The organism is Agrobacterium larrymoorei (assembly GCF_013322225.1).
In the GTDB taxonomy this organism is placed as follows: domain Bacteria; phylum Pseudomonadota; class Alphaproteobacteria; order Rhizobiales; family Rhizobiaceae; genus Agrobacterium; species Agrobacterium larrymoorei_A.
Map to the genome: position 1 here is coordinate 1 of NZ_JAAMFB010000009.1, position 56,898 is coordinate 56,898.

General features: G+C 56.3%; 52 protein-coding genes, 1 tRNA gene, 1 pseudogene and 1 other annotated feature (1 of these 55 only partly in view). Of the genes and pseudogenes, 26 read left to right on the forward strand and 28 right to left on the reverse strand.

What is annotated here, in order from left to right; all coding sequences use genetic code 11:
- The 4 genes and pseudogenes from G6L28_RS03935 to G6L28_RS03950 form a co-directional block, all read right to left on the reverse strand.
- Positions 1–131 (reverse strand): annotated as a pseudogene (locus G6L28_RS03935) (IS481 family transposase); the annotation flags it as partial.
- Between the two features lie 647 nt (positions 132–778).
- Positions 779–1,303, reverse strand: a complete 525-nt coding sequence (locus G6L28_RS03940; RefSeq protein WP_174062494.1) for a flavin reductase family protein — start codon at positions 1,301–1,303, stop codon at positions 779–781.
- Positions 1,303–2,193, reverse strand: a complete 891-nt coding sequence (locus G6L28_RS03945; RefSeq protein ID WP_174062495.1) for an aldo/keto reductase — start codon at positions 2,191–2,193, stop codon at positions 1,303–1,305. Before G6L28_RS03945 ends, G6L28_RS03940 begins: the two co-directional genes overlap by 1 nt.
- On the reverse strand, positions 2,193–3,350 hold the full coding sequence (locus G6L28_RS03950; protein WP_174062496.1) for an LLM class flavin-dependent oxidoreductase: 1,158 nt from the start codon (positions 3,348–3,350) through the stop codon (positions 2,193–2,195). Before G6L28_RS03950 ends, G6L28_RS03945 begins: the two co-directional genes overlap by 1 nt.
- Before the next feature lie 103 nt (positions 3,351–3,453).
- Between G6L28_RS03950 and G6L28_RS03955 the strand changes: the two genes are divergently transcribed.
- The 6 genes from G6L28_RS03955 (at position 3,454) to G6L28_RS03980 (ending at position 10,625) form a co-directional block, all read left to right on the forward strand.
- On the forward strand, positions 3,454–4,158 hold the full coding sequence (locus G6L28_RS03955; protein ID WP_174062497.1) for a GntR family transcriptional regulator: 705 nt from the start codon (positions 3,454–3,456) through the stop codon (positions 4,156–4,158).
- Positions 4,159–4,346: 188 nt separating this feature from the next.
- Positions 4,347–5,423 (forward strand): ABC transporter ATP-binding protein, encoded by a 1,077-nt coding sequence (locus G6L28_RS03960; RefSeq protein ID WP_174062498.1) that lies wholly within the window; start codon positions 4,347–4,349, stop codon positions 5,421–5,423.
- Positions 5,424–5,477: 54 nt separating this feature from the next.
- Positions 5,478–6,704, forward strand: coding sequence for an ABC transporter substrate-binding protein (locus G6L28_RS03965; protein WP_174062499.1), 1,227 nt, complete (start codon positions 5,478–5,480; stop codon positions 6,702–6,704).
- Between the two features lie 77 nt (positions 6,705–6,781).
- Entirely contained in the window at positions 6,782–7,714 is a 933-nt protein-coding gene (locus G6L28_RS03970; protein ID WP_337795746.1) for a sugar ABC transporter permease, read from the forward strand.
- A gap of 3 nt (positions 7,715–7,717) precedes the next feature.
- Positions 7,718–8,572, forward strand: coding sequence for a carbohydrate ABC transporter permease (locus G6L28_RS03975; RefSeq protein WP_174062500.1), 855 nt, complete (start codon positions 7,718–7,720; stop codon positions 8,570–8,572).
- Between the two features lie 46 nt (positions 8,573–8,618).
- Positions 8,619–10,625 (forward strand): alpha-glucosidase, encoded by a 2,007-nt coding sequence (locus G6L28_RS03980; RefSeq protein WP_174062501.1) that lies wholly within the window; start codon positions 8,619–8,621, stop codon positions 10,623–10,625.
- A 295-nt stretch (positions 10,626–10,920) separates the two neighbouring features.
- Here G6L28_RS03980 and G6L28_RS03985 read toward each other — a convergent pair.
- Positions 10,921–10,994 (reverse strand) — tRNA-Gln (locus tag G6L28_RS03985).
- 104 nt (positions 10,995–11,098) lie between these two features.
- Positions 11,099–11,536 carry an Lrp/AsnC family transcriptional regulator gene (locus G6L28_RS03990; RefSeq protein ID WP_174062502.1) on the reverse strand — a complete coding sequence of 146 codons (438 nt, stop codon included), beginning with the start codon at positions 11,534–11,536 and terminating at the stop codon, positions 11,099–11,101.
- A 128-nt stretch (positions 11,537–11,664) separates the two neighbouring features.
- On the opposite strand from G6L28_RS03990, the gene rocF reads away from it, so the two are divergent.
- Entirely contained in the window at positions 11,665–12,585 is a 921-nt protein-coding gene (rocF, locus tag G6L28_RS03995) for an arginase (protein WP_174062503.1), read from the forward strand.
- A gap of 14 nt (positions 12,586–12,599) precedes the next feature.
- Positions 12,600–13,679, forward strand: coding sequence for an ornithine cyclodeaminase (locus G6L28_RS04000; RefSeq protein WP_174062504.1), 1,080 nt, complete (start codon positions 12,600–12,602; stop codon positions 13,677–13,679).
- A 3-nt stretch (positions 13,680–13,682) separates the two neighbouring features.
- Here the strand turns inward: G6L28_RS04000 and G6L28_RS04005 are convergent, their stop codons facing one another.
- On the reverse strand, positions 13,683–14,558 hold the full coding sequence (locus tag G6L28_RS04005; protein ID WP_174062505.1) for a DMT family transporter: 876 nt from the start codon (positions 14,556–14,558) through the stop codon (positions 13,683–13,685).
- A gap of 238 nt (positions 14,559–14,796) precedes the next feature.
- Between G6L28_RS04005 and G6L28_RS04010 the strand changes: the two genes are divergently transcribed.
- On the forward strand, positions 14,797–17,049 hold the full coding sequence (locus G6L28_RS04010; RefSeq protein WP_174062506.1) for a heavy metal translocating P-type ATPase: 2,253 nt from the start codon (positions 14,797–14,799) through the stop codon (positions 17,047–17,049).
- A gap of 40 nt (positions 17,050–17,089) precedes the next feature.
- Here G6L28_RS04010 and G6L28_RS04015 read toward each other — a convergent pair whose 3' ends face one another.
- The 5 genes from G6L28_RS04015 to G6L28_RS04035 form a co-directional block, all read right to left on the reverse strand.
- Positions 17,090–17,551, reverse strand: coding sequence for a molybdenum cofactor biosynthesis protein MoaE (locus G6L28_RS04015; protein ID WP_174062507.1), 462 nt, complete (start codon positions 17,549–17,551; stop codon positions 17,090–17,092).
- Positions 17,552–17,554: 3 nt separating this feature from the next.
- On the reverse strand, positions 17,555–17,809 hold the full coding sequence (gene moaD, locus G6L28_RS04020; RefSeq protein ID WP_174062508.1) for a molybdopterin converting factor subunit 1: 255 nt from the start codon (positions 17,807–17,809) through the stop codon (positions 17,555–17,557).
- Positions 17,809–18,396, reverse strand: coding sequence for a CDP-diacylglycerol--glycerol-3-phosphate 3-phosphatidyltransferase (gene pgsA / locus G6L28_RS04025; protein WP_174062509.1), 588 nt, complete (start codon positions 18,394–18,396; stop codon positions 17,809–17,811). Before pgsA ends, moaD begins: the two co-directional genes overlap by 1 nt.
- A 102-nt stretch (positions 18,397–18,498) precedes the next feature.
- Positions 18,499–20,541, reverse strand: a complete 2,043-nt coding sequence (uvrC, locus tag G6L28_RS04030) for an excinuclease ABC subunit UvrC (RefSeq protein ID WP_174062510.1) — start codon at positions 20,539–20,541, stop codon at positions 18,499–18,501.
- Positions 20,538–21,374: an SDR family oxidoreductase gene (locus tag G6L28_RS04035; protein WP_174062511.1), complete on the reverse strand. Its 837-nt coding sequence runs from the start codon at positions 21,372–21,374 to the stop codon at positions 20,538–20,540. Before G6L28_RS04035 ends, uvrC begins: the two co-directional genes overlap by 4 nt.
- A 299-nt stretch (positions 21,375–21,673) precedes the next feature.
- On the opposite strand from G6L28_RS04035, the gene G6L28_RS04040 reads away from it, so the two are divergent.
- Positions 21,674–22,324, forward strand: coding sequence for an outer membrane protein (locus G6L28_RS04040; protein ID WP_174062512.1), 651 nt, complete (start codon positions 21,674–21,676; stop codon positions 22,322–22,324).
- 72 nt (positions 22,325–22,396) lie between these two features.
- Here the strand turns inward: G6L28_RS04040 and G6L28_RS04045 are convergent, their stop codons facing one another.
- Positions 22,397–22,993, reverse strand: a complete 597-nt coding sequence (locus G6L28_RS04045) for a glutathione S-transferase (RefSeq protein WP_174062513.1) — start codon at positions 22,991–22,993, stop codon at positions 22,397–22,399.
- 19 nt (positions 22,994–23,012) lie between these two features.
- Entirely contained in the window at positions 23,013–23,741 is a 729-nt protein-coding gene (locus G6L28_RS04050; RefSeq protein ID WP_174062514.1) for a ribonuclease T2 family protein, read from the reverse strand.
- Between the two features lie 205 nt (positions 23,742–23,946).
- Here G6L28_RS04050 and G6L28_RS04055 point away from each other — a divergent pair, with 205 nt between their 5' ends.
- Entirely contained in the window at positions 23,947–24,903 is a 957-nt protein-coding gene (locus G6L28_RS04055) for a lysylphosphatidylglycerol synthase domain-containing protein (RefSeq protein ID WP_174062515.1), read from the forward strand.
- Here the strand turns inward: G6L28_RS04055 and G6L28_RS04060 are convergent, their stop codons facing one another.
- Positions 24,904–25,749 carry a 23S rRNA (adenine(2030)-N(6))-methyltransferase RlmJ gene (locus tag G6L28_RS04060; protein WP_174062516.1) on the reverse strand — a complete coding sequence of 282 codons (846 nt, stop codon included), beginning with the start codon at positions 25,747–25,749 and terminating at the stop codon, positions 24,904–24,906.
- A gap of 30 nt (positions 25,750–25,779) precedes the next feature.
- Here G6L28_RS04060 and G6L28_RS04065 point away from each other — a divergent pair, with 30 nt between their 5' ends.
- Entirely contained in the window at positions 25,780–27,978 is a 2,199-nt protein-coding gene (locus G6L28_RS04065) for a molybdopterin-containing oxidoreductase family protein (protein WP_174062517.1), read from the forward strand.
- 11 nt (positions 27,979–27,989) lie between these two features.
- Entirely contained in the window at positions 27,990–28,607 is a 618-nt protein-coding gene (locus G6L28_RS04070; RefSeq protein WP_174062518.1) for an NUDIX domain-containing protein, read from the forward strand.
- A gap of 11 nt (positions 28,608–28,618) precedes the next feature.
- On the opposite strand, the gene G6L28_RS04075 is transcribed toward G6L28_RS04070, so the two are convergent.
- The 4 genes from G6L28_RS04075 to purM form a co-directional block, all read right to left on the reverse strand.
- Complete coding sequence (locus G6L28_RS04075) at positions 28,619–29,017, reverse strand: type II toxin-antitoxin system VapC family toxin (RefSeq protein ID WP_174062519.1); 399 nt, start codon at positions 29,015–29,017, stop codon at positions 28,619–28,621.
- Positions 29,017–29,256: a type II toxin-antitoxin system Phd/YefM family antitoxin gene (locus tag G6L28_RS04080; protein ID WP_174062520.1), complete on the reverse strand. Its 240-nt coding sequence runs from the start codon at positions 29,254–29,256 to the stop codon at positions 29,017–29,019. The genes G6L28_RS04075 and G6L28_RS04080 overlap by 1 nt, the downstream gene beginning before the upstream one ends.
- A gap of 88 nt (positions 29,257–29,344) precedes the next feature.
- Positions 29,345–29,989, reverse strand: coding sequence for a phosphoribosylglycinamide formyltransferase (gene purN / locus G6L28_RS04085; RefSeq protein WP_174062521.1), 645 nt, complete (start codon positions 29,987–29,989; stop codon positions 29,345–29,347).
- Positions 29,986–31,059 (reverse strand): phosphoribosylformylglycinamidine cyclo-ligase, encoded by a 1,074-nt coding sequence (gene purM / locus G6L28_RS04090; RefSeq protein WP_174062522.1) that lies wholly within the window; start codon positions 31,057–31,059, stop codon positions 29,986–29,988. The genes purN and purM overlap by 4 nt, the downstream gene beginning before the upstream one ends.
- Before the next feature lie 236 nt (positions 31,060–31,295).
- Between purM and G6L28_RS04095 the strand changes: the two genes are divergently transcribed.
- The 5 genes from G6L28_RS04095 to G6L28_RS04115 all read left to right on the forward strand — a co-directional run bounded on the left by G6L28_RS04095 (position 31,296) and on the right by G6L28_RS04115 (position 37,538).
- Positions 31,296–32,453 carry an AI-2E family transporter gene (locus tag G6L28_RS04095; protein WP_174062523.1) on the forward strand — a complete coding sequence of 386 codons (1,158 nt, stop codon included), beginning with the start codon at positions 31,296–31,298 and terminating at the stop codon, positions 32,451–32,453.
- 3 nt (positions 32,454–32,456) lie between these two features.
- On the forward strand, positions 32,457–33,170 hold the full coding sequence (gene hdaA / locus G6L28_RS04100; protein WP_174062524.1) for a DnaA regulatory inactivator HdaA: 714 nt from the start codon (positions 32,457–32,459) through the stop codon (positions 33,168–33,170).
- A 61-nt stretch (positions 33,171–33,231) separates the two neighbouring features.
- A complete protein-coding gene (locus tag G6L28_RS04105) occupies positions 33,232–35,436 on the forward strand; it encodes an RNA degradosome polyphosphate kinase (RefSeq protein WP_174062525.1) in 2,205 nt (734 codons plus the stop codon).
- Positions 35,433–36,956 carry an exopolyphosphatase gene (ppx, locus tag G6L28_RS04110; protein ID WP_174062526.1) on the forward strand — a complete coding sequence of 508 codons (1,524 nt, stop codon included), beginning with the start codon at positions 35,433–35,435 and terminating at the stop codon, positions 36,954–36,956. Before G6L28_RS04105 ends, ppx begins: the two co-directional genes overlap by 4 nt.
- 60 nt (positions 36,957–37,016) lie before the next feature.
- Positions 37,017–37,538: an MgtC/SapB family protein gene (locus tag G6L28_RS04115; protein WP_174062527.1), complete on the forward strand. Its 522-nt coding sequence runs from the start codon at positions 37,017–37,019 to the stop codon at positions 37,536–37,538.
- Positions 37,539–37,556: 18 nt separating this feature from the next.
- Here G6L28_RS04115 and G6L28_RS04120 read toward each other — a convergent pair whose 3' ends face one another.
- From G6L28_RS04120 to rnd, 3 genes are all read right to left on the reverse strand, one after another.
- The gene (locus tag G6L28_RS04120; protein ID WP_174062528.1) at positions 37,557–38,918 is read right to left on the reverse strand and encodes an esterase-like activity of phytase family protein; all 1,362 of its coding nucleotides are present in this window, start codon (positions 38,916–38,918) and stop codon (positions 37,557–37,559) included.
- A 110-nt stretch (positions 38,919–39,028) separates the two neighbouring features.
- The gene (locus G6L28_RS04125) at positions 39,029–40,051 is read right to left on the reverse strand and encodes an adenylate/guanylate cyclase domain-containing protein (protein WP_174062529.1); all 1,023 of its coding nucleotides are present in this window, start codon (positions 40,049–40,051) and stop codon (positions 39,029–39,031) included.
- A gap of 215 nt (positions 40,052–40,266) precedes the next feature.
- Complete coding sequence (gene rnd / locus G6L28_RS04130; protein ID WP_174062530.1) at positions 40,267–41,418, reverse strand: ribonuclease D; 1,152 nt, start codon at positions 41,416–41,418, stop codon at positions 40,267–40,269.
- Positions 41,419–41,712: 294 nt separating this feature from the next.
- Here rnd and aspS point away from each other — a divergent pair, with 294 nt between their 5' ends.
- A complete protein-coding gene (gene aspS / locus G6L28_RS04135; protein ID WP_174062531.1) occupies positions 41,713–43,503 on the forward strand; it encodes an aspartate--tRNA ligase in 1,791 nt (596 codons plus the stop codon).
- 132 nt (positions 43,504–43,635) lie between these two features.
- Positions 43,636–43,691 (forward strand) — a sequence feature (sul1 is cis-regulatory element that is thought to sense ions involved in sulfur or methionine metabolism; They are found in Alphaproteobacteria).
- Between the two features lie 72 nt (positions 43,692–43,763).
- Entirely contained in the window at positions 43,764–45,245 is a 1,482-nt protein-coding gene (locus G6L28_RS04140) for a SulP family inorganic anion transporter (protein WP_174062532.1), read from the forward strand.
- A gap of 65 nt (positions 45,246–45,310) precedes the next feature.
- Here G6L28_RS04140 and G6L28_RS04145 read toward each other — a convergent pair whose 3' ends face one another.
- A complete protein-coding gene (locus tag G6L28_RS04145) occupies positions 45,311–46,501 on the reverse strand; it encodes a hypothetical protein (RefSeq protein ID WP_174062533.1) in 1,191 nt (396 codons plus the stop codon).
- Between the two features lie 216 nt (positions 46,502–46,717).
- Here G6L28_RS04145 and parC point away from each other — a divergent pair, with 216 nt between their 5' ends.
- Positions 46,718–48,997, forward strand: a complete 2,280-nt coding sequence (gene parC, locus G6L28_RS04150; protein WP_174062534.1) for a DNA topoisomerase IV subunit A — start codon at positions 46,718–46,720, stop codon at positions 48,995–48,997.
- Positions 48,998–48,999: 2 nt separating this feature from the next.
- On the opposite strand, the gene G6L28_RS04155 is transcribed toward parC, so the two are convergent.
- From G6L28_RS04155 to hemB, 5 genes are all read right to left on the reverse strand, one after another.
- Positions 49,000–49,386 carry a type II toxin-antitoxin system death-on-curing family toxin gene (locus G6L28_RS04155; protein ID WP_174062535.1) on the reverse strand — a complete coding sequence of 129 codons (387 nt, stop codon included), beginning with the start codon at positions 49,384–49,386 and terminating at the stop codon, positions 49,000–49,002.
- On the reverse strand, positions 49,386–49,607 hold the full coding sequence (locus G6L28_RS04160; RefSeq protein WP_174062536.1) for an AbrB/MazE/SpoVT family DNA-binding domain-containing protein: 222 nt from the start codon (positions 49,605–49,607) through the stop codon (positions 49,386–49,388). Before G6L28_RS04160 ends, G6L28_RS04155 begins: the two co-directional genes overlap by 1 nt.
- A gap of 75 nt (positions 49,608–49,682) precedes the next feature.
- Positions 49,683–50,441 carry an arginyltransferase gene (locus G6L28_RS04165; RefSeq protein ID WP_174062537.1) on the reverse strand — a complete coding sequence of 253 codons (759 nt, stop codon included), beginning with the start codon at positions 50,439–50,441 and terminating at the stop codon, positions 49,683–49,685.
- Between the two features lie 125 nt (positions 50,442–50,566).
- Positions 50,567–51,025: an RDD family protein gene (locus tag G6L28_RS04170; RefSeq protein ID WP_174062538.1), complete on the reverse strand. Its 459-nt coding sequence runs from the start codon at positions 51,023–51,025 to the stop codon at positions 50,567–50,569.
- A gap of 65 nt (positions 51,026–51,090) precedes the next feature.
- Positions 51,091–52,104, reverse strand: a complete 1,014-nt coding sequence (gene hemB, locus G6L28_RS04175) for a porphobilinogen synthase (protein WP_174062539.1) — start codon at positions 52,102–52,104, stop codon at positions 51,091–51,093.
- Between the two features lie 152 nt (positions 52,105–52,256).
- On the opposite strand from hemB, the gene G6L28_RS04180 reads away from it, so the two are divergent.
- From G6L28_RS04180 to nrdR, 5 genes are all read left to right on the forward strand, one after another.
- The gene (locus G6L28_RS04180; protein WP_174062540.1) at positions 52,257–52,688 is read left to right on the forward strand and encodes a DUF6163 family protein; all 432 of its coding nucleotides are present in this window, start codon (positions 52,257–52,259) and stop codon (positions 52,686–52,688) included.
- Positions 52,689–52,924: 236 nt separating this feature from the next.
- Positions 52,925–53,437, forward strand: a complete 513-nt coding sequence (gene ldtR, locus G6L28_RS04185) for a transcriptional regulator LdtR (RefSeq protein ID WP_174062541.1) — start codon at positions 52,925–52,927, stop codon at positions 53,435–53,437.
- Positions 53,438–53,747: 310 nt separating this feature from the next.
- Entirely contained in the window at positions 53,748–55,079 is a 1,332-nt protein-coding gene (locus G6L28_RS04190) for a L,D-transpeptidase family protein (protein WP_174062542.1), read from the forward strand.
- Positions 55,080–55,269: 190 nt separating this feature from the next.
- Positions 55,270–56,559: a serine hydroxymethyltransferase gene (glyA, locus tag G6L28_RS04195; protein ID WP_174062543.1), complete on the forward strand. Its 1,290-nt coding sequence runs from the start codon at positions 55,270–55,272 to the stop codon at positions 56,557–56,559.
- A gap of 13 nt (positions 56,560–56,572) precedes the next feature.
- Positions 56,573–56,898, forward strand: partial view of a transcriptional regulator NrdR gene (gene nrdR, locus G6L28_RS04200; RefSeq protein WP_174062544.1) — the 5' portion only. It continues 154 nt past the right edge of the window; only the first 326 of its 480 coding nucleotides appear in the window; it begins with the start codon at positions 56,573–56,575; its stop codon lies off the right edge, out of view.

Sequence of the window (56,898 nt, forward strand, 5' to 3'; positions counted from 1 at the left end):
CGCCACTTGGCCACAGTCTTCTGATTGATCCCGTAGCGCTTTGACAGAGCCCTCAGGCTCTCTTGACTATTTTGTATTGCTCGACGGATTGCCTCCGTCGTCGTGGCGCTGCCGTGCAGAATTTGTCCCATAGTGCATCCCTCCAAGCTTGGGAAAATAATGCACCATCAAAGTCCGGGATCAAACACCTAGGCTACTGGTGATGCGACCGTGGACCTCAAGTGATGCCGGCTGATGGCCAGGCGTCTTGCCAATCACGACCTTCTGGATGAACTGGCGCACGACGGTAACAGTCGCTGCCTAGCCTGCTCGTCGCCATTGTTGCGGGAAAGCAAGATCAGCTTGCAGATGGTAATCTTGGTATTGGTCGGATTGAACCGCGCCTTGAGCTTGGCAGTCTTCTCGAAGAAATCCTGGATCGACTCATCTGGAGCTGCAAGTTCCGCGGTAATCTGTTCGGACGAGGCTTCGAGTTCGTCTAGCCGGTCGTCAAGGATGGAGAGTCCCGGGCGATGCTCTGCCTGCTAAACGATTGGCGACGATGCAACCATGATATGAAGAGCTCGAAGCCAACTACCTTTTCTTGATCGCACTGGTGTCAGTGGTCACCGGGTTATTTGAATGGACCACCGCCAAAGGCGGCTTCGAATAAATTTCACCGATTTCGGTAGATCGAATTTGCTCAGGAGCTGGTAATTTCTGCTGTTGGAGACCTTCCAAGTTCCATGTCAAAGTTCGGCAACTCTTCCGGTCAAGGTTTATTTGCCACGGTTCCTGTTTAAGCGCTTACAGTGAACCGACCGAATGCACCCCTTGCGAAACATAGCGGCTCTCCCTCGCGGTGCGCGGCACGGAGCACGCGTCCGACAATGATCGAGTGATCGCCCGCGTCGTAGATCGACGACTGGACGCACTCGAACCGGCTGAGCGTGCCGGGGATGATCGGCGCGCCCTCGGGGTTCGATTGCCAATTTAGTTCCGCAAAGCCCAGGCCGCCTCGGGTGAAGCGGGAGCAGAGCGAATCCTGTTCCGCATCCAGAACATGAATGACGAAGTGTTTGGCGTTCGCGAACAGGTCGTGTCGCGACGAAGTCTTGGCGGGCGACCAAAGAATGAGCGGGGGATCCAGAGAGACGGAAGAAAAGCTGTTTACCGTCATTCCCGTCGGACCGTCTGGCGTATCAACGGTTACAACGGTCACACCTGTGGGAAATGTACCAAGTGCATTGCGGAAGCTGCGGGCCGTGGTCGCGTCCGGAACGAAGCTGTGTTCTTCACGAAGATTGACATTTAGCTGGGTCATCAGGGCACCTCACTTCCAATTGCGAGTGAATAGAGCTCGAACCACGTCTGACGGTCCATCTCGACGCTTTCCGCTTGGGAGATGGAGGCGATGCGCGCCAAGTTGTTCGTACCAAGGACCGGCAGGATTTTGGCAGGATGGCGAAGCAGCCATGCAACGGCCACAGCGGCAGTGTCGACGTTTTGCTCTCGGGCAACCCGGTCAAGCGCGTCAGAAAGCAGGCCGGTCTGGTTCATCAGCGATCCGCCGCCAAGAGGAGACCAAGCCATGATCGGCAAGTCGCGCTCCTGCAGATACGCCAGATCTCCATTGGTGAAAGACGAGGTTTCCGCAAGGCTGATTTCGATCTGGTTCGTGACCAATTCTTCGGTCATGTTAGATTGCAGCAGTGAAAAATCCCATGGGCGGAAATTCGACACGCCAACGCTTCTGACTTTGCCCGACGCGACCAGGTCATCCAGCGCGGCTCCGGTTTCTTCAGGGTCCAGCATCGGGTCCGGGCGATGGATCAGCAAGAGATCGATGCGATCCGTGTGCATGTCACGAAGAGAAGCTTCAACGGATTCTGTGATGTGCTTTGCCGACGTGTCGTAGTGCTTGACGCGTGCTGCCGAATGACGGCCAGCGGGTGCAACGATGCCGCACTTGGTGACGATTTCGATCTTGTCTCGTAGGGAAGGCGCTTCACGAAGCCCGCCGCCGAGGATCGCTTCCGCAGTATAGCCGCCATAGATGTCGGCCTGATCCATGGTGGTGATGCCTTGTGCAAGGCAAGCCTCGATCTTCGCCTGAACATGGCGCGGCGATGTGTCGGCATCGTCGCCGATACGCCACATGCCGTAGACGAGGCGGCTGAAGGACAGGCCGGATGTGATGTCGATGCGTTGCATTAGTGGCGCTCTCCATTGCCCAGCGGAGTTGCCGGGGTTTCAGCAGGAACTCTACCGCGCACATGCGGCAGAGAGCAGGTTTTCATTTGTGGTAGAACTTTGCGTCCGAAATGCTCGGCCTCGTCGAGGTGCGGATAGCCGGACAGGATGAAGGCACGAATACCCATCTTCTGGTATTCTTCCAGCTTGGAAAGCACCTTATCGGTCGAACCGACAAGCGCTGCACCGCAGCCAGACCTTGCACGGCCAACGCCGGTCCACATGTTGGGTTCGACATAACCGAACTGATCGGCCTGTTCGCGTGCTTTGGCCTGATGCGAAACGCCGAGCGAAATGCTGTCATGGGCCCGCGAACGAATCTGGCGGCCATATTCGTCATCGAGTTTCGAAACCAGATGCTCGGCATATTCTTGCGCTTCCGCCTCAGTATCCCGAACGATCATATGGACGCGAAGACCATAGTCGAGAGTGCGTCCGTGCGCTTCTGCGCGGGCATGGACGGCACGCATGCGTTCCGCAAGCTGCTCTTTTACCTCGGGCCACATCAGGTAGACGTCGCATTGCGCGCCACACAGTTCCAAAGCGTCTGGGGAATAGCCTCCGAAATAGAGCAGCGGGCCGCCGTTCTGCTGATAGGGTCTCGCAGGTTCTGTGGAAACGTTCTTGAACTGATAGATTTCACCGTCATGGTCGATCGTATCCTGCGTCCATGCCTTACGCAGTATCTCCACCACTTCCTGACTACGCCTGTAACGATAGGCGCTATCGGCAACCTCGCCGGGGAAATCCGAGCTGATGACATTGAGCGTCAGGCGGCCCTTCAGCATGTGATCGAGCGTCGCAACCGTGCGCGCAAGCATGATGGGCTGCATCTCGCCGCAGCGGATTGCAGCCAGAAAATTGATGTCTTGTGTAATGGGAGCACAACCTGCAACGAAGCTGAGCGTATCCTGTCCGACCTGGTAAGAAGAAGGGCAGAGAATATTACGGAAACCGAGTTCCTCAGCTTTTCTGACGATCGACGAGCAGTGATCCCAGCTGGAACGCAGGCTACCGTCCGGCACGCCGAGAAAGGCGTAATCATCGGAACAAAGCGCTGAAAACCAGGACACCTCGGCAGCATCGAGATCGGCAGAGGTTACGGGTACGACAGTCATAAAATTTCCTCCCTAACGTCCAGTTGCTATTTGAATATCATCCGACTTGATGTAAATCAATAATGTATCAATTTTTTATGCCGTGGGAGATGAGGCGTTGAAAATGAAGAGTACGAGGGGAAGTTTGCCGGTGTATCTCCAGATCGCGGAGACACTTGTGCGGGATATAGCCGCAGGTTCGCTGATAGACGGAGAGAAACTTCCGCCTGAGCGCGACATGGCCAAGGATCTGGGAATTGCGGTCGGTACGCTCAGAAAGACGCTCGCAGAACTCGAAAGACGCGGATTGCTGGAGCGTATACAGGGTTCCGGCAATTACATCCGCGCGATTAACGATCCGCAGAGTGTCTACGCCATGTTCCGGCTGGAGCTGATTGAGGGCGGCGGTTTGCCAACCGCGGAAATTTTGAGTGTCAGTCGAGAGGCAAAGGACAAGAGCCTGCCGATGTTTGGAACGTCTTCAGAGGGGCATCGCATCCGTCGTCTGCGCAGGATCGGCGGCAAGATCGCAGCAATCGAGGAAATTTGGCTTGATGGTTCCTACGTCGATTCGATGGCGGTCGAGGATTTGTCCGAATCCCTCTACCTTTATTATCGTACGCGATTGAACCTCTGGATCGCGAAGGCCGAAGATTACATCGATCTTGGGCGCGTCCCTGGCTGGGCGCCTTCGGTTTTCCGGCCAGCGCAGGGTGACCTTACCCCCCATGTTTTGCGCATCAGTCATTCGCACGAGGGCGAGAAGGCCGAGGTGTCGCACACGTGGTACGACCATACCGTTGCTCGATATGTCAGCCGATTGCGCTGAAAAGGCAACGGAAAGACCGATACGTCTAATGTCTGCTGTAACCGTGGAAATTATCTCGTGATATCAACCAAAAATCAGATGAAAAAACGCGAAATGAATAAAATTGATACACTATTGATTTCTTATTTTTCGTAAGTATGATTTTTGTCAATTAGCTCGCCGGCAAAGGCGAGGCCTGGGAGGGATAGATGGCTTCCATAAGCCTGCGTAATTTGGAAAAGACCTACGGTGCCCTTCGCATCGTCAAGGGGATCGATCTCGAAATCGCCGATGGCGAATTCGTGGTGTTCGTCGGTCCGTCCGGTTGTGGCAAGTCCACGACGCTTCGCATGGTAGCCGGACTGGAAACGATCAGCGGCGGCGAAATTCGCATCGGCGATACGAAAGTAAACGATCTTCCACCACGTGGGCGAGATATCGCCATGGTGTTTCAGGATTACGCGCTTTATCCGCACAAAACTGTACGTGAGAATATGGGCTTCAGCCTTAAGGTTCGCGGCGTTCCGCAGGCCGAAGCAAATAACCGTATCAACGATGCGGCGGAAATGCTGGGCATTGGCCACCTTCTCGATCGCCGCCCCGGCCAGCTCTCCGGCGGACAGCGCCAGCGCGTGGCCATGGGTCGCGCCATCGTGCGCCGACCACAGGTGTTCCTGTTCGATGAGCCCCTGTCCAACCTTGACGCCAAGCTGCGCGGGCAGGTTCGCACAGAGATCAAGCGCCTTCACCAGCAGATCGGAACGACCATCATCTACGTCACGCACGATCAGGTCGAGGCCATGACGCTGGCTGACCGCATCGTCATCCTGAAAGGCGGAGAGATCGAGCAGGTCGGCACACCAGACGAGGTTTACAACCGTCCACAGAGCGTTTTTGTCGGGGGCTTCGTCGGATCGCCTGCAATGAATTTTGCCAAAGGCAAGGTGTCGGGTGGTCAGTTGCGGTTGGGCAATGGTGATGCGCTCTCTTCACCAAGCCTGCGTCTTGGTGAAGCAGCGGCGAACGAGGGACGCGATATACTCATCGGTATACGCCCGGAACACTTCGGGCCCGCACAGGATGATGCGGCTGTCATTTCCGCTCAGGTGCAGGTTGTCGAACCGCTCGGGTCTGACACGTTGGTGCATTTCAACATCGGCAGCGATACGCTGACCGCCCGCATGGCGCCGGATGCGCGCCCGGTTGTGGGCGAAACGATCCGGATCGGTGTCGATCCGTCTAGAATTCATCTGTTCGATGCGCAGACAGAGCGTGTCATTAACTGAGCTTTGCGTGGTAGAGGAGCCTGCCACGACCCTATTTCAAACCGGGAGGATAAAATGAAACTCAACATTCTTAAGGGCGCACTTGTGGCGTTGGCCTTTTCCAGTTCGCTTGCAAGCGCTGCCGATCTGAAGATCTACATCTCCAGTCAGCATCAGCCACAGGTCTGGCGTCAGGTTCTGGACAAGTACGAGGCTGCAAACCCCGGCACAAAGGTCGCCATTGAAACTGGCGGCAATACCTCTGAAGCCCAGGCCCAGTATCTCAACACCATCATGTCTGCGAAGGATTCTTCGCTAGACGTCCTGATCCTCGACGTCATTCGCCCTGCGCAGTTTGCCGCGGCTGGCTGGACCGTGCCTTTCGAGGGCAAGGACATGTCTACCTATTTGCCGGCCTATTCGGAAGCAAACACCGTCGATGGCAAGGTTGTCGCCCTTCCGGCTTTCGCGGATTCCATGTTCCTCTACTACCGCAAGGATCTGCTCGATAAATATGGCATCGCGCCACCCAAGACTTGGGACGAATTGACCGCAGCAGCCAAGAAAATCACTGAAGGCGAAAAGACCCCCGATCTCCAAGGGCTTTCCTTCCAGGGTAAGGCGATCGAAGGCGCGGTCTGCACCTTCCTGTTGCCATACTGGAGCCAGGGCAAGAACCTTGTCGAAAACGGCAAGCTGACCTTCGACAAGGAAGCAGCCGTCAATTCGCTGAAGCTCTGGAAGAGCTTTGTCGATCAGGGTGTCGCCAAGAAGAACATCGCCGAGGTCGCAACTGACGATACGCGCAAGGAATTCCAGGCAGGTAATGTAGTCTTTGCCGTCAACTGGTCTTACGCGTGGGCGCAGTCTCAGGGCAAGGAATCCGCCGTTGCCGGTAAGGTCGGCGTAGCACGCCTTCCGGCGGTTGCCGGTGGTGAGCAGGCGACCTGCCTCGGCGGCTGGGAGTGGGGCGTTTCCGCCTACTCCAACCACAAGGACGATGCGCAGAAGCTGGTCGAATATCTTTCCAGCCAGGAAGTTTCCACCTTCATGGGCGTCAACGCCTCCCTGCTGCCGACATATCCTGCCGCCTACAAGGATGAAGCTGTTCTGAAGGCCGCACCTTGGTTTGCCGATGCGCTGCAGGTGGTGGAAACGGCAAAGCCGCGTCCGGTAACGCCACGCTATAACGAGGTCAGCGAAGTCATTCGTACCACTGTCAATGCCGTGCTGGCGGGCGTCACAACACCGGAAGACGGTGCGGCGCAGATCGAAACGCGTCTCAAGCGGATCATTCGATAAACGTCGACCTTAAGGAAATGCCGATGTGTCATCGGCATTTCCTGCCTGTCAATTCAGACTCATTGGGAGATGCGACGGTGACAACCTCGTCTCTGCACGTCACGCACGGCGTGGACAAGCCCGCGCCGCGCTGGTCGAACTGGCTCGATCTGGGCGACCGCGCGCTGGCTGTTCTGCTGCTTGCGCCGGCCGGCATTCTGCTTGCGCTGATCATCGTCTATCCCGTGATGAAGCTGGGTTATACCAGCCTGTTCAACCTGTCGCTCACATCCGGTCTTCCCGCGGAATTCGTCGGGCTCGATAACTACCGGCTGATGCTGGAAGATCCGGTCTTCTGGGAGACAACGTGGAATACGGTGCTGATCACGCTGATCACGGTGCCGGGCGCATTGTTCGTAGGGCTTGGCCTCGCACTTCTGGCCAATCTTCCCTTCGGTGTTCAGTGGCCGGTACGCCTGTCGCTTCTTATTCCGTGGGCGCTGCCTCTTTCCTTTGCGGGCCTGATTTTCGCATGGTTTTTCCACTCGGAATATGGCGTCGTGAACGACGTGCTCAATCGCTTCGGCTTTGAGGGCATCATCTGGTTCAACTCCCCCGGTTGGGCCTTTGCCGCGATCTGCCTGACCATTATCTGGAAAACATCGTCCTTCATGGCGCTGATCATTCTCGCCGGTCTCCAGACCATACCGCGCTCGCTTTACGAGGCGGCGGATGTAGACGGTGCTGGGCGCCTGCGCCAGTTTTTCGAAATCACGCTGCCGCTTCTGAAACCAGCCATCGTCGTAGCCCTCATCTTTCGCACGATTACGGCGCTCCAGACATTCGACATTCCCTATATGATGACGGGCGGTGGTCCGGGCACGTCCACGGCGACGCTTGCCATGTATATCCACCAGAATACCGTCTCGTTTCTCGATCTCGGATATGGCTCGGCGCTTGCAGTGGTCATGTTTGCGCTTTCCATGATCGTGACTTTCATCTACCTGCGCGCCATCCGAACGAAGGAATAAGCCATGAGCACCGTTTCCTCTTCCGGCCTTTCCTCCATACTTTCCGGCAAGCCCTTGCGCTTTTTCGCGGGTGCCGCGCTCGTCATCAACGGCATGTTTCCGGCGCTGTGGATTCTCTTCACATCCCTCAAAACCGAGGCCGAACTGACGGCAAAGCCGATTACATGGTTTCCGCACGCTCCGACGCTTGCAAACTACATGCAGGCTTTTTCGGATCAGCCGCTGCACATTTTCCTCTTTAACAGCTTCATGGTCGCACTGCTGTCCACCGCACTGACACTGCTTGTTTCGGTCCTGGCAGCCTATGCGCTGGCCCGTCTCAATCTGCGATATCGCAATCTCATCCTGTCCGTCATCATCGCGGTATCGACCTTTCCACTCGTCACCCTGCTCGTGCCGCTGTTTGAAACCATGCGGACGCTTAACCTGCTCAACACATGGGTAGCACTTGTTCTGCCCTATACCGTCCTGTCGCTGCCGGTCTGCACGTTGATGCTCGTCTCCTTCTTCGAAGGCATCCCACGTGATCTGGAAAATGCGGCGATGATCGATGGTTGCACGCGCATCGGCGCTCTGTTCAAGATCGTCGTGCCGCTTTGCGCGCCCGGCGTATTCACCGCAGGCATTCTCGCCTTCGTCAACGCCTGGGACGAATTCCTTCTGGCGCTGTCCTTCAACTCCAATCCCGCGCTTCGCACCTTGCCGGTTGGCATTCAGCTTTATCAAGGTGAATTCGCCTTCCCCTGGCCAGTCATTTCGGCAGCGCTTGTGGTCGGCATCGTGCCGGTTGCGATCCTGATCGTAATCTTCCAGGAACGCGTCGTTTCCGGCCTCACCGCAGGCGGTATCAAGGGCTGACCTTCTTAGCTCAGCCAACGCCCATTGAACGCGAACTGCCCCGCGAATGAAAGTTTGTACTATGCATTTCGAAAAGACAGCAGATGGTTTCGATCTCTCCATCAATGGCACGCTCGTCCTGCGACACAGCACGGATGCCCCGGCCTTTTTCGCGGGCAGGGGCGAAGAGCGGATTGACATGTATCGCGGCAACTTCGATATCGAGGACTACGTGGTCGAGCGCGTGGCGCTTTCCCATGCCGAGGTCGATGGCGAGACAGTCAGGCTTTCTGCAGCAGCGGGACAGCCCGCGCGTCTGCTCCTTCGGCTTCAGAACAATACTGTTCATCTTGAAGCACTCGATCCATCGATCAATCGTCTCTGGTTGCGTTTTGCTGCCGAAAAGGGTGAGCATGTCTGGGGCGGTGGCGAGCAGATGTCCTATTTCGACATGCGCGGTCGCCGCTTTCCGCTTTGGACGTCAGAACCTGGCGTCGGTCGTGACAAGACGACGGAGATCACCTTCAAATCGGACGTGCAAAGCAAGGCGGGTGGGGACTATTACCACACCAATTATCCGCAGCCGACTTACTTGTCGTCTCGGCATTATGCCTTGCATGTCGAAACGAACGCTTATTCCGTTTTCGATTTTCGCCGGGAAAATTTTCACGAGATCGAAATCTGGGCCATTCCGGACCGCATCGAGTTGTTTGCGGCGGATACTTTCGTAGATATCGTCAGCCAGCTTTCGCTTCGCTTCGGGCGTCAGCCTGAACTGCCGGAATGGGTCTATGGCGGTGCGATCATCGGCCTCAAGAACGGCGAAAAATCCTTCGCCCGGCTGGACAAGATCCGTGCCGCCGGTGTTAAGGTCTCCGGGCTCTGGTGCGAGGACTGGGTTGGCCTTCGCCACACATCATTCGGCGCACGGTTGTTCTGGGACTGGAAAGCCAATGATGAGCGTTACCCTGCGCTACGCCAGAAGATCGCGGAGCTCGCCGATAGCGACATTCGCTTTCTCGGCTACGTGAACCCTTATCTCTGCGTCGATGGTTCGCTCTTTCCTGAAGCCGAAGCTAAGGGCTATTTCGCGACGGATGACGAGGGAAAGACCGCATTGGTCGACTTCGGCGAATTCGACTGTGGCGTAGTCGATTTCACAAACCCGGATGCTGCTGAATGGTTTGCGGAAGATGTCATTGCCAAGAACATGCTGGACTTCGGCCTTTCTGGCTGGATGGCCGACTTCGGTGAGTATTTGCCGATCGACATCAATCTCGCCAACGGCGTCGATGCGAAACTGATGCACAACGCTTGGCCGACCCTGTGGGCCGAGGTGAACGCGAAGGCGGTAAAAAGCCGTGGCAAGACCGGTGAAACGCTGTTCTTCATGCGTGCAGGCTTTACCGGCGTACAGGCGCATTGCCCTCTTCTCTGGGGCGGGGACCAGTCGGTTGATTTCACCCGTCATGACGGCCTCGTCACGGTCATGTCGGGCGCGCTGTCCTCCGGACTTCTTGGAAACGCATACCACCATTCGGATATCGGCGGCTACACCAGCCTCTTCGGCAATGTTCGCACGGCAGAACTCTTCATGCGCTGGGCTGAAATGGCGGCGTTTACACCGGTAATGCGCACCCATGAGGGCAATCGTCCACGTGACAATCTTCAGCTCGATCAGGACGAGGCGGTGCTGGCACATTTTGCCCGCATGACCAAGATTTACGTCCATCTCGCGCCTTATCTCAAGGCTTTCTCACACGAAGCGGCACAGACAGGGCTTCCCGTTCAACGGCCCCTTTTCCTGCACCATGAAGAAGATGCGCGCACCTATGCCATTCAGGACGCTTATCTCTACGGCCGCGACCTGCTCGTCGCTCCGGTTTGGAGGGCGGGCGAAGCAGAGCGAACTCTATATCTTCCTAAAAGCACCACATGGGTGCATGTGTGGAGTGGCCAAATCTATGAAGGCGGCCACGAGGTAATCGTGCCAGCCCCAGTGGGCAGCCCGCCAATCTTCTACCGTCAGGACACCCAAAGCGCGGAGCTGTTCGCCGCCATCCGAGATGTCTGAACGGAGCCAGAGTAAGAAGACCTCGCCGCGTTTTCAAGTCTATGGCGAAGAGCGATCTGTCGCTTTTCGCCATAGACTTGCGAGCGGCGTTGGTTCTTAACAGACACGTTATGGCGCCTGCAAAAGGCGCCACATCATCCGCACCTATACGTAGCCAGAAGAAACTAATGCTCCACTAGCATTTGCATCTGTCGCCCAATCCGCGTCATTTAATTCGTGTGGGCATCAGAGGCGCCAAGAATGCGGAACTGCATCTTAATGTATAATGAGGAATTTCTTGGCTTTAGGAAAGCGTTGGCTGGGGAACCTGGATTCGAACCAAGATTAACGGAGTCAGAGTCCGTCGTTCTACCGTTGAACTATTCCCCAACGCTTCGGAGTGGCTGCGCCGCTTCGATAGGGGCGTCTATAAATGATTTATCTGTCCATGCAAGTGCAAAATTCATTTTCGGGTGTTCTTTTTAGACGGCTACTCAAAGTCTGGCTTTGGTGGAGCGCGGGGTCGAGAGCAGGAGACTGGTTTCGCTGCCGGTGATGCCGGGAACGAGGCGGATGCGGCGCAGAGCGGCGTCGAAATCGGTCAGGCTGGCCGCGCTAAGTTCCAGGATCAAATCCCAACGGCCATTGGTGGAGTGAATTTCCGAAATTTCCGAAAACCCTCCGAGCGTTTTGATAACGCGGTCAGTTACGTGCCCCTCGATCTCGATCATCATGATGCCGCGGATCGCTTCCTCCACCGTATCGGCCCGCAGGATGACGGTGTAGCCGACGATCGTGCCCGTCCGTTCCAGTTTCTCGATTCTAGCCCGCACGGTCGCTCGCGATGCATCTGTTTCAAGCGCGAGATCGGAAATGCTCCGTCTTCCGTTGTGGCGGAGAAGTGTAATCAGCTTTTCGTCAAGACTGTCCATGAATCACCAAATTGACGGTTTGATTGATCGAAATGATAAGTCCTATCCCTTATCTTGCCAATCTAAACTGTTCGTTCTGCCATCTGTTCATGATCTGATGTCTTTTGTGATAAACGATGGAGAGCGGTGTGGACTGCAAACTTATTGGTGTTCCGTTACAGATCGGTGCCGGACAATTGGGCTGTGAAATGGGGCCAAGCGCCCTGCGAATTGCTGGCCTCAAGGTCGCTCTGGAAGAACTGGGACACAGCGTCACGGATCTCGGCAATATTACACCGGCGCCTTTTCGTGAATTGACCCATCCAAATCCTGCGGTTCATCATCTGCCCGAAACCGTTGCGTGGACTGAAGCGCTGATCGATGTCGCATATCGTGAGAGCGCGGAGGCGATGCCGATCTTCCTGGGCGGTGATCACGCGCTTTCGGCAGGCACGGTCGCGGGTCTTGCCCGTCGGGCTGGCGAAGCGGGCAGGCCTCTCTTTGTGCTCTGGCTGGATGCCCATACGGACTTCCACACGCTCGACACGACTAGCAGCGGTAATCTGCATGGTACACCGGTGGCTTATTACACTGGGCGAAGCGGTTTCGACGGCTATTTCCCGCCGTTGATACACCCTGTCGATCCATCCAATATCTGCATGATCGGTATCCGCAGCGTAGACCCTGCAGAGCGCGCAGCGTTGCGGGACTCTGGCATCACCATTCACGACATGCGCTCCATCGACGAACACGGCATGGCAGTGTTGTTGCGCGAATTTCTTGCACGCGTCGAGGCGGCGAACGGGCTTTTGCATGTGAGTTTCGATGTCGATTTTCTCGATCCCGCCATTGCGCCCGCCGTGGGCACGACCGTGCCGGGTGGTGCGACATTTCGGGAAGCGCATCTGGTTATGGAAATGCTGCATGACAGCGGTCTCGTCTCCAGCCTCGATCTGGTCGAACTCAACCCCTTTCTGGATGAGCGGGGACGCACGGCAACCTTGATGGTGGATCTGACGGCAAGCCTCATGGGCAAACGCGTAATGGACCGCCCCACTCGGGCAGGCTGACGAGGAGGAAACCAATGACTGCTGCACCTAAACTGAACATCGTCCCCTTCGTCAGCGTCGACCACATGATGCGACTGCTTTTGAAAGTCGGTATCGAGACTTTTCTGCGCGAGTTGGCAGATGTGATTGAGGAAGATTTCCTGCGTTGGGAATCCTTCGATAAAACACCGCGGATAGCCTCTCACTCGAATGAGGGCGTCATCGAGCTCATGCCGACCAGCGATGGCACGCTTTATGGCTTCAAATACGTGAACGGGCATCCAAAGAACACGAAAGAAGGGCGCCAGACCGTGACGGCCTTCGGTGTTCTTTCCGATGTTGGCAACGGCTATCCGCTGCTGCTTTCCGAGATGACGATACTGACCGCGCTCCGAACTGCAGCAACCTCGGCTGTGGCGGCCAGACATCTTGCAAGGTCTGATGCCCGTTCCATGGCGATCATCGGCAATGGCGCACAGAGCGAATTTCAGGCTCGCGCCTTCAAGGCGATATTGGGTGTCGACCAATTGAAGCTCTATGATATCGATCCGGCAGCGAGCAGAAAATGCGAAGCAAATCTCGCCGGGCAGGGCTTTTCCATTATTATCTGCGATAGTGCGGAAGAAGCGGTGGAAGGTGTAGACATCATCACCACCGTCACCGCCGACAAGCAGTATGCTACGATCCTGACGGACAACATGGTCGGACCCGGAGTCCATATCAACGCAATTGGTGGCGATTGCCCGGGTAAGACGGAACTACACCGGGACATACTGCTGCGCTCTGATATTTTTGTGGAATACCCGCCGCAGACGCGCATAGAGGGTGAAATTCAACAACTGGATGAGGACCATCCGGTGATGGAGCTATGGCAAGTCATGGCAGGCTTGGCAGCCGGCAGAACGGACGGTCGGCAAATTACACTCTTCGATAGTGTGGGCTTTGCAATCGAGGACTTTTCAGCGTTGCGTTACGTTCGTTCCAAGCTGGCCGCGACTGGCCTGTTCGATGATCTGGACCTGCTGGCAGACCCGGACGATCCACGCGATCTCTACGGTATGTTGCTGAGATGCGAGGCGGCAAACGGAAAGCCTGCGGCTGCGGCAATCGCTTGAGGTCTAGCGCCGATTTTTGCGGGCGGCCATCTGTTCGCGCCATATCGTAAAAAGACCGGCGGCAATAACGACCATTGCTCCGATGACCATATGTAGCGTCAGCACTTCGCCGTAGATGGTAACGCCGACGATGGAAACCAAAACGAGCTGATAATAGGAAAAGGGTTGAACGGAGGCGGCATCGGCGAGTTCGAAGGCACGGATTAGCAGATAGTGCCCGCTGGCTCCGGTGATGCAGAGGGCCAGCATCCATAGCCAGTCCTGCGGTGCCATGTTGACCCAGTAAAACGGGCCCACAAGGGTAAGCGCTGCGGCACCGGCAACACCGGTATAGAAAAAGCTCGTCATCGCAGTGTCGCTGCGGCTGGCAAGTCTGGTCAACACGCCATAGAGCGCCAGCATGAAGGCTGCGACGAAAGTGATGAGCAGGGTGAGATCGAAACCGGTTTCGTCCGGTTTCAGAATGATCAAAACACCAATGAACCCCACAAGGATCGCTGACCAGCGTCGCCAGCCAACTTTTTCACCGAGCAGCGGAACCGACAATGCCGCTACGATGAGAGGGGTGGACGCGAAGATGGAGTGCGTGTGGGCCAGTCCGACCGTGGTAAAGGATATGATCGCAAAAATGATCTGCACCGCAAGGAGGACACCGCGGCTTACCTGAAGCCAGAAGCGGTTTGAATACGCCGCTCCCTTTACGCCACCTTGAGAGCGCGCCGCTATAATGACGACGAAAATCGCGAAGGCCCAATAGCGTAGCATCGTCACGAAAACCGGCGAATAGGTCTGGCCCAGATGCTTCGAGATGCCATCCTGTGCTGCAAAAATCGTGAACGCCAAAAGCGCGTAAAGTAATCCGGCTGATTGGGAGGGCATATAAAACTCTGGGCTGAACCGGTGCAGGAAAGGCACCAGTAATTTTTAGATGTCGTGAATGTAACGGAAAATACGAGTCACGAAAGTGCTTTAGGCGTTCCACGACGGTTTGTCAGCGAATAGCTGCCTTGCAACAACAACAGCACAGATGAGCGACTAAAAATTTTCAAAAATCGCTCTTGTATCTCTAGTTGCTAGAGGTCGTAGACCATATTCAGATAAAATCGGGAATATGGATATGAGCGCGTTTTCGACAACCAGATTTCGAATCGGCGGCATGGATTGTGCATCCTGCGCCAGTAAGATCGACACGGCAGTTCGGCGTATGCCGGGTGTTGAGGACGTCTCGGTTTCCGTTACTGCGGGTACGATGACGCTCAACCATGCCGAGGGCAGCGATCTGGAGGCAATCGGCAGAAAAGTGAAAGGGCTCGGCTACACGGTTGAGAAATTGTCCGGGCGCGAAACCAGCAAGAAGCCGGCACATGTGCATGGCCCGTCCTGCAATCACGCGCATCACGACCACGATAAAAGTCACGCTCATGATCATGCGACCCAAGATCATGCCGCTCAAGCCGCAACGTTCTCTGACGTTGAGGGACTGCATGGCCATGATCACGGCCTCTCCAGCGGACCGTGGTGGAAGAGCAAAAAGGGTCGGTCGACGATTTTGGCGGGTCTGGCACTGGTTATTGCCTACGGCGTCGGGCATCTTTTCCCATCGATACAGCTCTATGCTTTCGCACTTGCCATGCTCGTTGGCCTCGTGCCGATTGCACGTCGCGCCATTATGGCGGCATTGGCGGGTACGCCTTTTTCAATCGAGATGCTGATGACGATTGCCGCGGTCGGTGCGCTCGTCATCAATGCCACGGAAGAGGCGGCTGCGGTTGTTTTCCTGTTTCTCGTCGGGGAGCTGCTGGAGGGTGTCGCAGCGGGTAAGGCGCGCGACAGTATCAAGTCTCTTGCCGCACTTGTTCCGAAGACAGCACTTCTGGAAGAGGCGGGCAAGACGCGGGAAGTTCCAGCGGAAACACTTGCTGTCGGCGCCATCATTCTGGTGCGTCCGGGCGATCGGATTTCTGCCGATGGTATTATCGTTTCGGGTGAAAGCGCAATTGATGAAGCGCCTGTGACGGGCGAGAGCGTACCCGTGCGCAAGGGCGCGGAAGATGCTGTATTTGCCGGAACGGTGAATGGCGATGCGGCGCTTCGCATTCGTGTGACGGCATCTGCTGAAGACAATACCATCGCTCGCGTCGTAAAGCTGGTGGAGGAAGCACAGGAAAGCAAAGCGCCGACGGAGCGATTTATCGACCGCTTCTCGAAGTATTATACGCCGGGCGTAGTCCTCGTTGCGGCACTGGTAGTAATCATTCCGCCATTGTTCATGGGCGGTGCCTGGGCCGAGTGGGTCTACAAGGGACTGGCCATTCTTCTGATCGGATGCCCTTGCGCGCTTGTTATTTCCACGCCAGCTGCCATAGCCGCATCGCTTTCCGCCGGTGCTAGGCGTGGGCTGCTGATGAAAGGCGGTGCGGTTCTCGAGGGTTTGGGCAAGGTGACTGCCGTCGCTATGGACAAGACCGGCACGCTGACGGAAGGCAAGCCCAAAGTGACCGATCTCGTACCGTTCGGCAAATCCGGCCCGGAAATATTGCGTCTTGCCGCTGCGCTCGAGACGGGATCGAGCCATCCGCTCGCGTTGGCCATTCTTGGCAAGGGAGAAGAGGACGAGATCGACGTACCGTTCGCAGAGAATGCCAAAGCGCTCGGCGGCAAAGGGGTGACGGCAACGGTCGAAGGGCAGAATATTTTCTTCGGATCGCCAAAGGCCGCGGCAGAGATTGTCACCGTTCCCTTCGCGCATCAACGAATGATGACTTCGCTCAACGATGAAGGAAAGACGGTTTCCGTGCTGGTCGTGGATGGCAAACTGGCGGGCGCAATCGCCATGCGGGATGAGCCGCGTCGCGATGCCATCGACGGTGTGAATGCACTCAAAAGTGCTGGCGTAAAAGTCGTGATGCTGACGGGTGACAACAAACGCACCGCAGCAGCAATCGGGGAAAAACTCGGCATCGAGGTGCGCGCCGAGCTTATGCCTGAAGACAAGCAGCGGATCGTGGGTGAGTTGAAGCTGCAAGGTTTTGTCGTTGGCAAGGTGGGCGACGGCATCAACGATGCGCCAGCACTTGCCGCTGCCGATATCGGTATTGCCATGGGCGGTGGTACGGACGTCGCTCTGGAAACGGCGGATGCCGCCATTCTGCATGGGCGCGTAGGTGACGTTGCAAAGATGATAGAGCTTTCACAGCGCACCATGCGCAATATCTTTCAGAATATTGCCATGTCCCTGGGACTGAAGGCAGTGTTTCTGGTGACGACGATCATAGGGATCACCGGGCTTTGGCCGGCTATTCTAGCCGATACCGGTGCGACGGTTCTCGTGACGATGAACGCCCTGCGGCTGTTAAGGCCCGTCAAGTGACATCGTCTTTGTCGCGGTCATCCGAACGACCGCGACAAAGTTATTTCCACTTATCCTTCGCGCTCTCATCCGCACCTCGCGCGGAAATCCATTCGCCTGTCTTGCCGCTCTCGCGATGTTCTTTTTTCCAGAACGGCGCTGAGGTTTTGAGATAGTCCATCACGAAATTGGCTCCATCGAATGCGGCCTGTCGGTGGCGCGAAGCGGCGATGACCAGCACGATGTTTTCGCCGGTGGCGATCTTGCCGTAGCGGTGGATTGCGGTGAGGCCGAGTAGACTGAAACGTTTGATCGCAATTGCGCCGATGCGGGCGAGTTCCGCTTCGGCCATTCCGGGATAGTGCTCCAGTTCCAGAGCGGAGAGTGTGCCGCCATCATCACGGCACAGACCGGTAAAGGTGACGACAGCGCCAATGCTTTTATCGCCTTGCGTCAGAAACCTTGCCTCCGCAGCGGCATCGAAATCCTCTGCCTGAACGCGGATGGTGGGAATGACGGTCATGTCTCAGCCGCCGGTCATGGGCGGAAATATGCCGATTTCGCGCGCGCCGACGATGCTCTCTTCATGCTCCACATGTTCCTGATTAACCGCCACGCGAATGACATCCGGGAATTCGAAGGCAGCCTCGTATTCTTCGCCGAGGGTCTTGAGATAGGTAACCAACTGACGGGGTGTCGTGACATCGGCAGGAAGGTCGATGTCTTCCTCCGACTTGCCGATCTTTTCGCGGACCCATGCGAAATAAACGAGATGAGCCATCACTCTTCTTCCACGATATGCTTGAGGCCAGCCTTGAAGTAATCATAGCCTGTGTAGATCGTCAGCGCGGCGGCGAGCCACAGCAATGCGATGCCGATCTCCGTGGTATAAGGCAGAATCTGGTCGCCGGCCGGGCCAGCCAGCAGGAAAGCAATGGCAACCATCTGGATTGTGGTCTTCCACTTGGCGATGCGCGTGACCGGAACGGACACCTTCAGCGCAGCCAGATATTCGCGCAGACCAGATACCAGTATTTCACGGCAGAGGATCGTAATGGCGGCCCAGAGTGACCAGCCTGCAATCGTGCCGTCTGCGGCCAGCAGCAGCAGCACGGAGGCGATCAGCAGCTTGTCCGCGATCGGATCCAGCATACGTCCGATATTGGATGTCTGGTTCCATATGCGCGCAAGATAGCCATCGAGAAAATCGGTGAGCGAAGCGATGATGAACAACCAAAGAGCTGTCCAGCGCGCAAAATCCGAACTTTCGAGTTTGCCTTCGACGAAAAAGCACAGGACGATAACCGGCACTGCCAGTATGCGGCCATATGTCAAAAGATTTGGGATGTTATAAGTGCGCGAAGCCATGGAAAACCTGTCTGTCGATATCAGAGCGTTGATGCCGCTCCGAGACGGCAGCGTCAACACCTCATTGTGTTTTTTTAGCGTGCGGGACGCCGGGGCGCTGTTTCAGTCGCGACCGCTCTCGTGGAAGTGATTGTAAATCTGCTTTGCAACGGTTTCGGAAATACCGCCGACGGCCATCAGGTCGGAGAGAGCGGCGCGGGAAACGGCTTTTGCCGTGCCGAAATGTTGCAGAAGGGCGCGTTTCCTGCCCGGACCAATCCCGCTGATCTCATCAAGCGGGTTCTTGATCATTTCCTTTTTGCGACGTGCCCGATGAGAGCCGATGGCAAAACGGTGGGCTTCGTCCCGCATGCGCTGGATAAAGTAAAGAACGGGATCGCGGGGCGGGAGTGAGAAGTCGCTTCGCGAGTCTGTAAAAAACCTTTCGCGTCCCGCATCGCGGTCTACACCCTTGGCAACGCCGATAGCTGTCACGCAATCCCGAATACCCAGTTCATCGAGAATACCACGCACCGCTGTCATCTGGCCCTGGCCACCGTCGATGAGGATGACGTCGGGCCAGGCCGGGAATGGCATATCAACCGCGTCTTCCGGTGAAACGGTTTGGCTACGATCCGGCCGACCTTCTTCCTTCAGCAAACGGGAAAAGCGCCGCGTCATGACCTCGCGCATCATGCCGAAGTCGTCGCCGGGCGTGATGTCGGTCGATTTGATATTGAACTTGCGATAATGGCTTTTTGAAAAACCGTCTGGCCCGGCGACAACCATACCGCCCACGGCATTGGTGCCCATGATGTGCGAGTTGTCGTAAATTTCGATGCGGCGCGGCACATAGGGCAGAGAGAAGGTATCGGCAAAGCCTTTCAACAGACGGGCCTGCGACGATGTTTCCGCCAGTTTACGGCCATGCGCTTCGCGGGCGTTGCCCAGTACGTGCGCGACGATGTCTTTCTTTTCTCCCCGCTGGGGGACAGAAATCGCAACCCTGTGGCCGGTTTTCTCGCCAAGCGCTGCAGCCAGTAACTCCTGCTCGTCTATGGTCTCAGACAGGAATATCTGTTTTGGCACGGGCTTGTCATCGTAGAATTGTGCCAGAAACGCATTGAGGACTTCCGAGCCTGGCAGTGAGGGGTCAGCCTTGGGGAAATAAGCGCGGTTGCCCCAGTTTTGCCCGGTGCGGAAAAAGAATACTTGAATGCAGGAAACGCCGCCTTCGTGATGGATTGCGAAGACATCCGCTTCTTCGATGCCAGCGGGATTGATGCCCTGATGGCTCTGGACGTGGGACAGAGCCGCGAGACGATCCCGATAGACGGCGGCGCGCTCGAAATCGAGGTCTTCCGACGCCTCGTTCATCTGTTTGGCAATCGTCGCCTTTACGCTCTGGCTTTTGCCGGAAAGAAAGTCCTTGGCTTCCGTCACAAGCTCGGCGTACCCCGCATCGCTGATTTCATGCGTGCAGGGGCCGGAACACCGTTTGATTTGATAGAGCAGGCAGGGACGGGTGCGCGTTTCAAAAACGCTGTCCGTACAGGTGCGTATCAGAAAGGCGCGTTGCAGCGAATTGATCGTACGGCCCACGGCACCGGCGGAGGCGAAAGGGCCATAATAATCGCCCTTGCGTGCACGCGCGCCACGATGCTTGAAAATTGCGGGCGCGCGGTTGTCGCCGGTAATCAGAATGTATGGGAACGACTTGTCGTCGCGCAGCAAAACGTTGAAGCGAGGGCGGAAGCGCTTGATGAGGTTGGCTTCCAGCAACAGGGCCTCGGTTTCCGTGCGCGTCGTCACGAATTCCATATGTGTCGTGATCCGCACCATCTGGCCGATGCGGTTGGAATGAAAACGGCCTTGAGCATAATTGCCGACGCGCTTTTTCAGCGAGCGGGCCTTGCCGACATAAAGGACATCGCCCGCTTCATTGAACATCCGATAAACGCCGGGATTGTTGGGCAGATGTTTGACGAACTCCGCGATCAGATCCATGCCCTTCAGGCCGGATTCATTCTTCCAGCCTGCGTTCCAATCCATACCCGCATCATCGCGTTCCGCCACGGCCTCTGCGCCAGCGGCTGCGATATCGTCTTCATCGTCATCGGATTCGTCGAAGAGAACACCGCCGTCTGGCAGCTTCTGTCCGTTCATTCATTAATCTCCGCCACGTCAGGGGTTTCCCAGCTCAAATGCTGGCCCCCGTCAAGTGCGATCATCTGGCCGGTCATCGACGGGGTATCGTAAAGAAAGCGAATCGTCCGCCCGAATTCATCGGGCTTCGGACCTCTCTTCAATATAAGGGCGTCGATCTGCGCCTGAAAGTCCTCAGGGTCCTGTCGTTCGCTTTTAAACGATGGACCGGGACCAATCGCGTTTACCCGAACGCGCGGGGCAAAGCTCTGGGCCATCGTTTGTGTTGCCGTCCAAAGCGCGGACTTCGACAGGGTGTAGGAATAAAAGCGAGGGGTCAGCGACAGTACACGCTGGTCGATTATATTGACGATGAGGCCGGACATGTCCTGCGGCAACTGCTTTACAAGCGCTGCGGACAATATCGAAGGCGCGCGGACATGGACGGCGAAATGCGCGTCAAATGTCGCAGCGTCGAATGTTTCTGCGTCGTCATGCAGGAAAATCGACGCGTTGTTGATAAGAAGGCCGATTGGCCCAAGGGCTTCTGTTGCCTTCGTCATGAGTTCGGACGTTGAAAAAGAATCCGTCAGGTCAGCCGTCACTACGACGGCTTTGCCGCCTTTACGCCCTATTTCGTTAGCGAAATCCTCTGCCTCGGCCGTTGAATTGCGGGCATGGATGGCAACTGCAAAGCCTTCTGAAGCAAGGTATTCGGCGATCGCCCGGCCCATGCGGCGGGCGGCGCCGGTGATCAAGACGGTCTTCGGTATATTCTCTTTCAAAGCGGACCTGTGCTCTGCTTTTGCATCGTTTCGACATAGGTATAGATCGAAACTGCAAGCTTTGCCCATAGCCGGTGGCTTTTATACAGGATTATCGGGTGACAGTCTTGTTGGTGTAACCAGATGTAAATACAAGTAAAAACGATCGTTTCTTAAATTAACGATCCATTATCCTTAATAAAATTCCGTGGCATTTTAGCAACGTCCCATTTCTGTCACGACGCCGCCCCAAACAATTCACATTTTGGCTCTGTGATTTCCTCATTCACCCACCATTTTGCATTTCCAGAAGGGCAGGGAACTAACTGTTTTATACCGCGTTTGGACCGAGTGTTTGAGTACTGCGCGGGTTTGAAAAGGAGAATGGCATGCGTACTATCGTTGCAACACTTATGGCATCCACAATGGCAGCGGCGGCTTTCTCGGCAGCGAGCGCAGCCGATGCCGTTAACGAAGTGCCGCAGGCACCTGTCGCATACGAACAGCCAGCGCCAGTCAAAGACTGGTCTGGCGCGTACCTCGGTGGTACCGTAAACTACGACTGGGGCCGTTTCAGTGGTGGTAGCCGCGATGCGGACGGTTTCGGTGGCGGCCTCTACGGCGGTTACAACTGGCAGAGCGGCCAGATCGTATACGGTGCCGAAGCAGATATCGCTTACGGTGACGAAAAGGGTTCTGCTGGCAACTTCGCCGGTGACTCTTTGGAAGGCAAGCAGAAGCTGAACGGCTCGCTTCGTGCCCGTGTCGGTTACGACATGAACCCATTCATGCCCTACGTGACCGGCGGTCTCGCTGTATCTAACAACGAGATCAGCAACGGTCGCTCTGACGACGACGCTACTGCTCTAGGTTACACGGTAGGCGCCGGTGTCGAAGCTCTCGTGACGGATAACATCACGGCTCGTCTCGAGTACCGCTACAGCGACTACCAGAACAAGGACTTCACACTCGACACCGGTACGGTATCGCGCGGCTTCGATGACCACAGCGTTAAGGCTGGTATCGGCGTGAAGTTCTAATCCTTAACGGATGGAATAGAAAAAGCCGGGGCGTCTGCTCCGGCTTTTTTGTTGAGTGATATCTGGCAAAAATTACGAGGTAGATTTCATCTCCGCATATTGGCGAAAACGCTTTCCGAATTTCTCCGGCCACTCCGCCAGCGTCTTGCGGCCATCGGCCCACTCGCCCGCGAAGCGTAGGTCAAGATATCCGATCATCGCGGCCAGCGCGAAATGACCGCCGTGCAACTTCTTGCCGGTTTTCGGTAGGTTGGCATTCAGGTAGTCCAGCCCCTTCACCACTTTTTTCCACTGCTTGTCGATCCATGGCTGGTGAATTTTATCCTCTGGACGGAAGCGCCTTTCGTAGACGATTGCCAGAAGGCAATCCATAACGCCATCGCACAAAGCTTCGAGTATTTCCGCTTCCGTGCGCTTCTTATGCTTTTTCGGATAGAGCTTACCCTTAGCGTGTCGGTCGAGATAATGCATGATTGCGACGCTGTCATAGACCGAGCCGCCGTCATCCAGCAGCAGGACCGGAATTTTGCCAAGGGGATTGTTGTCCATCAGCGTCGCAGGTTCGGCGCTCGTGTCGACACGCACATCGGTAATGGCGATATCGAGATAGCGCGCTGCCATACGAACCTTGGCGGAATAGGGCGAAGCGGGAGAGTAAAGCAGTTCCATGAGACTGATCCTGTCGAGATTATCGGATTGGAATGATTTCAGTGCTGTTCGATCTACAACCCTTCCTGTCCACCTCTGGACATGAGCGAAAGGACAGATCTTTGTTGAGGCAGATACGGACCTCATCCATGCGCGGGCCATCACAGCTTATGGCGATACCCTGCTTCGTCATGTTCGGGTTCGCAGCTGTAAATGCGGTTTCGATTGCGTCGGCCGAGAGCCTGATGTTCTGCCGTCCCGAGGATATTTCCAAAGGCAAAACAATACGATCGTAAGCTGCCCGGGTGGTTTCGAAGTAAGCCTGTTGCGAAAGCCCGCTGCATGTTCCGTGCTTTCGCCATTGGTGACCGATCAGACCCATCGAAGGCATGATGTCGAACATGGTGCGCCCTATAGCTTCCGGTACTCGCTCATTTTGATCCTTGCCACAGAATTCGGGATAGCCTCGTTCGTTTTGTGGCCATAGGCCGTGCACGACGAAGCCGTATTTTCGCTCAGAGCCACATTGCTGGCGGCTGTTCTTCCCTGCATCGCTGGCACAGAAAGCAGGCGACCAGGAGAGCGACAGGACATAAAAACCAAAGCCGGAGCCTTGAGCGGACCGTGGATTTACGGAGGACTGTGGCGATGAAGATGGAACCTTGACAGGCTCCGCGGGTCTTACTGACTGAGACTGCGGAAGGAATATCCACACTGCTGCCATGAGTGAAAGTGCCGCCAATGCGATAAAACCGAAATATTGTTTCATCGAGAGGCTGTCTTTCTTTACAGGGATGACGAATTGTTGAAGAGCTGTTGGGTTTTATACCATCTTGTGCCTGTGGCAAACAGGCCGCCGAAAAATGACGTATCCACCATGCTTCGTGTTGAAACGAAGCCATTATAACGAATAAGCTTGGCGAATCCGGTATTCTGCTAGTACCGGAGGGAGGAATGAGCCTGGGCATGTCCGCATGAACATGAAAAAGTATCTTTGGCCCATCGTCGGGGTTGTCACGATCTGCTTTTCCGTGTGGCTGCTCTATAAGGAACTGCGCCATCTCTCGCTCGATGATGTATGGGATAGTCTGGCTGCGATCGGCACGCATGACTGGATCATGTCCGGCCTTTGCACACTGGTGGCTTATGCGGCTTTGGCCGGTTATGACCGTATTGCCTTGCAGCATCTAAAGCGAAAAGTAGGCTGGCTTTTCATCACACTGACCTCTTTCACCACCTATGCCCTGTCTCATAATGTGGGGGCGTCGGTGTTTTCCGGTGCAGTTGTGCGGTACCGCGCCTACACATCCAAGGGGCTGAGTGCCTCGGAAGTCGGCATTCTCGTTGCGCTCTGCTCTTTCACCTTCGCCATCGGCACAATCATGCTGATCGGTTTCATTCTGGTCTACGAGCCTGACATAACGGAACGTTTCGTCGATATTCTGCCTGTCGAGGCATCTCGGACAACCGGCATTCTGTTGCTTGCCATCGCGGCCCTTTACGTGCTGGGTAGTCTTTTAAAGCTGAGGCCGCTGAAAATCGGCCCTTTCACCCTTTTTTACCCGGAACCGAAACTGGTGGCGCAGCAGCTGGTGATCGGTCCTATTGAGCTGATCGGGGCGGCGGGCATCATCTATTATGCTCTGCCGGATGTCGGAAATCCCGGCTTTATGGTGATCCTGGGGATATTCCTGATTTCCTTTTCAGCGGCGTTGATTTCCCATGCCCCGGGCGGGCTTGGCGTGCTTGAGCTCGTCTTTGTCATGGGTCTGCCGGATATGAACCCGGCAGATGTGATTGCCGCACTGCTCGTCTTTCGCCTGTTTTACCTGATCATTCCCTTTGTCATCGGGCTTTTCATCATTCTCTTTTTCGAGCGCTCGCAACTGGCCGCAGCCGAGCGGGAGGAGAGGCGATTGCAGGGGAAGTAGCTATTCCCCTTGCAGCCAGAAGGCGCGGTGCGAGGCATATCGATCCTGCGCCATGATCGACTTCAGGACAGGCAGCAGAATGTGCAACTCGTCCTTCAGCGTGTAGGGCGGGTTGACGACGATAAGCCCGGAGCCGCTCAAGCCCTCCAGCCGGTCGCTTCTGACCGATAGCTCGGTGCAGAGCATTTTCGGTATCTCGTATGATTGCAGGAGTTCGTGAAACTCCTTGATCGGTGCGCCTTTTTTTAACGGATACCAGAGGCAATAGGTGCCGGTGGCGAAGCGGCGGTAGGCCTTGTGCAGGCCTTCTGCCAGCCGCTCATATTCGTTTTCCTTTTCGAAAGGCGGATCGACCAGAACGAGGCCGCGCTTCTCCTTCGGCGGCAGGTGAGCGCCGAGCGACAGCCAGCCATCAAGTTCCGTTATCCGTGCCTGATAATCGCCTTCGAACAGACGCGAGAGCGCACGGTTATCATCCGGGTGCAGCTCCATCGCGGAAAGGCGGTCTTGCGGGCGAAACAGCATGCGCGCAAGCTTGGGCGAACCGGGATAATATTGAAGCCCGCCTTGTGGGTTCAGTTCTCTGACGGCAGTGAGATAAGGCTCCAGCAATTCGGCGACTTCGGCGGGGAGGTCCGCTTCCAGCAGCTTGCCGATGCCGGTCTGCCACTCGCCGGTTTTCTGGGCCTCTTCGGAGGATAGATCGTAAATGCCGATACCCGCATGCGTATCGAGCACCCGGAAGGCCTTGTCCTTGTTTTGCAGATATCGCACGAGCCGCGCCAGAACAGCGTGTTTCAGAACATCGGCAAAGTTGCCTGCATGGTAGATGTGCCGGTAGTTCATTCGGGCCGATGCCTCGTGAGATATGTTGCTATGAATAATCTTGATGAGCGTCACTTCGGCCTTTTGGCGGCCTTGGACATGCCATATACAAAACTCATGAACGTTGCGACCCCGATTTCCGCCAAAGCCGTGACCGACGCCACCCGCATCGGCCACACCGTCTGTCCGCATGACTGTCCGAGCGCCTGCGCGCTGGAGGTCGATATCAATGCCGATGGCCGTATCGGCAGGGTGCGAGGCGCCAATGCCAACACTTACACGGCAGGCGTGATCTGTGCCAAGGTCGCGCGTTACTCCGAGCGCATCTATCATCCCGGACGCCTGCTGACGCCGAAGCGCAGAAAAGGCGCTAAGGGCGCGGGTGACTGGCAGGAAATCGGCTGGGACGATGCGCTGGACGAAATTGCCGATGCCTTCGTCAAGGCGGAGGCCGCGCATGGGGCGGAAGCGATCTGGCCGTATTTCTACGCGGGCACAATGGGGCAGGTGCAGCGCGACAGCATTGAGCGGCTTCGCCACGCCAAGAAATATTCCGGCTTCTTCGGCTCCATCTGCACCAACATGGCCTGGACCGGCTATGTTATGGGCACCGGCGCGCTTCGCGGGCCCGACCCGCGAGAGATGGCGAAAGCCGATGTCGTGGTAATTTGGGGCACGAATGCGGTTGCCACGCAGGTCAACGTCATGACCCACGCGATCAAGGCGCGCAAGGACCGCGGCGCGAAGATCGTCGTTGTGGATATCTACGATAACCCGACGATGAAGCAGGCGGATCTGAAGCTTATCGTAAAGCCGGGCACCGATGCGGCGCTGGCCTGCGCGGTGATGCATATCGCCTTCCGCGATGGTTATGCCGACCGGGCCTATATGGCAAAATTTGCCGATGATCCGGCCGGGCTCGAAGCACATCTTGCCACTAAGACGCCGCAATGGGCCTCCCACATCACCGGACTTTCGGTCGAGGAAATCGAGGCTTTTGCACAGCTTGTCGGCACCACGAAGAAAAGTTTCTTCCGTCTGGGATATGGTTTCGCCCGGCAGCGCAATGGCGCTGTTGCCATGCATGCGGCGCTGTCTATCGCGACCGTGCTTGGCTCCTGGCAATATGAGGGCGGTGGGGCGTTTCACAACAATGGCGATATCTTCCGTCTGAACAAGGCGGAGCTGATGGGCACGTCTTATGCCGATCCGAATGTTCGCCAACTGGACCAGTCGCAAATAGGGCGCGTTCTGACGGGAGATGCCGAGGCACTGCGCGGTGGCGGACCTGTTACGGCAATGCTGATCCAGAACACCAATCCCGCCAATGTCTGTCCAGAACAGCGGCTGGTGCGGCAGGGTTTTCTGCGCAACGACCTGTTTGTCGCCGTGCATGAGCAATTCATGACCGAGACGGCAGATATTGCCGATATCGTGTTACCAGCGACGATGTTTCTTGAGCATGACGATCTCTACCGTGCGGGCGGTCAGAACCATATTCTGCTCGGGCCAAAGCTTGTCGAGCCGCCGGAAACGGTGCGCACCAACCTCTTCGTCATCGAGGAACTGGCGAAGCGCCTCGGTATCGATCACATGCCGGGTTTCGGCTTGAGCGCGCGGGAGCATGTGGAGAAGATTCTTCAGACGAGTGGCTGGGGCAGCTTCGACAATCTGGCCGAAGAAAAATGGATCGATGCGCAGCCCGATTTCGAGGTCGCTCATTATCTCGAAGGCTTCGGTTATGCGGATGGAAAATTCCGTTTCAGCCCGGATTGGCGTAACGGTCCTTCGCCCAACAAGCCGCCGAAAAATATCGGTGTGATGGGCCCTGCCGACGCATTTCCCAAATTCCCGGATCAGGTCGATGTTATCGAACTCGCAGACGAGGTGCACCCCTTCCGTCTGGCGACGTCTCCGGCCCGAAACTTCCTGAATTCCACTTTTGCGGAAACCAAGACATCCGTGCAGAAGGAAGGCCGCCCGGAACTGATGATCTCGCCGGTCGATGCGATCCGCCTCGATATTGCCGATGGCGATGTCGTGCGGATCGGCAATTCGCGCGGCGATCTCCGCATCCATGCGAAGATCGTTGAAGGTGCGAGGTCGGGTGTGCTGATCGCCGAAGGGCTGTGGCCCAACAAGGCGCACCTGGATGGTGAAGGCATCAACGTGCTGACGGGTGCCGATGCCGCGGCACCCTATGGCGGCGCGGCGTTCCACGATAACAAGGTTTGGCTGAAAAAGGCCTGATAGGAGTGTCCATGGATCGGTCCAACGCGGTTCAACTGTCGCAGCCGGATGACGAGGCCCGCGTCAAACTCATCGAGAAGCAGACAGTCTGGAAGCGTTTCATCCATTTGCAGACGATGGTTTTCGAGCAGCAGACCCGTGATGGGCGAACGATCCGTATTCACCGCGAAGTACATGATCACGGCGTTGCCGCTGCCATTCTTCTTTTCGACCCGAAGCGGGAAGAGATCGTCCTCGTCCGCCAGTTCCGCCCCGGCGCCTTCGCCAATGGCGATGCGAGCTTCATGCTGGAAATTCCTGCTGGTCTGACCGATGGTGACCAGCCGAATGAGGCAATCCGGCGCGAATCCATGGAAGAGACCGGCTATGCCGTTAGCGCCCCGCGCTATCTCTTCGATACCTATGCCAGCCCCGGAACGCTGACCGAAAAAATCAGCCTTTTCTACGCGCGCGTCGATCTTGCTGAAAAGGCAGGGAAAGGCGGCGGGCTGGAGACGGAAGGTGAAGATATCGAAGTTCTGACCGTCCCCCTCGACAAGGCTTTTGCGATGATCGCATCTGGCGAGATTACGGATTCCAAGACGATCATCATGCTGCAATGGGCGATGCTGAACAGGGCGAATTTGTAAGCGATTTCGCCTTAAATAAAGGTGACGTTCTCTGCTTTTGCCGCCGCGAGAAGTTTCCTGTCCATCGTGGCGAGTGGCATGCTTCTCCCAACGGAAAGAGCGAGATAGGCTGCATCGTAAGCAGATAGAGCATGCTGGCGTGCAAGTTTTACGATTGAAACGGCATCGTCGCCGGACACAAGCGTAATTGGCAAACTGTTGAAGCGCAGAAGAATGGAAAGGACATCTTCCTGTTCGATGCGTTTGCGCCGCTCTGCCATGACCAGAATATTGCGGAGTTCGTGTGCCAGCAGATCGGGCGCGAAAGCATCTTCGCTTTCGAGACGCTGGAGCGCCTTTTCAGCAAGTTCATTGGCCTCATCCGGCAAAAACCATGCAGCGACGACCGATGCGTCAACGACGAAGGACATTAACGTCGTCCTTCATTCTTCCAGTCGGCGATTTCGTTTGAGGTTACCTGCGCTCGCAGAGCACGTTCAGACCGCAACGTGTTTATCAATTGTTTGCGTGCCTGAGCATCGTTGGTCCTGACGAGCCGCGCAATAGGTTCGTTGCCGCGTGCTATGACAACATCCTCGCCAGCTTCAACTTTCGCAAGAAGCTCTGAGAGATGCGTCTTTGCTTCGCCCACTTTGACGGTCAGCGTCATGGTCCATTGCTCCTTTCGAGCAAACTAATACCAGTACGCAAACGGCTCGGTCAAGGCTTGGCCAAGCCGTGTATCAGGCCGATATCAGCTACTGAGAGGTCGATGTCGCATCGCTGTCGCGCACAGCCTTGCCGTCCACCATCCGCACTTTACCCTCCGCCAACAGCTTCAAAGAAAGCGGGTAGAGCTGATGCTCCACTGTCAGCACGCGGGCGGCAAGCGTTTCGGCTGTATCGTCGGTGATGACGGGAACGGCGGCCTGGCCGATGACGGGGCCTTGATCCATGCCTTCGGTGACGAAGTGGACGGTGCAGCCGGTGATTTTCATGCCGCTGTCGATGGCGCGCTGGTGGGTGTGGAGGCCCGGGAAGAGCGGCAGCAGCGAGGGGTGGATGTTGATGATCCGGCCCTCGTAAGATGCAATGAAATCGCCGGAAATCAGGCGCATATAGCCTGCGAGGCAGATGATGTCGGGTGCAATCTCCCCAAGCGCGGCGAGGATTGCCGCTTCATGCTCGGCCTTGCTCGCATAATTCCTGCGCTCGAAGACGAGGGTGGGGATGCCGAAGCCCTGCGCCTTGGCAAGCCCGCCTGCTGTCGGCTTGTCGGAGATGACGCAGACGATTTCGGCGGGGAAGTCCGAGCTTTGACAGGCCTCAGCCAGCGCCACCATGTTGGAGCCGCTGCCTGAAATGAACACCACGACTTTGCTGCGGGCAGAGCCTGTGCTCATAGTGCGAGCGTGCCCTTGTAGATGGTGCCATGCGCGCCTTCTTCACGGGCAACCATGCGACCGAGCGGGAACACGGTTTCACCTTCCGCAGTCAGCGCGTCGGTCACTTTCTGCGCATTTTCTGCCGAAACGACGACGATCATGCCAACGCCGCAGTTGAAGGTGCGCAGCATTTCATTGGCCGCAACGCCGCCGGTTTTGGCAAGCCACGAGAAAACAGCCGGTACTTCGATGGATGCGAGATCGATTTCCGCCGCCAGATGCTTTGGCAGCACACGCGGAATATTTTCAGGGAAGCCGCCGCCGGTAATATGCGCCAGAGCCTTCAGGGCACCCGTTTCACGAATGGCCTTGAGAAGCGGCTTCACATAAATGCGGGTAGGCGTCAGCAGTGCTTCGCCGAGCTTCTTGCCGTCTGCGAAAGGCGCAGGCGCATCCCAGCCAAGACCGGAGAGGGAAACGATCTTGCGCACCAGCGAGAAACCATTGGAATGGACGCCGGAGGAAGAGAGGCCAAGGATGACATCGCCCTCTGCGATGTCGCCAGCGGGCAGAAGCTGTCCGCGTTCGGCAGCGCCCACGGCAAAGCCTGCGAGATCGTAATCGCCATCGGAATACATGCCGGGCATTTCAGCCGTTTCACCGCCGATCAGCGCACAGCCGGATTCAAGGCAGCCCGCGGCAATCCCGTTGACGATGGCAGCGCCCTGATCCGGATCGAGCTTGCCGGTGGCGAAATAATCTAGGAAGAACAGGGGCTCTGCGCCCTGAACCACCAGATCGTTGACGCACATGGCAACGAGGTCGATGCCGACGGTGTCATGAAAATTCGCGTCGATAGCGATCTTCAGCTTCGTGCCGACGCCATCATTGGCGGCAACGAGAACAGGATCCTTGAAGCCCGCAGCCTTGAGATCGAACAGGCCGCCGAAACCGCCGATCTCGCCATCGGCACCCGGGCGGCGCGTGGAGCGAACGGCTGGCTTGATCTTCTCGACCATCAGGTTCCCGGCATCGATATCGACGCCTGCATCGCTGTAGGTAAGACCGTTCTTGCCCGACTGGCTCATGGCTCTCGTCTCCGCTGGTTTTCTTGGCGTCGCCATTCGCATGAGATGGGTGTCGATGCAAGGGTGAGAGCGCCGGAACGCATGTTTTTCATGCCTTTTCGCGCTCAAGTCGGTCTATGATCCGGTTAAGATGCACCGCAGAGCATAACAGCTATCACCCTTGACCACCCCTGTCTGTGCATCCTATCTCCTAAAGGTCGGCGTTATCATGGGCTGGCGCGTATAAGGGAAAAACGATGCAACCACATATCAGAGGCATAAATCTGAGACGCCAGATCTTTTTCTGGTTGGGCGCGCTGGTGATTTTCATCGTATTCCTCATGGTGTTCAGCTCCATTCTGCTGCCCTTCGTGGCGGGCATGGCGCTGGCCTATTTTCTCGATCCGGTAGCGGATTGGCTGGAGCGGCGCGGCCTCAGCCGCATGATGGCAAGCATATTCATCCTCATTTCCTTCGTGCTGCTGTTCGCGCTTTCGCTGATTATCATTATTCCGCTGATCGTCGCGCAGGCATCCGAATTCATCAGCCGTATTCCTCAATATATCTTCTCTTTGCAGCAGTTGATCGCAGGCGCCGACACGAACTTGTTGCCCGGCTGGGTCAGCTCGCAGATCGATACGGTAAAGGAAAATTTCTCCAAGCTTCTGACGGAAGGAGCGGGCTTTATCGGCACGCTGCTGACGCAGATCTGGAATTCCGGCAAGTCGCTGGTTGACGTAATTTCGCTGCTGGTGGTGACGCCGGTGGTCGCCTTCTATCTTCTGCTGGATTGGGACCGGATGATCGACAAGGTGGATAGCTGGATTCCGCGTGACCACGTGGCGACGGTGCGGCAGATTGCGCGTGACATGGACGCGACGATAGCGGGCTTTATTCGCGGTCAGGGTTCGCTCTGCATCATACTCGGCGTCTATTATGCCGTAGGCCTCTCGCTCGTCGGCCTGAATTTCGGTCTTCTGATCGGCATGTTTGCCGGAGCTATCAGTTTCATTCCCTATGTTGGGTCCATGGTTGGCCTTGTTCTTGCCGTCGGCGTTGCGCTGGTGCAGTTCTGGCCTGATTATATTTATGTCATTCTTACGCTTGTCGTGTTCTTCTCCGGCCAGTTCATCGAAGGTAATATTCTTCAGCCGAAGCTCGTTGGCAGCAGCGTGGGTCTTCACCCCGTCTGGCTGATGTTTGCGCTTTTTGCCTTCGGAGCCCTGTTCGGCTTCGTCGGTCTTCTGGTCGCGGTTCCGGCTGCTGCTGCGGTCGGTGTGCTTGTTCGCTTCGCTCTATCGCGCTATCTTGATAGCGATCTTTACCACGGGCGTGCAGCCAATCTTCCCTGGGAGCCACCAGAGGCTGGCCAACTGGAAGCGCTGCCGTCGCAGAAGATCGATTCTCAGAGTTGATTGATGACCGAAAATAACAAACCCGCTCCTGCTCAGTCTAGAGCCGAGCAGTTGCCGCTTGCCTTCTCCCATCGCAGTGCGACGGGAAGAGAAGATTTACTCGTTACTGCGCCGCTCGCTGCTGCGGTCAGGATTGTCGACGAATGGCCACGTTGGCCGTCCCCGGTGGTCATCCTTGCCGGGCCGCCCGGTTCAGGCAAGTCGCATCTGGCCGCCATCTGGAAGAACACCAGTGGCGCTGCCGAAATTGTCCCCGAACTTGGTGCCGATGCTGCCCGGGTTGCCGAAAAAGGCCCGGTCCTTTTCGAAGATGCAGACCGCAGGGGCTTTAACGATACCGAGCTCTTCCACGTCATCAACAGCGTTCGGGAAAACGGCACGTCTCTTCTGATCACCACCCGCCAATGGCCCGCTACATGGCCGGTTGCGCTGCCCGACCTGCGCTCACGGCTCAAAGCGGCGACCGTGGTGGAAATCGGCGAACCGGACGAAGATTTGCTCGCGCAGGTGTTGATGAAGCTGTTTGCCGACCGGCAGCTTTATATGGATGACAAACTCGTCAGCTATATCGTTGCGCGGATGGAACGGTCTTTGGACACGGCGCAGATGATTGTCGAAAGGCTGGATAGTTTGGCGATGGCGCGGAAAACGCGCATCGGTCGTGCTCTGGCCGCGGAAGTCCTGACCGAGATGGGCAGCAGTCTGGATGACGATTGACTGTCACAGTTCCGTCGTCAAACTGTTATACGGGCAATGAGATCAAAAGGCGGAGTTTTCGATGGATTCGGTGGTGCAGGAACAGGTAGACAATAGCGGTGCATCAACGAGCCCTGAGGTTGAAAATCTCTGGGAGAGCCCATCGCGTTTCGTAAACCGCGAATTTTCCTGGCTTCAGTTCAACCGTCGTGTTCTGGAAGAAACACTCAATCCCTCTCATCCGCTGTTGGAACGGCTGCGTTTCCTCTCCATTTCCGCAGCGAACCTCGATGAGTTCTTCATGGTGCGCGTTGCCGGTCTGGAAGGCCAGGTACGCCAGTCCATCACCATCAAGACACCGGATGGCAAGACGCCAGCGGAGCAGCTTGAAGACATTCTGAAAGAGATCGACAATTTGCAGATGGAGCAGCAGGCGTCGCTTGCCGTTCTCCAGCAATATCTCGCCAAGGAAGATATCTACATCGTTCGTCCTGCGGCCTTGTCCGACGATGACCGCGCATGGCTGGAGAACGAATTCGAAGAGCGGATTTTCGCGGTTCTGACGCCGTTGTCCATCGATCCGGCGCACCCCTTCCCATTTATTCCGAACCTCGGTTTTTCGATGGGTCTTCAGCTGGAAAGCCTGAACGGGCGCGAGCCGATGACGGCGCTTTTGCGTCTGCCGACTGCGCTGGACCGCTTTATCCGGTTGCCGGACGAGAAGACCGCGATACGCTACATCACGCTCGAGGATGTGGTCGGCCTGTTCATTCACCGGCTTTATCCCGGTTATACCGTCAAGGGTTTCGGCACGTTCCGGATCATCCGCGATAGTGATATCGAGCTTGAAGAAGAGGCCGAGGATCTTGTTCGCTATTTTGAGAGCGCGCTGAAGCGCCGCCGCCGCGGCTCGGTCATTCGTATCGAGACCGATAGCGAAATGCCGCAGTCCCTGCGCCAGTTCGTGGTGCATGAGTTGGGCGTGCCGGATAATCGCGTGGCCGTTCTGCCGGGACTTCTGGCGCTCAATACAATTTCGGAAATCGTCAAGGCGCCACGCGAAGACCTGAAGTTCGAAGCCTATAATGCGCGCTTCCCGGAGCGCGTGCGCGAGCATATGGGCGATTGCCTCGCCGCAATCCGCGAAAAGGACATGGTGGTTCACCATCCTTATGAAAGCTTCGATGTCGTTGTGCAGTTCCTGCTACAGGCCGCCCGCGACCCGGACGTTCTTGCCATAAAGCAAACGCTCTACCGCACATCCAACGACAGTTCCATCGTGCGCGCCCTCATCGATGCTGCCGAACTTGGAAAATCTGTGACCGCACTGGTGGAGTTGAAAGCGCGCTTCGATGAAGAAGCGAACATTCGCTGGGCGCGTGACCTTGAACGCGCAGGCGTACAGGTTGTTTTTGGATTCATCGAGCTTAAAACGCACGCCAAAATGTCGATGGTCGTGCGCCGGGAAGACGGTAAATTGCGGACCTACTGCCATCTCGGAACGGGCAACTACCACCCGGTGACGGCGAAAGTTTACACCGACCTTTCGTTCTTCACGTGCAATCCGAAGATTGCCCATGACATGGCGAATATCTTCAACTTCATCACGGGTTATGGTGAGCCGGAAGAGGGCATGAAGCTGGCGGTTTCGCCTTACACGCTCCGCCCGCGTATCCTGAAGCATATCCATGACGAGATCGAGCATGCGAAAGCAGGTGCGCCAGCGGCTATCTGGATGAAGATGAACTCCTTGGTTGACCCCGAGATCATCGACGCGCTCTACAAAGCAAGTGCGGCGGGTGTAGAGATCGATTTGGTGGTGCGCGGAATTTGCTGCCTGCGTCCGCAGGTGCCAGGTCTTTCGGAAAATATCCGCGTAAAGTCCATTGTCGCTCGCTTCCTCGAACATAGCCGCATCTTCTGCTTCGGCAATGGTTACGGCCTGCCCTCGGACAAGGCACTGGTCTATATCGGCTCTGCCGACATGATGCCGCGAAACCTGGATCGGCGTGTCGAAACATTGGTGCCGCTGGTCAACCCCACGGTGCATGAGCAGGTTCTTTCACAGATCATGCTGGGTAATCTCATTGACAATCAGCAGAGCTACGAGATACTGCCGAATGGAACGTCCAGGCGTATTGAAGTGCGCAAGGGCGAGGAACCGTTCAACGCGCAGCACTATTTCATGACCAATCCAAGCCTTTCCGGGCGTGGTGAAGCCCTGAAATCCAGTGCGCCAAAACTGATTGCAGGGTTGATTTCGGCCCGCAAGAAACAGGCTGAATGACACGATCAGAAGCACAGGGGCGGCTGACCGGCCTTGCCCCCGTTTCCGTCATAGACATTGGTTCGAACTCCGTTCGTCTCGTCGTATATGAAGGTCTCTCCCGCGCACCTGCGGTGCTGTTCAACGAAAAAGTTCTGTGTGGTCTCGGCAAGGGCCTAGCGCTGACAGGTCGCATGGATGACGAAGGTGTGCGCCGCGCATTGACGTCTCTGCGGCGCTTTCGTGCGCTCTCGCATCAGGCGCAGGCGCAGCAACTTTATGTTCTGGCGACCGCTGCTGCGCGTGAAGCCGAAAACGGGCCGGACTTCATCCGCGAAGCGGAAGAGATACTTGGCTGCGAGATAGAGGTTCTTTCCGGCGAAAAGGAAGCCCTCTATTCTGCCTATGGTGTGATCAGCGGCTTCCACGAACCGGACGGCATTGCGGGCGACCTCGGCGGCGGCTCGCTGGAGCTGATCGATATCAAGGGTAACACCTGCGGCACCGGCATTACATTGCCGCTGGGTGGCTTGCGGCTATCCGAACAGGCGAGCGGTTCGTTGGAGAAGGCGGCCGCATTTGCCAAAAAACAGGTTAAGAAAAGCGCGTCGTTGCTGGCGGCGGGCGAAGGGCGCACCTTCTATGCGGTAGGTGGTACATGGCGTAACATCGCCAAACTACACATGGAGATCACCAACTACCCACTGCATATGATGCAGGGCTATGAACTGTCACTGCCGGAATTGCTGAGCTTCCTGGATGAGGTGATTGCCTCCAAGGATAGCAAGGACCCGGCCTGGCAGGCGGTGTCCAAGAACCGTCGATCGTTGTTGCCTTTCGGTGCGGTCGCGATGCGCGAGGTTCTGGAGGCGATGAAGCCGGCAAAAATCGCGTTTTCGGCGCAGGGCGTGCGAGAAGGTTATCTCTTTTCGCTGCTGTCTGAGAGCGAGCGCGAAGCCGATCCCTTGCTGGTTGCAGCCGATGAGCTAGCGATACTCCGCGCGCGCTCTCCCGAACATGCGCGTGAACTTGCCGACTGGAGCGGCAGGACGTTCCCGGTGTTCGGCATAGAGGAAACGGAGGAAGAGAGCCGTTATCGACAGGCTGCTTGCCTCGTTGCAGATATCAGCTGGCGTGCCCATCCCGATTATCGCGGTTTGCAGGCGCTCAACATCATCGCCCACTCGTCTTTCATCGCAATTACGCACTCCGGCCGCGCCTATATCGCTTTGGCGAACTATTACCGTTTCGAAGGACTGAACGACACCGGTTCCACGGACAGTCTATCGAAAATCGCCACCCCGCGCATGATCGAGCTGGCAAAGCTGCTCGGTGGCTTGTTGCGTGTTGTTTATCTTTTCTCGGCTTCTATGCCGGGGGTGGTCGATCATCTGCGTTTCCGAAAATCTGAAAACCCGGAATTCGATCTGGAGTTCGTGGTGCCGCAAGAATATTGCGATTTCGCAGGTGAGCGGCTTGACGGTCGATTGCAGCAGCTCGCAAAGCTGACGGGCAAACGGCTCGCCTTCGTTTTCGAGTAGTCGAACGGGAACCAAACCCTTCTCCTGCGATTTAGCCCCAGCGGCGCAGAGGAGGGTTTCATGTTACCACAGTCAATTGCGGACGAGTTTGATTTCACGCTGGCCATGCCCGGGGAGATTATGGTGCTGCGGGTCTTGGGTGCCGCTTTTTTCTGCGGCCTGATCGGACTTGAGCGGCAGTTTCGGAAGAATACTGCGGGCATACGCACCAATATGCTCATAGGTGTTGCGGCGGTCGTATTTTGCATTGTGACTCTTGAGCTGATGCATACCTATGACAACGCCGAAAGCTCTGCGCAGATGGATCCGATCCGTCTGGTGGAAGCAGTTACCGCTGGCATTGCCTTTCTTGCGGCGGGCGTCGTCGTTTATACCAAAGGCAGCGTTCAGGGACTGACCACCGGCGCAAGCATGTGGCTTTCCGCCTCGATTGGGCTGTCAGTGGGACTTGGCATCTGGCTGCTGGCTATCGTTGCCACTTCCATAGGTATCGTTGTGCTCTGGTTACTGCGCAAGGGAGAGATCGCCGCCGGTATAAGGGAACCATCCTCCGGTGGGGAGAAAACGGATGCCGCCGACTAAGACAGCACCCGCTTTGGATCACTTCGCGTCGAGCAAGTCCTTGACCTCGAGCACGACGAACTCGTTGTCGTCTGCTTTGTCCAGCGCACGGCCAGCGGAGAAAGGCAGGTTGTTGTCGTTGCCGACGATGATGTGGTCGGCGTCGACACGATCCACGTTTTCGATGGTGACGAACGGCATGGCGTAAGTGCCGTTCGCGCTGCCCTGACGCGCCTTATTGTCCGGGTCGGCAACCTTCATGAGATCGATATAGCCGATCTTGCGGGCGGCCTTGCCGACATTCGCGTCGTTGAACTCGATCTTGTAGATGCGCTTCAACTTGGCTGGTACAGCGAAGCAATTTGCCTCCGGTTTCTTTGGATCGGCGCACGCCTGATCAGCGGAACCGGCACCGTTATCGCGCTCGATCACAAGGGCGGTCGCGTCATCCAGCATGTTGAAATCGCCGATGGCTTCGCCACCCTCTGCCAGCGGGTAAAGCCATGTACGACCTGTCCACGCCTTCGAAGCGACGTCCAGTTCGATGATGCGAAGGCCCGTTGCGCCGTCTTCGGTCTTTTCGACCTGACCGTCTGCCGAGTAGAGCGGGCCTTCCAGCAAACCGTAAATCTTCTTTCCATCCTTCGACATCGCCATACCTTCAAAGCCGCCGGAGCGCTTCAGGTTGAAAGCAGGCAGCTTCTGGGTAGGATTGCCGGGCAGAGTAAGCATCGGATTGTCGGGTGACTTTACTTCGATATCGCCAGCCTTGGTCGCAATCACATCCGTCAGCTTGCCGTCGCGGGTAAACTTCAGAATATAGGGTCCAAACTCTTCGCCGACCCAGAAACCATCTGCGACAGGCTGAATCGATTCAACATCGAAATCCGCACCCGTAAGGTAACGTTTTTCCGAGCCTTCCATAACGATGGGGAAGGGGGCCTTTTTGTCCGGGTCGGACAGGAATACGGTTTCCTGCGCTTCGACCTTGCCGTTGTCCCAATCAAATTTCAGGTGGTGCAACATCAGCATTGCGTCGCTGGAGTTCAGCTTTGAGCCGAAACCGTTATCGGAAAGGCTCCAGAACGTGCCGTCATCCATGGCCTTAATGCCTGAGAAACCCTGCATCGGCTGACCATCGAACGGCATGGAAAGACCTGTTGCGCGCACGCCATCTTTTCCTGGCACGGTGCCGAGACCTTCTGCACGCTTGCGATCCGCCGTCGTGAACTTGGCGGACGTCTTCAGATGTTCCGGTGCATCTGCCGGAGCGGCGATAATGGTGTTTGCGGGGAGCATGGCTTGAGAAACGAGCTTTGCCGGAAATTCTTTCTCCGCGGCAAACGCGGAGAGGCTGCCGAGCGTCAGAAACACCGCGGAAGAAAGAAGGGTCTTTTTCATGAAACACCTGTTGGTTTGCGAATTGTGGCGCAGCGACCGATAGGTGCGGTTTGTGACAGCCGTGTAATGACGTGTTGAACGTTTGATGAAGCTTTCTTAGCGGATGTTGATCAGAGCGCTGCTTGTCGGCTTAACGCACAGACCCCTAGCGTCTGACCGCGCCCTTTTACAGCATGTTCGCCCAGATATTCGCTCTTAACGCCTTTGGGTAACAGCAGTTGGTGCGCGAGGTCGGACGATATCAGGATTGGATGACCGAGCATCTTGCTGAGTGATTCCAGCCGGGCTGTGGTGTTTACCGTATCTCCGAAATAGGTGATCTTGTGGTGATCTACGCCTATCTCGGCGGTGATGACCGGGCCACCGTGGATAGCAAAGCGCAGTTTCGGGACCGTGCCGAAGTCGGCAAGCCATGTGGCACGGCTGCTTTCGATTTCTGCCAGAATATCGAACACGCAGTTGATGCAGGCGGCACGACGAATTGCCAGATGATAAGGCCAGGTGATGATGGCCGCATCGCCGATATAATCGTCGATTACGCCGCCATGCCGCCTGACCGGAGCGGCGTATGCAGAAAACAGCTCGCCAAGAAACTCCTGCGCTTTGAGATCGCCATTTGTTTCCGCGAACGAAGTTGAGCCAACGACATCGATGAAAAGGAATACGCGTTCTTCGCTGACCGGTCGGCGGTAGCGTCCAAGAATGAGATCGATAAAGATATCCCGACCGAGCAATTCGCGGACGCGCATGATGAAGACGATGATTGCGCATACGCCAAGGGTGAATACCAAGGTTTGCACTTCGGCATGAACTGCGCGTTTCCACGTTACCGGGAAAACTCCGGTAGCCCACAAGATTGTGCCACCGAGGCCGAAACCGCAGAAAACGAGGATGACGTAGATGACCATGCCGACAGCGATATAGGCGGGCGTGGGCAGCATGCTGATGCGCCGCGAAAGACCCGGCATGATGTGGCCGCGCTCGAATGCCAGAATGGGCGCACAGGCAAACAGCGCATAGGTGGCGCCGATCAATGCTCCACCGCCATATTCCAGAAATGCGTAGACGACACCGCTTCCCGCAACAGCCAGAAACAGGACGACATAGTCGAGCATTGCGAGAATTTTTCTCATGAAGAGCCTAGGTAATAGAAAAATGATCGAAGCCGCTTCCCCCAAAGCGCCTTCCGTGATTCCTGACGACGATGACATTAGTGTGGAAGGGGCACTGCAAAAAGTGACCATTCCGTAAGATATGAAACGTGCAGGCAGATACGCTAAACTACCCAAGCTTGGCTTACGGTAGACGGGTGCGAGCCAAGCGCGCAAACGAAGACTGCTATCGCTGACTATGCGGGTAGCTCGACAGCTTCGACCTTCTTGCCTGCGAAGCGAAGAGCGACCTCGCCGCGAATGAGCTTAAGCGCGGGCTCTCCGAACAGATCGCGACGCCAGCCGGAAAGAGCGGGCACTTCGGCCTTCTCGCCCTCGGATGCGATCTTGTCCAGATCGTCGCTGTTGGCGATAACCTTGGCAGCAACGCCATGCTTGTCGGCGGTAAGCTTCAACAAAACCTTTAGCAACTCTACTGCTGCACCGGTGCCTTCCGGTGAATGGCTCTGGCGCGGTGGATGCGGCATTTCCGACTTAGGCAGGGCAAGTGCGGCGTTCACGGTTTCGATGATCGCCGTACCGGCGGCGGAGCGCTCCCAGCCCCTAGGCACGGTGCGCAACCGCGACAGTGCCTCGGCATCCTTGGGCTGCTGCTGCGCAATCTCAAAAATCGCATCGTCCTTCAGAACCCGTGAACGTGGAACGTTGCGGGAGCGCGCTTCGCGTTCACGCCAAGCGGCGATGAATTTCAGAATTGCCAGCTCTGCCGGTTTGCGCAAGCGCGACTTCAACCGCAGCCACGCATCGTCGGGATGCATGTCGTAGGTTTCTGTGGATTCCAGAATGTCCATCTCCTCCTTCAGCCAGAAAGAGCGGCCTTCGCGCTCCAGCTGGGCTTTGAGGGACAGATAAACGTCGCGCAGATGGGTCACGTCGGCCAGCGCGTAATCCAGCTGCTTCTCTGACAATGGACGGCGGCTCCAGTCTGTGAAGCGCGAGGATTTGTCGATCTGGACGTTCTTTATCTTCTGGACGAGTTGATCGTAGGAAATCGAATCGCCAAAACCGCAGACCATGGCCGCAACCTGCGTGTCGAAGATCGGATGCGGGATAAGGCCGCCGAGATGGTGGATGATCTCGATATCCTGCCGCGCCGCGTGGAAAACCTTCACGACACTGGCATCGGCCATCAACTCGAACAGTGGGGACAGATCTATGCCTTTTGCAAGCGGGTCGACCAGCACTTCGAGAGTGGGACTCGCCATCTGCACAAGACAAAGCTCGGGCCAGAAAGTCGTCTCTCGAAGGAATTCAGTATCGATGGTAATGAATTCGGATTTCGCCAACTCCTTGCAGGCATCGGCGAGTGCTGCTGTCGTGTCAATCATTGTTCGGCCAGTCCAGGAAAAGTATCCGTCTTACTTTCCCTTTGAGCAGCTTATGTCAATATGAACGGCGGGTTTCTCCGTTCTTTGCTGCATCTTTCCTCTGTTCTCTGGTCTATTTGGCGTGGATTACGCTCCTTTCATCGCGCTCGGATGAGCGAGAACGACGAGAGACGCGGCAAGTGGAAAAGCCCTTTGATTGCGCTTTTTCTTGACAAATCGGGTCAGCCATGCGCTTTTCCGCCCAATTTCGAAAGTGCGGCTTTATATGGCCGCTGCATGCTTCAGGATATCATTATGCATCGTTACCGCAGCCACACCTGTGCCGCTCTCCGCAAGTCGCATGTCGGCGAGACCGTTCGTCTTTCCGGCTGGGTTCACCGCGTGCGAGATCATGGCGGCGTCCTCTTCATCGACCTTCGCGATCATTACGGCATCACCCAGGTTGTTGCCGATCCCGACAGCCCTGCCTTCAAGACTGCCGAAGTCGTGCGTGGCGAATGGGTCATCCGTATCGATGGCCTGGTGAAGGCGCGTTCGGAAGACACCGTCAACAAAGGCATGGCGACCGGCGAAATCGAGCTTTACGCGCAGGAGATCGAAATTCTCGGCGTTGCCAAGGAACTGCCGTTGCCGGTGTTCGGTGAGCCTGAATACCCGGAAGACGTTCGCCTGAAGTATCGCTTCCTCGATCTTCGCCGCGAAACGCTGCACAAGAACATCGTCAAGCGCACGCAGATCATTTCCGCCATGCGCAACGGGATGGCAGAGGCAGGCTTTGCCGAATATACCACGCCGATCCTGACGGCATCCTCGCCGGAAGGCGCGCGCGACTTCCTCGTGCCATCCCGTATTCATGAAGGCAAGTTCTTCGCGCTGCCGCAGGCGCCGCAGCAGTACAAGCAGCTGCTGATGGTTGCCGGTTTCGACCGCTACTTCCAGATCGCACCGTGCTTCCGCGATGAAGACCCGCGTGCAGACCGTCTGCCGGGCGAGTTCTACCAGCTCGACGTGGAAATGAGCTTCGTGACCCAGGAAGACGTCTGGGAAACCATGGAGCCGATGATGACATCGGTTCTGGAGCAGTTTGCCGGAGGCAAGCCGGTAACGAAGCAGTGGCCGCGCATTCCTTACGACGAAGCGATCCGCAAATACGGTTCCGACAAGCCGGACCTGCGCAACCCGATCGTCATGCAGGCCGTGACCGACCATTTTGCCGGTTCAGGCTTCAAGGTCTTCGCAAACATGATCGCGTCTAACCCCAAGGTCGAAGTATGGGCAATCCCGGCCAAGACCGGCGGAAGCCGTGCATTCTGCGACCGCATGAATGCGTGGGCGCAGTCCACCGGCCAGCCCGGTCTGGGCTATATCTTCTGGAAGGAAGAAGACGGCAAGATCGCAGGCTCCGGCCCGCTGGCGAAGAACATCGGCGAAGAGCGCACCGAAGCGCTGCGTGTACAGCTCGGTCTCGAAGCTGGCGACGCCTGCTTCTTTGTCGCTGGCGATCCCGCGAAGTTCTACAAGTTTGCCGGTGAAGCGCGCACGCGTGCTGGCGAGGAACTGAACCTCGTTGACCGCGACCGTTTTGAGCTTTGCTGGATCGTGGACTTCCCATTCTTCGAATACAATGAAGAAGAAAAGAAGATCGACTTTGCGCATAACCCGTTCTCCATGCCGCAGGGCGGAATGGAAGCGCTGGATGGTCAGGACCCGCTGTCGATCAAGGCTTACCAGTATGACGCGGTCTGCAACGGCTTTGAAATCGCTTCCGGCTCGATCCGTAACCAATCTCCCGAGTTGATGGTCAAGGCCTTCGAAAAGGTAGGCCTGTCGCAGAGCGACGTGGAAGAGCGCTTCGGCGGACTCTACCGCGCATTCCAGTATGGCGCTCCTCCGCATGGCGGTTGCGCATTCGGCATCGACCGCGTGGTCATGTTGCTCGTTGGCGCGAAAAACCTGCGTGAAATCACGCTGTTCCCGATGAACCAGCAGGCGCAGGATCTTCTGATGAACGCGCCTTCGCCCGCATCGCCAACGCAGCTTCGCGAATTGGCGCTGCGCGTGGTGCCGTCGGCCAAGAAGGATTGAGTATCCTTTAGCCCTGAACATCTGATCAACGGCGGTCATTATCAATGACCGCCGTTTTTTTTGTAGTCAGATGCATAGATATTATCGCGGCTTGATAGGGCGGGCACTTACCGTTATACAGTGCGCACTCACCACGGACCCGGTGAAACTCCGGGTGGCTCTTCTGGCCGCCGATCCGCCAGACAACGCAAAGCACCATTGAAGTTTAAGCTCCCGAGACTTTCGTCCGGCTGGTGCGTAGATATTTGCGAAAAAATCCTATGAACAGACTTCAAGCCTACAAGCGTGAGTGGTTTTCGAACATTCGCGCCGATGTACTTTCCGGCATCGTCGTTGCCCTTGCCCTCATTCCAGAAGCAATAGGCTTCTCGGTTATCGCCGGTGTCGATCCCAAGATTGGGCTCTTCGCTTCCTTCGCCATCGCCTGCGTGTCCGCCTTTGTCGGCGGCAGGCCCGGCATGATCTCTGCCGCAACTGCTGCAACAGCGGTTTTGATGGTGACCTTGGTCAAGGAGCACGGTCTGCAATATCTCTTTGCCGCCACCATTCTGATGGGCATCCTGCAAATTCTGGCTGGCTTTGCAAAACTCGGACGGCTGATGCGCTTCGTTTCGAAGTCGGTGATGACCGGGTTCGTCAATTCACTGGCGATCCTGATCTTCATGGCGCAGTTACCGGAACTGATCGGTGTGCCCTTGCAAACATACGCCATGATCGCTGTAGGACTGGCGATCATCTATCTCTTCCCGTTTGTCACCAAGGCGATTCCATCGCCCCTTGTTGCGATTGGCGTTCTGACAGCCTTGGCATTTTATGGGGGCATGGATATTCGCACCGTTGGCGATCTTGGCGAGTTGCCCTCAACACTGCCTATATTCGCCCTGCCGCAAGTGCCGCTGACATTCGAAACCCTCCAGATCATTTTCCCTTATTCCGCAGCGCTTGCTGCCGTTGGCCTGCTCGAATCCCTGCTGACCGCACAGATCGTTGACGAAAGAACGGATACGTCGAGCAATAAGAGTCAGGAGTGCATAGGGCAGGGCGCAAGCAACATCGCGTCGGCCTGCATTGGCGGAATGGGCGGATGCGCGATGATCGGCCAGTCCGTCATCAATGTCACATCGGGCGGGCGGGGGCGGCTGTCGACATTCGTCGCCGGGGCGTTCCTGCTGTTTCTGATTTTGGTGCTGGACGATATCGTTCGTATCATTCCCATGGCAGCACTGGTCGCGGTGATGATCATGGTCTCGATTGGAACCTTCTCATGGCGCTCCATCACTGACCTACGCAGAAATCCGCTCTCCTCCAGCATCGTCATGCTCGCAACCGTCATCACCGTGGTGGCGACCCATGATCTGGCCAAGGGCGTTCTCGTCGGCGTACTGCTCTCCGGCGTGTTCTTTGCGGGTAAGGTTGCCAAGCTTTTCCACGTCCGTTCCGGCCTCAGCGCGGATGGGCGGGAGCGTATTTACAGCGTCACGGGCCAGATATTCTTCGCATCGACGGAAAGCTTCGTCGCCGCCTTCGATTTTCTGGATGAGGTGGACGCGGTCACGATCGACGTTTCCGATGCCCACTTATGGGACATTTCGGCAGTCGGTGCGCTGGACAAGGTCGTGATGAAATTCCGCGCCAAGGGAAAGATCGTTCATGTGAAGGGCGTCAATGCCGCGAGCGCCCACATGATCGACCGTTTTGCGCTTCACGACAAGGATGGCAACGCAGCGCCGTCTCTGCACTGACCAAGAAAAAGCCCCGGAAACATGTTTGCTTCCGGGGCTTCTGACTGTTGAAATCGGCAAGCGGACTATTCGTTCGCCGTAACGGTGACACCCAGCACTTGCGGAAGGGTGTTTGGCGCACCCATTGCAGCGCCCATGATCATCGGAAACGGAACCGGTTTTTCCGGAGCCGCCGTGACGGTGAAGTTCTTCGGATCGTCGATGTACGTATTGACCGCTGCCGAAACGGCGTTCTGCAATTCAGGAACGTTAAGCTGCGCCATCATAAGTGGCACCATGCCCTTGATTGTCTGCGCCAGCTGTTCGCTGGTCATACCCTGCTCGCCTGCCGCGTAGTCGATTGCTCGTTTGGTGATGCTGGCATCATCGAAGCTGATTTCTGCGTTGATGAAGCTAAGTTGCTGCATGAGGCCAAGCATCGCAAGCCCGAACGCCTGGTCTGCCTGCTCCTTGTTCGGATTGGATGCTTGCGCTTTCACGGCATCCTGCATCGACTTGATGAAGCCAAGCGTATAGCCGGAGAAGCCGAAGGACATGTTGAGGCGGCCGATATCGGTCAGGTCCAGCGCATATTCATCGATGCTGATCGTGCCCGGCGCGATTTCCCAGGAGCCGGACATGGTCAACTCACCGGCGAGCTGCTGAACCTTCAGCTTGTCGATGGCTTCCTTGGCTTTCGGATCCGTTACGCCGCTCAGGTCTGCCTTGAAACCCGATGCGTTGAGGTCGAAACCGATCGTGCTGTCGTCCTCGCTACGCGTCATCGTGGACGAGGTTTCTTCCAGCGAGAAGCTTTCCTTGCCATCGACCTTGATCGAAACCGGTCCGCTGTGGGCCTCGTCGTAGAACAGCATCGAATCCAGCGTGCCGGTGGTGGCATCCGCCGGAACCACGACGCCGGTCATGTAGATGTCGGAGACATCTACAGAGATGTTCTTTTCGGCGTAGTTGATGTTCTCGAAGCTCATCTTCTCGATATTGTAACCGCCATTGTCTTCCTCAACGCCTTCCAGCGTGACGTTGCCGACGGGAACGCTTTGTTCCTTGGCGGCGGTTGCATGGAAGGTTACGCCGCTCAAGGTAACGGTTGTGCCGTTGACCGCGATGGATTTTGCAGCGATTTCCGCACCCTGAACGTGGTATGCAGCATTTATCTTCTTCAGAACGTCTGCGCCATCGAGTGCGAATGCCGGTGACGCGAATGCTACGGCTGCCGCACTGGCCAGCAGAAAATGACGGGTGGCTTCAAGTCTCATTCTGTCTCATCCCTTGTAGGTGCGAAAATCTGCTATGCGAAAAATCGGAATCATCTATTGATTGCAACGGTCTGTTGCATTCGTATTTCTGTACGAATGGCCGAATTGCGGCATGAAAACAAGATTAACGAAAAATATAAGCGGAAGCGGCCTCATCCACAGGGTAAAAAGCCCGGTTTCCTTGATGGGAATCGCCATTTCCGCTAGTCAAGCGGCATGGGAAAAAATCTTGTTCCTCCGTCTGGCGGAGATGACGATCACATTCTTCCGGTCGACCTCAAGGCAGCGCTTGAAGAGCGCTATCTCGCCTATGCGCTTTCGACCATCATGCACCGCGCTCTGCCGGATGTGCGAGACGGATTGAAGCCGGTTCACCGTCGTATCATCCACGCCATGAGCGAGATGGGCATTCGGCCGAATTCCGCTTTCAAGAAATGCGCCCGTATCGTCGGTGATGTCATCGGTAAATTCCACCCGCACGGCGACCAGTCGGTCTACGATGCGCTGGTGCGACTGGCGCAGGATTTCTCGCAGCGCTACCCAATCGTGGACGGACAGGGCAACTTCGGCAACATCGACGGTGATGGTGCTGCGGCCTATCGTTACACCGAAGCGCGCATGACGGACGTCGCCGCGCTGCTTCTGGAAGGCATCGATCAGGATGCCGTCGACTTTCGCGCCACATACAACGAGGAAGACGAAGAGCCTGTCGTCATGCCAGGCGCATTCCCAAATCTGCTGGCGAATGGCACGTCCGGTATCGCTGTCGGGATGGCAACCAGCATTCCGCCGCACAACGCACATGAATTGTGCGACGCGGCGCTCCGTCTTATCAAAAATCCGGATGCAACCGTTGAGGATCTGATGTTCGATCCCGCGCATCCGGAACGCGGCGGCATCGAGGGGCCGGACCTTCCCACAGGCGGCATCATCACCGAAAGTCGTGAAAGCATGCTTGAAGCGTACCGCACGGGGCGCGGTGGTTTCCGCGTTCGTGCGAAGTGGATGGTGGAAGACCTCGGTCGGGGCGGATACCAGATCGTCATCACCGAAATTCCGTATCAGGTGCAGAAATCCCGCCTGATCGAGAAAATCGCCGAACTGCTTCTGGCGCGCAAACTGCCGCTGCTGGAAGATGTGCGCGATGAATCCGCCGAAGACGTGCGCGTCGTTCTGGTGCCTAAGAACCGCACAGTAGATGCGACGCTTTTGATGGAATCACTGTTTCGGTTGTCTGATCTGGAAAGCCGTATTCCGCTTAACATGAACGTTCTGTCCATGGGCCGCATACCCAAGGTCATGGCACTGAACGAGGTGCTGAAAGAGTGGCTCGACCATCGCCGCGAGGTATTGGTCCGCCGTTCACGCTTCCGCCTTGCTGCTATCGACAGACGCCTGGAGATTCTAGGCGGTTTGCTGATTGCCTATCTCAACATCGATGAGGTCATCCGCATCATCCGTGAAGAGGACGACCCCAAGGCCGTGATGATGGCGAAGTGGTCGCTGACCGATAACCAGGTCGAAGCGATCCTCAACATGCGTCTGCGCGCATTGCGCAAGCTGGAAGAGGTCGAAATCCGCACGGAGTTCGAAGGCCTCAGCAGCGAAAAGGCTGAAATCGAGGCTTTGCTCGCATCCGACGAAAAGCAGTGGCAAACCATCGCCTGGGAAATCGGCGAAACAAAAAAGAAATACGCCAAGGCAACGAAGCTCGGTGAGCGCCGCACGCAATTTGCCGATGCACCTACAGCCGATGTCGAAGCTATCCAGCAGGCGATGATCGAGAAGGAACCCGTCACGATCGTTATCTCGCAAAAGGGGTGGATCAGGGCGCTTAAGGGCCATATGTCGGATACATCCGGCCTCACCTTCAAGGAAGGCGATGGTCCGAAGCTCGCATTTCCTGCACAGACGACGGACAAACTTTTGCTGGTGACGACCGGGGGCAAGGCCTACACGCTGGGAGCAGACAAGCTACCGGGTGGGCGTGGCCACGGTGAGCCTGTTCGTATCATGGTCGACATGGAAAACGATCAGGATATCCTGACGGCGTTCGTTTACGATACATCACGCAAGCTTTTGGTCGTTTCGACCGCTGGCAACGGTTTCGTCATCCCGGAAACCGAAATGGTCGCCAATACCCGCAAGGGTAAGCAGATCATGAACGTGTCCATGCCGGATGAGATGAAGCTCGTCGTGCCGGTTACGGGTGATCACGTGGCGGTCGTCGGTGAAAACCGCAAGATGGTGACCTTCCCGCTTTCGCAAGTGCCTGAGATGTCACGCGGAAAGGGCGTTCGCCTCCAGCGCTACAAGGACGGCGGTGTTTCGGACGTCAAGTGCTTTACGTTGGCAAGCGGCCTGACTTGGGAAGACAGCGCCGGACGCTCATTCGTCAAGGTCGGCGATGAGCTTCTGGAATGGATGGCTGATCGCGCTGGCAGTGGACGAACCGTGCCCAAGGGATTTCCGCGTAGCGGGAAGTTTGGTGGGTAAGCTCAGGTTAGAGCGATAACATGATCCTTGAGGAAACGGGTAATGCCGTCCTCATTGATCTCTCCGGCTGCAATCCCGATAACGAATTCGTACAGTTTGCCGTCGTCGGTTTCGATCATATATCCGTTTTCCATTAGGAAAATACCGGCTGTGACGATAGCTATCCTTTTGTTGCCGTCAACAAAAGGATGATTTTTGGCCAGTCCAAAAACATATGCCGCGGCGAGTTCGCATACGTCTCCCACGCCGTATTCAGCTTTGTTGATAGGGCGGCTTAGCGCCGACTCGAGCATCCCCTCGTCACGAAGGCCATGGCTGCCGCCGAAATTGTCGATTTGCATTTTGTGTAGTTGCTCGACAATTTTGCTGTCCAGAAAAATGAAGTCCATTACTCGGCGAGCTTCTTCAAGGCTACCTTGTATTTGTCCATGAAAACTCTTGCGTGCTCCAATTGTCGCGTGAATGCTTCATCAGCAACGCGCATTCGCAATTCGCCGTTGGCCTCGTCTACAGCAAGCGTATCTCCAGCTTTGACACCGAGACGGTCAAGGAGCTCTTTCGGGATGATCAACCCCTCGGAATTTCCAATTTTGCGAACCATCAAATTCATCGCAATTACTCCAGTTGCAACGTCGTTATAACATCGTTGCAACAGTGTTACAACATAAGTCGCAACGCTTAAGCTTCATACGGTCTTCGGCTCGTACAACTCCCAGCCTCTCGGAGTCAGATGCTCTTGCGGATGGTAACGGGTCTTGTATCCCATCTTCGGTGACCCATCGACCCAGTAACCAAGATAGACATGGGGCAGACCGAGGGTTCGGGTGCGGGAAATGTGATCAAGGATCAGGAAGGTACCGAGCGAGCGTTTTTCGAGCCCTGGGTTGAAGAAGGAGTAGACCATGGAAAGGCCATCGCTCATCATGTCTGTCAGCGCGACGGCAATCAATTCGCCGCGCTTGTTATCATCGATACTCGCGCCGGGCTCGCGTTTTCGGTATTCGATGATACGGGTATTGACGTGGGTATCTTCCACCATCACGGCGTAGTCGAGAGCAGACATATCCGACATACCACCAGACTGGTGTCGATGATCGAGATAGCGACGGAAGAGCGAGAATTGCTCTGTCGACGGCTCGGCGCGGTGGACTGTGGCGACCAGATCGCTGTTGGTGCTGATAACGCGCCGCATTGACTTGGTGGGAATAAAACGCTCAGCAATAATTCTCACCGAGACACAAGCGCGACAGTTCTCACAGGCGGGCCGATAGGCGATGTTCTGTGAGCGGCGAAATCCGCCTTGGGTCAGCAGATCGTTCATTTCTGCCGCCCGGGGGCCGACGAGGTGCGTAAACACCTTTCGTTCAAGCTGGTCCGGCAAATAAGGACACGTCGCCGGAGCGGTCAAATAAAACTGCGGAGAAGGCGTCGTCTGCGTGTTCATCGAACCTGATCGCTCCCCTTCACCCTCAACCCTTTGTATCAGAATGACAAAAAGGTAGAAAACGTCAACTACCGAAGAACACCATACATAAATTGAGCCGTCGTAAGACGGCTTTATTAGTTAAATCAATGGGTTCTTACAACCACGGTTCCGAGAAGGAAATCATGTACGAGGCGCGAGCGCTCCGTAAAGAGACCTGCAAGCAGTATCAGCGGGGTGAGGATCGAATTGATGATCCAGAACAGCGCGATATGAACCGTTGAGAGCAGGAAATCGATTCGCCTGCCGTCGATCCGTGCCATCGCAATGCCTGCAGCCCGCATTCCCGGCGTTGCCTGGGCAGAGCTTCCGAGCGTCATCCCGAAGTATAGAATTGCCACGACGAAAAACATCGCCGGGTAAAGCATGAAGCCGAAGCCAAGCGTCAATATGCCGAGAAAGAAGATGATGACCGCAGCCGGAATGCAAAGAAGAACAACCAGCATGTAATCAATGATGAAAGCAAAGACGCGGCGGCTGAGGACGCCGCTATAGGCACGCCAGTCCTCTGTCGGAACGTAAGTCGGGTTCGGGTCGATGCTCATCGGCGCTTTTCTCCTTTTCGCCATCAGATATGGTGTCGAGAATCATGAATGCAATGAGCGCAGACTTACCCCTTCGCCAGCTTCTTCGCGACCTCGATCGCGAAATAGGTCAGGATTCCATCGCAACCCGCACGTTTGAAGCAGAGTAGCGTCTCCATCATCACCCGGTCCCCATCAATCCATCCGTTCATGGCCGCAGCCTTGATCTGCGTGTATTCACCGGAAACCTGATAGGCAAAGGTCGGAAGTCCGAAAGCTTCTTTCAGCCGCCAGCATATATCGAGGTAAGGGAGGCCAGGCTTCACCATCAACATATCGGCCCCTTCCTCGACATCGAGCGCGGCATCGCGGACAGCTTCCATGCCATTGGCAGGATTGATGTAGTAGCTGTTCTTGTCGCCCTTAAGCAGCCCGCTGGTAGAAATAGCCTCGCGGTATGGACCGTAAAAGCCCGATGAGAACTTCGTTGCGTAGGACATGATGCCGACATTCTGATGTCCGGAAGCATCCAGTCCGCGACGGATAGCGCCGATGCGACCGTCCATCATTTCGGACGGGGAAATAATGTCTGCACCCGCCTCTGCCTGCATGATGGCGGCCTTGACGACCTGGTCTACCGTTTCGTCGTTGACGATATCGTCGCCACGCAAGATGCCGTCATGACCGTGGCTGGTGAAGGGGTCGAGCGCCACATCGGTTATGATGCCGAGGTTCGGAACGGCCTTTTTGATGGCGGCGGTTGCCTGATTGATGAGGTTGTTGGCTTCCAGCGCCTGCGAGCCGGTCTCGTCGCGCAACTCCATTTCAATGTTCGGAAAGGTCGCGATTGCCGGAATGCCGAGATCGGCAGCTTCCTTCGAAGCTTCGACAAGCTTGTCGACGCTCATGAGGTTGACACCCGGCATAGCTGGAATGGGCTTAACGATATTGGAGCCCGGTACGATAAAGACTGGCCAGATCAGGTCATCCACCGTCAGCAGGTTTTCACGAACAAGCCTGCGCGTCCAATCCGCTTTGCGGTTTCTGCGCATGCGGCGATGACCCGTGATATGATCTACCAGATGTGTCTTGTCAGTCATTAGTATGTCCTTCCGATATTGGTGTCGGGCATAGCACAACGACGCCAGGATGCGAATGCGGCATACTGGCAGAATAGCCGCTATGACATTGCGGGATAGCTCGCCGTAAATATCCTGTGGCAGGACGAACGAGGGAAACGTATCTTCGCGAAATGGAACCTGATTCTCTACCGTTGCCAAAAAGATCCCTGACGGAACTGCTCTACCTCTCCTTTCTGAGGCTGGTGGCGCTGTCCTGTTTCTGGTTCGGCTTGCAATACTGGGCAATGCTGACCGGCTATTCGCTGAACGGGCAGGGACGCTTTGATATGCTCAATCTTCCGTGGCGAGTTGCAGGCACGGGTCTGGCGATGGTTTTCCCGGTAGCGGCGCTTGGCCTATGGATCGGTGTTTCCTGGGGTGCCGTAATGTGGGTCATTGGTGCGGGCGCACAGATCGCCATGTACAAGGTGTGGCCGGGCATATTCGGAAACAACACCATGGTCCCGGTCATGCACGGCATTGTGGCAACTGTTTATATACTATTTCAGGTCGCTTTCTGGCTGGATGCCCGCCAGAACGACGAGCGCTCAAGAATTGATTAACCACTATAATAAAGCAATGCGGCCTGATTTTTCGGCGATTTTTTCCTTTAAGTGTTTGAATTTATTATGGGTGTGCTGCGCTGAATGTGGGTCGCCACAAGTCTCATCAAAAGCGGGACATGCCAGTAACCATTCGTTAATGATGCATTTTAAGTAGAATTTTATGCGCATTGCTTAGGTTTGCTCACAAGGCGGGAAACAAATCAAACACCGCCAAACAAAACAGTGAGGCAGTCATGATCAATAGCAAAGCAAAGTCGCAGACAGTCGCAAACGACGTACAGGAAGAAACCATCCGTTCGCTCTACATGGAATCGCTCCACTTGGTAGAGCGTCTCCACCGCCGCCTTCTCGATGTCATCAAGGACGAGTTCGACCGTCAGGGTCGCGACGATGTCAACGCAGTTCAGGCGCTGCTTCTCTTCAACATCGGTACCTCTGAATTGACTGCAGGCGAACTTCGCTCGCGTGGTTACTACCTCGGCTCGAACGTTTCCTATAACGTAAAGAAGCTCGTAGACCTCGGCTTCATCAACCACCAGCGTTCGCGCATCGACCGTCGCTCGGTTCGCATTTCGCTGACGGAGAAGGGTCAGGACATCGCAGAAACGGTCGCTCGCCTTTATGAACGCCACATCGGCTCCATTGAGAAGGTTGGTGGTATTGGTACCGGCGAATTCGCTGAAATGAACAAGATGCTTCAGCGTCTGGACCGTTTCTGGAACGACAGCATCGCTTACCGCCTCTAATTCTGGTAAGACTCTGGGCTTATCAAAGCCGGACGGGGATCCCGCGTCCGGCTTGTTGCATTTTTATCGAGCGACAACCCAAAATCACCGGGTGACACAGCTTCGTGAGGTGCATTCAGGTGACACGAATTGGCCATATTGGTATGGGACCGGCAAAGATGAAGGAGCCGGCGGTTTCTCCTGTGATCGCGTACAGCGTTGTTCAAATTCACATAGAGCATTTTCTGCCGGCAGGCGCATATATGCGTTTGTTAACGATGTTGTTTTAGGCATTGTTAGAGATGTCTGATCGAAGTGGCTGGTAGGTAAAATGACAAAGAAATCCGTCCCTGAACTAATGTCCCGACGCGCGATGCTGCGGTCTGCAGTTTCGGTTGGCGCTGCCGCTCTTGCTGCCCCTGCCATCGCGCAGGACGCGTTCAACGATCTGATCGGATCGTCGCGTCGCGGAAACTGGGACGATCAGTTCGATGCCAATACGTCGCGTTCAGCGGTCGGCGTCGTTTCCAACAATCCGGTTCTCGGCCCCGAAGCCCCGATCTACATGCAACAGGCGATCGCGCAGTATCAGCAGATCGTTTCCAACGGCGGCTGGCCGGATGTTCCGCAGAGCCAGCAGCGTTTGCAGATTGGCGTCAGTGATCCTTCCGTTCAGTCTCTGCGCCAGCGCCTCATGATTTCCGGCGACCTTCCGCGTGAGGCCGGAATTTCCAGCGCGTTCGATTCTTACGTCGATGGTTCCCTGAAGCGGTTTCAGGCACGGCACGGTCTGCCTGCCGATGGCGTCATCGGTGAGTACACTTTGAAGGCGCTGAATGTTTCGGCGCAGGTCCGCCTGGCACAGCTTCAGACGAACCTCGTGCGTATCGATACGATGTCGGGCGATCTGGGCGTCAAGCATGTGATGGTGAATATTCCGGCTGCCTCCATCGAGGCGGTGGAGAGCAACCGCGTCGTATTGCGCAACACAGCGGTCGTGGGCCGCGCCAGCCGCCCGACGCATGTCATCAATTCCAAGATTTATGAGATCATTCTCAACCCTTACTGGACCTCGCCGCGCTCGATTGTCGAAAAGGACATCGTTCCGTTGATGCAGAAGGACCCGACCTATCTGGAGCGCAACAATATCCGCCTTATCGATGGCCGAGGCCAGGAAGTGTCCCCGACGACCGTCGACTGGTTTGCACCGAAAATCCCTAACCTGATGTTCCGACAGGACCCCGGCAAGAACAACGCCATGTCTTCGACGAAGATCAACTTCCATAATCCGAATAACGAATACATGCACGACACGCCGCAACAGGGCCTTTTCAACAAGCTTATGCGATTCGAGTCCTCCGGCTGCGTGCGCGTTCAGAATGTTCGCGACCTGACCACATGGATGCTGCGTGATGAGCCAGGCTGGTCGCGCCAGGAAATCGAACGGGTTATCGCGACACGGGTGAACACACCCATCAAGATGACCCGGGAAATACCTGTCTACTTCGTCTACATCACTGCTTGGTCTGCGAAGGACGCAGTCGTGCAGTTCCGCGACGATATTTACGGCAACGATGGCAACGCCGAGTTGGCTCTCAACACCACCAGCGGCATGGAACAGCCTTCCGGTTCTATTGACGACGATCTGGTTCCGCGTAACTGATAGACGTAGTAATTGCTAAAGTTAGGCCGCGTTCGCCAAGAGGACGCGGCTTTTCTTATTCTTGATCCGTCCTGTGACGCATTTTTACGGCAAACGTCGCAGTTTGACGGGCAAATCTCGCTGTCCTTATTGCTCTTGAAAGGGTGGGGCGCTAAGACCCCATCGCATTACTGTTTCAGGAGCTTTCATCATGTCGAACACAGATGCCTTCTTTTCCAGCCCGCTTGCCGAAATCGATCCCGACATTTTCGGTGCGATCGAAAAGGAGCTGGGTCGTCAGCGCCACGAGATCGAACTGATCGCTTCTGAAAACATCGTTTCCCGCGCCGTTCTGGAAGCGCAGGGCTCGATCATGACCAACAAATATGCCGAGGGCTATCCGGGCAAGCGTTATTACGGCGGATGTCAGTTTGTCGACATTGCCGAAGAGCTCGCAATCGAGCGCGCCAAGAAGCTGTTTGGCGTGAACTTCGCCAACGTTCAGCCAAACTCAGGCTCGCAGATGAACCAGGCCGTGTTCCTCGCGCTGCTTCAGCCGGGCGATACCTTCATGGGTCTGGACCTGAATTCCGGTGGTCACCTGACGCACGGTTCGCCGGTCAACATGTCCGGCAAGTGGTTTAATGTCGTGTCCTACGGCGTTCGTGAAGGCGACAACCTTCTCGACATGGACGAAGTCGAGCGCAAGGCCAAGGAAACCAAGCCGAAGCTGATCCTCGCAGGCGGCACGGCTTATTCGCGCGTCTGGGACTGGAAGCGTTTCCGCGAAATCGCAGACGAAGTCGGTGCGTACCTCATGGTCGACATGGCGCATATTGCCGGTCTCGTTGCCGGTGGCCAGCATCCCTCGCCGTTCCCGCATGCCCATGTTGCAACGACGACGACCCACAAGTCGCTTCGCGGCCCACGTGGCGGCATGATCCTGACCAATGACGAGGACCTTGCCAAAAAGTTCAACTCGGCCGTCTTCCCTGGTCTTCAGGGTGGTCCGCTGATGCACGTCATCGCTGCCAAGGCCGTTGCCTTCGGTGAGGCGCTGAAGCCTGAATTCAAGGATTACGCGGCGCAGATCGTGAAAAACGCCAAGGCTCTTTCCGAGACCCTCATCGACGGTGGTCTAGACGTCGTTTCCGGCGGCACGGACAACCACCTGATGCTGGTCGATCTTCGCAAGAAGAACGCCACCGGCAAGCGCGCGGAAGCCGCTCTTGGTCGCGCCTACATCACCTGCAACAAGAACGGCATTCCGTTCGACCCTGAAAAGCCTTTCGTGACCTCCGGCGTTCGGCTCGGCACGCCTGCGGGTACGACGCGTGGCTTCAAGGAAGCGGAATTCCGTGAGATCGGCAAACTGATTGTGGAAACGCTGGATGGCCTCAAGGCTGCCAATTCCGATGAAGGCAATGCCGGTGTAGAAGCTGCGGTACGCGAGAAGGTCGTCGCTTTGACTGATCGTTTCCCGATGTACCCGTACCTCTAAGAAGGAATAGTGGATGCGCTGCCCGTTTTGCGGTTCTGAAGACACACAGGTCAAGGACTCGCGTCCGGCGGAGGATAACACCTCCATCCGCCGGCGGCGCATCTGCCCGGATTGCGGCGGTCGCTTTACCACCTACGAACGCGTTCAGTTGCGTGAGTTGATGGTCATCAAGAAGAGCGGCCGCAAGCTTCCCTTCGATCGTGAAAAGCTGGTGCGGTCTTTCGAGATCGCACTGCGCAAACGCCCGGTGGACCGCGACCGTATTGAGCGCGCGGTTTCCGGTATTGCCCGCCGTTTGGAAAGCTCCGGCGAGACGGAAATTCAATCGGAAGAAATTGG

Bases quoted from the DNA above. Each gene is read 5' to 3' on its own strand.
- G6L28_RS04165 (WP_174062537.1), bottom strand. From the start codon at position 50,441: ATGAACACGCAGACGACGCCTTCTCCGCAGTTTTATTTGACCGCTCCG.
- G6L28_RS04125 (WP_174062529.1), bottom strand. From the start codon at position 40,051: ATGAGAAAAATTCTCGCAATGCTCGACTATGTCGTCCTGTTTCTGGCT.
- glyA (WP_174062543.1), top strand. From the start codon at position 55,270: ATGTCGAACACAGATGCCTTCTTTTCCAGCCCGCTTGCCGAAATCGAT.
- G6L28_RS04180 (WP_174062540.1), top strand. From the start codon at position 52,257: ATGGAACCTGATTCTCTACCGTTGCCAAAAAGATCCCTGACGGAACTG.
- G6L28_RS03960 (WP_174062498.1), top strand. From the start codon at position 4,347: ATGGCTTCCATAAGCCTGCGTAATTTGGAAAAGACCTACGGTGCCCTT.
- G6L28_RS04075 (WP_174062519.1), bottom strand. From the start codon at position 29,017: ATGTCCTTCGTCGTTGACGCATCGGTCGTCGCTGCATGGTTTTTGCCG.
- purM (WP_174062522.1), bottom strand. From the start codon at position 31,059: ATGAGCCAGTCGGGCAAGAACGGTCTTACCTACAGCGATGCAGGCGTC.
- G6L28_RS03940 (WP_174062494.1), bottom strand. From the start codon at position 1,303: ATGACCCAGCTAAATGTCAATCTTCGTGAAGAACACAGCTTCGTTCCG.
- moaD (WP_174062508.1), bottom strand. From the start codon at position 17,809: ATGGCTCATCTCGTTTATTTCGCATGGGTCCGCGAAAAGATCGGCAAG.
- G6L28_RS04035 (WP_174062511.1), bottom strand. From the start codon at position 21,374: ATGGGCAAAGCTTGCAGTTTCGATCTATACCTATGTCGAAACGATGCA.
- G6L28_RS04065 (WP_174062517.1), top strand. From the start codon at position 25,780: ATGAATAATCTTGATGAGCGTCACTTCGGCCTTTTGGCGGCCTTGGAC.
- G6L28_RS04170 (WP_174062538.1), bottom strand. From the start codon at position 51,025: ATGAGCATCGACCCGAACCCGACTTACGTTCCGACAGAGGACTGGCGT.
- hemB (WP_174062539.1), bottom strand. From the start codon at position 52,104: ATGACTGACAAGACACATCTGGTAGATCATATCACGGGTCATCGCCGC.
- G6L28_RS04080 (WP_174062520.1), bottom strand. From the start codon at position 29,256: ATGACGCTGACCGTCAAAGTGGGCGAAGCAAAGACGCATCTCTCAGAG.
- G6L28_RS04160 (WP_174062536.1), bottom strand. From the start codon at position 49,607: ATGAATTTGATGGTTCGCAAAATTGGAAATTCCGAGGGGTTGATCATC.
- G6L28_RS03975 (WP_174062500.1), top strand. From the start codon at position 7,718: ATGAGCACCGTTTCCTCTTCCGGCCTTTCCTCCATACTTTCCGGCAAG.
- G6L28_RS03980 (WP_174062501.1), top strand. From the start codon at position 8,619: ATGAAAGTTTGTACTATGCATTTCGAAAAGACAGCAGATGGTTTCGAT.
- G6L28_RS04140 (WP_174062532.1), top strand. From the start codon at position 43,764: ATGAACAGACTTCAAGCCTACAAGCGTGAGTGGTTTTCGAACATTCGC.
- G6L28_RS04010 (WP_174062506.1), top strand. From the start codon at position 14,797: ATGAGCGCGTTTTCGACAACCAGATTTCGAATCGGCGGCATGGATTGT.
- ppx (WP_174062526.1), top strand. From the start codon at position 35,433: ATGACACGATCAGAAGCACAGGGGCGGCTGACCGGCCTTGCCCCCGTT.
- G6L28_RS04070 (WP_174062518.1), top strand. From the start codon at position 27,990: ATGGATCGGTCCAACGCGGTTCAACTGTCGCAGCCGGATGACGAGGCC.
- G6L28_RS04115 (WP_174062527.1), top strand. From the start codon at position 37,017: ATGTTACCACAGTCAATTGCGGACGAGTTTGATTTCACGCTGGCCATG.
- G6L28_RS03950 (WP_174062496.1), bottom strand. From the start codon at position 3,350: ATGACTGTCGTACCCGTAACCTCTGCCGATCTCGATGCTGCCGAGGTG.
- G6L28_RS04060 (WP_174062516.1), bottom strand. From the start codon at position 25,749: ATGAACTACCGGCACATCTACCATGCAGGCAACTTTGCCGATGTTCTG.
- G6L28_RS03945 (WP_174062495.1), bottom strand. From the start codon at position 2,193: ATGCAACGCATCGACATCACATCCGGCCTGTCCTTCAGCCGCCTCGTC.
- G6L28_RS04005 (WP_174062505.1), bottom strand. From the start codon at position 14,558: ATGCCCTCCCAATCAGCCGGATTACTTTACGCGCTTTTGGCGTTCACG.
- G6L28_RS04155 (WP_174062535.1), bottom strand. From the start codon at position 49,386: ATGGACTTCATTTTTCTGGACAGCAAAATTGTCGAGCAACTACACAAA.
- G6L28_RS04105 (WP_174062525.1), top strand. From the start codon at position 33,232: ATGGATTCGGTGGTGCAGGAACAGGTAGACAATAGCGGTGCATCAACG.
- aspS (WP_174062531.1), top strand. From the start codon at position 41,713: ATGCATCGTTACCGCAGCCACACCTGTGCCGCTCTCCGCAAGTCGCAT.
- G6L28_RS03990 (WP_174062502.1), bottom strand. From the start codon at position 11,536: ATGGACAGTCTTGACGAAAAGCTGATTACACTTCTCCGCCACAACGGA.
- G6L28_RS04000 (WP_174062504.1), top strand. From the start codon at position 12,600: ATGACTGCTGCACCTAAACTGAACATCGTCCCCTTCGTCAGCGTCGAC.
- uvrC (WP_174062510.1), bottom strand. From the start codon at position 20,541: ATGAACGGACAGAAGCTGCCAGACGGCGGTGTTCTCTTCGACGAATCC.
- G6L28_RS03955 (WP_174062497.1), top strand. From the start codon at position 3,454: ATGAAGAGTACGAGGGGAAGTTTGCCGGTGTATCTCCAGATCGCGGAG.
- G6L28_RS04120 (WP_174062528.1), bottom strand. From the start codon at position 38,918: ATGAAAAAGACCCTTCTTTCTTCCGCGGTGTTTCTGACGCTCGGCAGC.
- G6L28_RS04095 (WP_174062523.1), top strand. From the start codon at position 31,296: ATGCAACCACATATCAGAGGCATAAATCTGAGACGCCAGATCTTTTTC.
- G6L28_RS04055 (WP_174062515.1), top strand. From the start codon at position 23,947: ATGAACATGAAAAAGTATCTTTGGCCCATCGTCGGGGTTGTCACGATC.
- G6L28_RS04190 (WP_174062542.1), top strand. From the start codon at position 53,748: ATGACAAAGAAATCCGTCCCTGAACTAATGTCCCGACGCGCGATGCTG.
- G6L28_RS04050 (WP_174062514.1), bottom strand. From the start codon at position 23,741: ATGAAACAATATTTCGGTTTTATCGCATTGGCGGCACTTTCACTCATG.
- rnd (WP_174062530.1), bottom strand. From the start codon at position 41,418: ATGATTGACACGACAGCAGCACTCGCCGATGCCTGCAAGGAGTTGGCG.
- G6L28_RS04040 (WP_174062512.1), top strand. From the start codon at position 21,674: ATGCGTACTATCGTTGCAACACTTATGGCATCCACAATGGCAGCGGCG.
- G6L28_RS04015 (WP_174062507.1), bottom strand. From the start codon at position 17,551: ATGACCGTCATTCCCACCATCCGCGTTCAGGCAGAGGATTTCGATGCC.
- G6L28_RS04145 (WP_174062533.1), bottom strand. From the start codon at position 46,501: ATGAGACTTGAAGCCACCCGTCATTTTCTGCTGGCCAGTGCGGCAGCC.
- G6L28_RS04045 (WP_174062513.1), bottom strand. From the start codon at position 22,993: ATGGAACTGCTTTACTCTCCCGCTTCGCCCTATTCCGCCAAGGTTCGT.
- pgsA (WP_174062509.1), bottom strand. From the start codon at position 18,396: ATGGCTTCGCGCACTTATAACATCCCAAATCTTTTGACATATGGCCGC.
- parC (WP_174062534.1), top strand. From the start codon at position 46,718: ATGGGAAAAAATCTTGTTCCTCCGTCTGGCGGAGATGACGATCACATT.
- purN (WP_174062521.1), bottom strand. From the start codon at position 29,989: ATGAGCACAGGCTCTGCCCGCAGCAAAGTCGTGGTGTTCATTTCAGGC.
- ldtR (WP_174062541.1), top strand. From the start codon at position 52,925: ATGATCAATAGCAAAGCAAAGTCGCAGACAGTCGCAAACGACGTACAG.
- G6L28_RS03965 (WP_174062499.1), top strand. From the start codon at position 5,478: ATGAAACTCAACATTCTTAAGGGCGCACTTGTGGCGTTGGCCTTTTCC.
- hdaA (WP_174062524.1), top strand. From the start codon at position 32,457: ATGACCGAAAATAACAAACCCGCTCCTGCTCAGTCTAGAGCCGAGCAG.